This window comes from Sphingomonas sp. Leaf62, from assembly GCF_001421915.1.
GTDB lineage: Bacteria > Pseudomonadota > Alphaproteobacteria > Sphingomonadales > Sphingomonadaceae > Sphingomonas.
The window spans coordinates 395,500-451,876 of record NZ_LMLN01000030.1 but is presented as its reverse complement, the minus strand read 5'-3'; the positions used below and the strand labels follow the sequence as shown (position 1 = coordinate 451,876).

Here is a 56,377-nt window from a genome sequence, read left to right as displayed (position 1 = left end):
CGCCGCCGCCGCCATATCCTCGTCCACGCCGATCCGTCCGGCCGGGATGCGCTTCGCCACCCCGTCGCCATGGTCGCGCGCCGCCTTGTTCATCTCGCTGGCGAACGCCCCCGGCGCGATCGAGGTGACGTGGATCGCGTCCGCCACCAGCCGCGCCGCCATCCGCCGCGTCAGGTGGATCAGCGCCGCCTTCGACGCCTGATAGCTGTACGTCTCCCACGGATTGACCCGCTGCCCGTCGATCGAGGTGATGTTGATGACCTTGGCCGGTTGCGCGCGCGATGCCGCCGCCTTCAGCATCGGGTGCAGCGCCTGCGTCAGGAAAAAGGGCGATTTGACGTTCAGGTCCATGACCTTGTCCCAACCGGCTTCGGGGAACGTCTCGAACGCCTCGCCCCATGCGGCGCCGGCATTGTTGACCAGAATGTCGAGCCGTTCGGTCTGCGCCGCCAGCCGATCGGCCAGCGCCCGGCAACCGTCGATCGTCGATACGTCCTGCGGCAGCGCGATCGCGCCGATTTCCGTGGCCGTCGCCATACACGCATCGGCCTTGCGGGCGGAGATGAACACCGTGGCCCCCTGCGCTACGAACCCTTCAGCGATCATCCGCCCAATGCCGCGCGATCCGCCGGTGATGAGCGCAACGCGCCCGTCGAGGCGGAACAGGCTAGTGGTGTCCATAAACGCTCCTGCGGCAAACCGGATCTTCGAATCGTCCGGTTCGTCAGGATGGCAGCCGATACCGGACTTTGCAATCGGGGCGCAACGCCGCAAACCGGTATCCCCGCGCAGGCGGGGATCCAGAGCCACCATCGCAAACCTTCGGTCTGCCTGACCCTGGATCCCCGCCTGCGCGGGGATACCTTAATGCGAAGAGCGCTACCTCAAATCCGGCCGAGCCGGTGGTACAGATGGGCGAACTTGCTCGATTGCGGCTGGTCGGCGATCGTCTGGATATGCGTCGCCAGCGCTTCCTTCAAAAGCCGGAAATCCTCGGTCGAGAAAACGGCGCGGCTGCGGGTCGGTTCGGGCATCGTGTATCTCCTCTAAGTGTAAATCAGGCGGCCTTGTCGAACTGGGCCGTTTCGGTGGATTCGTTGAGCGCGGTGGTCGAGCTGCTGCCCCCGGCCAGCGTCGTGGCGACCAGATCGAAATAGCCGGTACCCACCTCGCGCTGGTGGCGGGTCGCGGTATAGCCATTGGCTTCGGCGGCGAATTCGGCCTGTTGCAACTCGCTATAGGCCGCCATCCCCCGGTCGCGATATCCGCGCGCCAGTTCGAACATGCCGTAATTCAGCTGGTGGAACCCGGCCAGCGTCACGAACTGGAACCTGTAGCCCATCGCCCCGATTTCGCGCTGGAAACGGGCGATATCGTCCTTGTCGAGATTCTTCTCCCAATTGAACGACGGCGAACAATTATAGGCGAGCAGCTTGTTCGGATATTTCGCCCTGATCGCCTCGGCAAAACGCCGCGCATCGTCGAGGTTCGGCTTGCTCGTCTCCCACCACAACAGGTCGGCATGTTCGGCAAAGGCAAGGCCGCGGTCGATACAATGGTCGACCCCGGTCCCCTCCTTCAACCGGAAGAACCCCTCGGGCGTCCGCTCGCTGGTCAGGAACGGATGGTCGCGCTCGTCGATGTCCGACGTGATGAGCCGCGCACTCTCGGCATCGGTCCGCGCGCAGATGATCGTCGGCACCCCCGCCACATCCGCCGCCAGCCGCGCCGCGTCCAGATTGCGGATATGCGCCTGCGTCGGAATGAGGACCTTGCCGCCCAGATGCCCGCACTTCTTCTCCGACGCCAGCTGGTCCTCGTAATGCACGCCCGCCACGCCGGCGGCGATATAGGCCTTCATGATCTCGAAGCAGTTGAGCGGCCCGCCAAAGCCAGCTTCGGCATCGGCGACGATCGGCGCATACCAGTCGCGGGTCGCACCGCCCTCCATATGCTCGATCTGGTCGGCGCGCCCCAGCGTCGCGTTGATCCGCCTGGCCAGTTCCGGCCCAGCGTTGGACGGATAGAGCGACTGGTCGGGATACATCTGCCCGGCGGTATTGGCATCGGCCGCGACCTGCCAGCCCGACAGATAGATCGCCTTCAACCCCGCACGCACCATCTGCATCGCCTGATTGCCCGACAATGCCCCGAGCGCATGGACATAGTCCTCGCTGTGCAGCAATTCCCACAACCGGTTCGCGCCACGCCGCGCCAGCGTATGTTCGACCGCGACCGACCCGCGCAGCTTCGCCACGTCGGCGGCAGTGTAGGGGCGGGTGATGCCGTCGAAGCGGCCGGGCGGGGCGGGGACCAGATCGGCGATGTCCATTGTCATGTCCTTTACAGCATGGGTTTCGTTGACACCGATATGCCGCTGACAATCGGCTCACGTCAGACCAAACGTTCGAAGATTACAGTTGCAATGTAGCGTCCACCGGTGCTCTGGTTGTGATATTGTCAATTCGTGACAAGGTGGGCCATGGAATCGAAGCTGTTCGCCGGCCACGCCGTCCGCCGCCTGCGTCGCGGGCAGGCGCTCACGCAAGCCGCGATGGCTGAACTGCTCGGCGTCTCGCCCAGTTATCTGAACCTGATCGAACGCAACCAGCGGCCGCTGACCGCGACGCTGCTGGTGGCGCTGGCCGAACGCTTCGGCTTCGATGCGCGCACCCTGGCGGCGAGCGAACCAGCGGGCGGGGCCGATGCGCTCCGGCGGCGGCTGGCCGACCCGATGTTCGCCGACCTCGCGCTCGATCGCGGCGATATCGCCGAATGGCTGGCCAGCGCGCCGGGCGGTGCCGAAGCCTTTGCCCGCGCCTTCGACCGTCTCGGCAGCGGGGCAGGGGAGACGATAACGGCCGATCCCGCCGTCGAAGCCCGCGCCGCGATCGAACGCTGGCGCAACTACTTCCCCGATCTCGACGCCCAGGCGGAGGCGCTCGCCGACGATCTGCGCCAGAGCGGCGGCGACGCAGCGGCGGCGATGGCCGATCGCCTGCGCGTCCGCCACCACCTCTCGGTCCGGCTGTTGCCGGTCGAGGCGATGCCCGACCGCCTCCACCGCACCGATCTCCACGCCCGCCAGCTGCAACTGTCCGAACGCCTCGACCCCGCCTCGCGCAGCTTCGCGCTCGCCCGCGCGCTGGGCCATGCCGAGGCGCGCGCCGAAGTCGACGCGGTCGTGCGCGGCGCGGCCCTGACCGATCGCACCGCCGAACTGTGGCTGCGCCGTCACCTGCACGGCTATTTCGCCGCCGCCGTCATGATGCCCTATGCCCGGTTCCTGCGCGCGTGCGAGGCGACCGGCTATGACATCGCGCTGCTCGGTCGCCGCTTCGGCGCGGGGTTCGAACACGTCGCCCACCGCCTGACCACACTCCACCGCGTCGGCGCACGGGGCCTGTCCTTCTGCCTGCTGCGGATCGACCGCGCCGGCCAGATTTCGAAACGCTTCGCCGGGGCCAGCCAGTCGCCGCTGGTCGAGGGCGCGCCATGCCCGCTGCTCGGCGCCTTCGACGCCTTCGCTCGCAGCGGCGAGGCGATCGTGCAACTGGTCGAACCCGAAGCCGGCGGCCGCTGGCTCACCATCGCCCGCACCGTCACGCCCCCCGGCGCGCTCGCCGGCGAAGTCCGTGCGCGCTTCGTCGTCATGCTCGGGCTGGCGGCGGAGCAAGCCGGCGGCCTCGCCGCCGCCCGCGGCCTCGACCTGACCGCGCGCGGGGTGGCCGTAGGGGCAGGGTGCCGCGCCTGCACCCGCAGCGATTGCCCGCAACGCTCGGCCCCGCCCGCCGGCCGCGCCATGCGGCTCGACGATCGCGATGGCGGCCTGACCCCCTTCGCCTTTGCCGGGGATTAGCGGTAGGATACCCTGCGATTACATCTCCGTTAACCAGGTTCGGGCATAGATCGGCCATGCGAGTCCTCCATATCCTCGATCATGGTCTGCCGCTGCACAGCGGGTACGCCTTTCGCACCCGCGCGATCCTGACCGCGCAGATGGCGCGCGGGTGGAGCGTCGCGGCGGTGACCGGCGCGCGACAGGGGGCACGCGAAGCGGCGCGCGAGACGATCGACGGCATCGATTTCCACCGCACCGTGCCGCCGCGCAGCCTGCCGGCACCTTTCCGCGAACTGGCCGAAATCCGCGCGTTCGCCGCCCGCATCGATCAGGTCGTCGCCGACGTCCGGCCCGATATCCTCCACGCCCATTCGCCGGTCCTCGACGCGCTGGCCGCGCTGAAGGTCGCCCGCAAACGCGCCCTGCCGCTGGTCTATGAGATCCGCGCGTTCTGGGAAGACGCCGCGGTCGGCAACGGTACCGGCACCGAAGGCTCGCCCCGCTACCGCGCGACTCGCGCGCTCGAAACCTGGGCGGTGCGCCGCGCCGATGGCGTCGCGGTCATCTGCGAAGGCCTGCGCCGCGACCTGATCGCGCGCGGCATCGATCCGGGCAAGATCATGGTCTCGCCCAACGGCGTCGACCTGACCCTGTTCGGCGATCCGTCCGCGCCCGACGCCGCGCTCGCCGCCGAACTCGACCTGAGCGGCAAGGACGTGCTCGGCTATCTCGGCAGCTTCTACGACTATGAAGGGCTCGATACGCTGATCGCGGCGATGCCCGCGCTGGTCGCCGCGCGCCCGAACGTCCGCCTGCTGCTGGTCGGCGGCGGCCCGATGGAAGCGACGCTGCGGGCACAGGCCGCGGCGTCCAGTGCGGCGCACGCGATCCGCTTTATCGGTCGCGTGTCGCATCACGAAGTCGAACGCTACTATGGACTCGTCGATCTACTCGTATATCCCCGTAAGGCGATGCGCCTGACCGATCTCGTCACCCCGCTCAAACCGCTCGAAGCGATGGCCCAGCGCCGGCTGGTCGTCGCATCGGACGTGGGCGGCCATCGCGAACTGATCCGCGACGGCGATACCGGCACGCTCTTCCCCCCCGACGATCCCGCCGCGCTGGCGACGCGGGTCGCCGCGCTGCTCGCCGACCGATCGGGCTGGGATGCGATGCGTGATCGCGCGCGCGCCTTTGTCGAGGCGGAGCGTAACTGGGCATCGAACGTCGCCCGCTATCAGCCGCTCTATCAGCGCCTGATCGGCCGCGACGCACGATCCACCGCCGCGCCCGCCCGGCCGTTGGTCGACGCATGAAGCGCGCCCACGCCCCGATCGTCGCGATCTTCACCGCGCTGAGCGTCGCGCTCATCATCGCGCTGCTGCCGGTCTGGCGGCTCGAGGCGGCGGTGGAGGCGAGTGGCCTGCCCGCGCTGCTGCCCGCCGCCGCCCCGCCGCTGGGCATGACCGCGCGGGTCGTGCTGATGCTCGCCGCCGCGACGCTGATCGCCGGGCCGCTGTGGATCGGTCTGTGGCTGCTATTGCCCGCGAAGCGCAAGCGTCGCCCGGTCGATGCCGAACCCAGCGTCCGCCGGGCCGATGCCCATCCCGACGCGCCGCCGCGCCCGCCGGTGCGCGCGGCGCGCGATCTTGGCAAGCCATTCCTCGATCCGCTCGACCCGGTGGAAACCGAGATGGACCTGCCGCGGGACCTCAACATCCCGATGGCGGTGTTCGACCCCGCCGCCGTGCCGCAAGTCCCCGCCGCGCCGGCCCAGGCGGTTCGCCCGCTGTTCCGTCCCACGCCCGCGCCTGCCGACGAAGCGACGATTGACCCCGCCGCCTTCTTCGAACCCCCGGTCGCGGCCGCCGCTGAACAGGAGGCGCCCGTGCCGCCGACCCCGATCGAGCCAGCCATCCCGGCCGAACCGACCGTCGAACTGCCCGACGACGTCGCGCCGCCCGCACCACCGGTTGCGACGGTCGAACCCGAGCCGGCAGCCGATCCCGAACCTGAGCGCGAACCGGAGCCGGAGGTTGCTCCCGAACCGGAAATCGCTCCCGAATCCGAAGCCGTCACCCACCAACCCGACATCGCGCCTGCCGAAAAGCGTCCGATCGAACCGGCCCCGCTGCCCAGCCTCGACGCGTTGCTCGACCGCCTCGACGAAGGCCTGCAACGCCGCCGCTCTGCCGAGATCGAACGACAGGAGACTGCCAAGGCTCAATCGACCGGCCTCGCCTCGGCACTCGGTGCGCTGCGTCGCATGGCCGGAGGCGAATAACCCCATATTCCTCTCCCCGGACAGGGGAGAGGGATACCGAAGCTTGCCAGCGTGCTGGCTAGCGCAGGTTGGGAGAGGGGCGAGCGAGCCTGTAGGGCTCGCGCGGTCGCGCAAGCGAGCGCATCTCTTTCCCTACCGGCAGAGGAAAACAAACTCACCGCTCCTCGACGGTCAGTACCTCCAGCACCACATCCTTGCTCGTCCGCGCCACCACCGCGACATCGGCGACCAGATGCCCGCGCAGCGGCAGGTCCGCTTCGGGCAGCGCCGCCAGCCACGCGTCGAACGCGACCCCCGATCCGCTGACTGTCAGGCGATGCCGCGCCCCGACAAAGGTCGCGCTCGCCCAGCGCGTCCAGCCGGCTTCACCAACCGACACCACGGCCCCCGCCGCCTCCGCCGCGATCCGCAGTCGCCGTTCGAGCAGGGTCGCCGCATCGGGACCGCCGCTCAATGCCGTTGCTCCTGCGCGTCGATATAGGCCTCGATCCGGGCGAGCAGTGGCGGGCGCGGCTGCCGCCCGTTGCGCAAATCGCCCACCAGTCGCGGATCGCCCGCCGCCCGCCGGCCGAACAGCGTTTCCGGCGTGCCGGTCTCCTGCAAATGCCGACTGATCCGCTGCAAAATCGTATGCATCCATACCTCCCGTCTACCCCTTCGACTCAGTGTCTGTTCCTGATCTGTTCTTTGAAATCCAACTTGTCTAGGATAAATCCTACGGCTAGGGTTCGGGGATGGAATCGAGCGATATTCGGTCCGCCATCGCGCGGCTGGCGGGGGAGCGCGGCGTCAGTCTCGCGGAATTGTCGCGCGTGCTGGGACGTAACCCCGCGTATATGCAGCAATTTATCGAACGTGGTTCGCCACGCCGGCTGGCGGAGGGTGATCGGGCGACGCTGGCCCGTTATCTCGGCGTGGCCGAACCGCTGCTTGGCGGCCCGCCCGAACATCCATTGATCGCGATTCCCCGCATCGACGCCGCCGCCTCGGCCGGGCCGGGGGGACTGGTCGAGGACGATCGGGGCGACGGCGCGATGCGCCTCGATACCGCGTTGCTGCGCCAGTTGCGGGTGCGGGCCGGCAACGCCTCGATGATTACCGTCGCCGGCGATTCGATGCAGCCGACGCTATCGGATGGCGACGCGATCCTCGTCGATCGTGGCGACCGGCGCGGCGTGTCGGGGGCGATCCATGTCGTGCGGCACGACGGCGTCCTGCTGGTCAAACGCCTCGCCCGCACCCGCGACGGATGGGAACTGGTCAGCGACAACCCCGCTTATCCCCCGATCGCGCTCACCGGTCCGCCCGACATCATCGGTCGCGTCGTCTGGCTGTCGCGCTCGCTGTAGCATTTCCTACAGGATCCGCATTTGCAAAGGTCGCGGCGTCGTCGAAAGGTTCAGAACCGAACAGGCGCCATCCGTCAACTTATCCGCCGCCGGTGGTGCCTAACCCGTTGTTATCCAGCCAGTCCACCCGCCGTACAACCATGGCATAGTGTAACCTTCGTCAACTTTCAGACCCGGTCGCGCCGCCAGATCCACAGCGCGATTCCGACCCCCAGCGCCAGTCCGACCAGCAATCCGGCGGTCGCCTCGCCGAACACCGCGCCGATGATGGCACCGCCCAGCGTGCCGAGCGCGATCGGCATCCCGCCAGCCTTGGGATTGTGCGAAGGTCTGTTCATCGCCGATCTCTGCCACAGTCGCGCCACCCGCGCCACCGCGTCCCGCCCGTACCGTTTCGGCACGGGGGACGTCCCGCGCCGGGACCGGCCGTGGCATGGTAACCATCGTCCCCCGCTGCCACCGCGCTTGGTACGGTTCCGGCACGAACCGTGTTACAGACGGGGCCATGCTCGATTCGATCGCCTTGCCGCCCTATATTTCCGACGCATCCGATCTGGCGACGGCGCATGAACTGATTACCGATTTCGGCACCCGCGCCGCCGATGAAGCCGTTTCCCGTGCCGCCGATGCCCGCGACAACGACAATGTGATCCAGTTCTGCCGCTGGCGACAGGTCGCGCGGCTCGTCACGTTGCTCGCGCGGCCCGGCGTTTGGGGCACGATTCACTAAGCTTGGCCCTTGGCGGGGGGCGGGCTGCTCCGCTAGGACCGTTTCATGTCGAGCTGCCGGCTTGCCGTGCTTTTGAGCGCCGGATGGCTCGCTTTTGCGGGCCCGGCGGCGTTCGCGCAGGAAACGTCGCTCGATCCGACCTCGCCGATGGCCGACCTGCCCGATATCGGCGTCGCCTGGCCCGACCTGTCGACCGCACCCGCCGATCCCGATGCGACCGCCGGGCCGCAGCGGGCCGGCGGCGAATTTCGCTATAATTACCGCATTACGGGCATCGACGGGATCAATACCGACCTGTTCCGACAGCGGTTCAACGAATTGTCGACGCTGCGCGCGAATGAAGGCGACCCCGCCAACGCCGCGCAGATCGACCGCCGCGCCCGCGAAGACGCGCGGCTCCTCGACGAACTGCTCCGCAACGAAGGCTATTTCGACGCCCGCATCGCGACCAGCGTCCGCCCCGAAGGCGACCGGCTCATCGTCTATCTGGAGGTCGAACCCGGCCAGCTCTACCGCTTCGCACAGGTCCGCACCCCCGGCATCGCCGCGGCGGGCGACAAGGCCCCCGAGTTGCGCGACGCCTTCGCGGTCAAGCCCGAAACCCCGGTACAGGGCGATACGATCGTCGCCGCGCAGGACAAGCTGACCGAGACGATCGGGCGCGAGGGCTTCCCCTTCGCCAGGGTCGACGAACCGGACATCACCGTCGATCACGCCACCCGCACCGCGACGCTCGACATTACCGTCGCGCCGGGTGGCGAGCGCCGCTTCGGCCGGATCGTCACGACGCCCAACCGCATCTTCGACGGCGATCATGCGCAGGACATCGCCCGGTTCAAACCCGGCCAGACCTATGATTCGACCCTGGTCGACGATCTGCGCCGTGCCATCGTCCAGACCAGCCTCGTCTCGCAGGTCCGCCTGACCCCGGTCGAGGGGACCACGCCCGGCACCGTCGACCTCGACCTCGCCATGGAGCCCGCCCCGCCGCGTACCATCGCCGGCGAACTCGGCTACGGCACCGGCGAAGGCGCGCGGGTCGAGGCGAGCTGGACCCACCGCAACCTGTTCCCGCCCGAAGGGGCGCTGACGCTGCGCGGCGTGCTCGGCACCCTCGAACAGGTCGCGGCGGTGACCTTCCGCCGCAACAATTTCCATGGCCGCGACCGGGTGCTGACCGCGCAGGTCGCCGCGACCCACCTCGTCCGCAACGCGTTCGAGGCGAACACCGTCTCGCTGTCGGCCGGGCTGGAGCGGCAGACCAACATCTTCTTCCAGAAAACATGGACATGGTCGCTGGGCGGCGAACTGGTCGCGACCGACGAACGCGACGTGATCGTCGCCACCGGCGAACCCCGCCGCCGCACCTATTTCATCGGCGCACTGCCCAGCAGCCTGAATTACGACGGCTCGGACGATCTGCTCAATCCGACGAAGGGCTTCCGGCTGGGCGGCCGCATCAGCCCCGAATTGTCGCTACAGGGGCAGGTGTTCGGCTATACCCGTGCCCAGATTGACGCGAGCGTCTATCGCCCGGTCACCGGTCGCGTCGTCCTTGCCGGGCGCACCCGCATCGGCTCGATCCTCGGCGCGCCGCGCGATGCGGTCGCTCCCTCGCGGCGTTTTTATGCCGGTGGCGGCGCATCGGTGCGTGGCTACGGCTTTCAGGATATCGGCCCACGCGATCCGAACAACGATCCGATCGGTGGCCGCAGCCTTAGCGAATTTTCGCTGGAGGCCCGCGTCCGCGCCTTCGGCAATTTCGGGGTCGTGCCGTTCCTCGACGCCGGCAATATCTATACCTCGACGCTGCCGCGCTTCACCGGCATGCGCTACGGCGCGGGCATCGGCGTGCGCTATTACAGCAATTTCGGCCCGATCCGCATCGACGTCGGCACGCCGATCAACCCGCAGCGCGGTGACCCGCGCGTTGCGGTCTATGTCTCGCTAGGGCAGGCCTTTTGACGCAGGTGTCGGACGAACCCGTACCTGCGCCCCAGCGCCGGATCGGCTGGGGCCGGCGGCTGGCGCAATGGCTGCTGCTGATCGTCATCGCCATCGCCGGGTTGCTGGTCGTCATCGATACCGGCCCCGGTCACCGGCTGATCGCGAACCGGATCGCGACGCTCAAACCCGCCAACGGCATGCGGTATCGCATCGGGCGGATCGACGGGTCGATCTACAACCGTGCGCGGCTGATCGACGTCCGCATCTATGACCCCAAGGGGCTGGTGCTGCGCGCACCCAGCGCCGAACTCGACTGGCGGCCATGGGAATTCTGGTCGAACCGGCTGTCGATCACCAGCGTGCATATCCCGCGCGCGATCCTCGCCAAGCTGCCGCAACCCGCCCCGACCGGCCGGCGCGGCCCGATCTTGCCCGGCTTCGACATCCGCATCGGCCGGTTGAGCGTCGAGCGGCTCGAACTGGCCAAGGCGGTGACCGGCACCGCGCGGGTCGGTCGCCTCGCCGGACAGGCCGATATCCGGTCGGGCCGGGCGCTGGTCGACCTCGCGCTCGATATCGCCAATAGCGACCGCCTTCGCCTGCACCTCGATAGCGAACCCGATCGCGACCGGTTCGACGTCGATCTGCGCGCGCGCAGTGCCGCCGATGGGTTGCTCGCGACCGCCAGCGGCATCCGCCGTCCGCTTGCGATCGAGGTCGCGGGCGACGGCCGCTGGTCGGCATGGGATGGTCGCGCCGTTGCCGATGCCGGCCGCGCGCGCATTCTCGACCTGACGCTGGGCGTCCGCGCCGGCCGCTATACGCTGGGCGGGACGCTCGCCCCGGCCGCCTTGTTGCAGGGCAAGCTGCAACGGCTGACCAGCCCGCAGGTCCGCGTCAGCGGCAGCGCGACCTTCGCCGATCGCCGCATCGACGGCATGCTCGCCCTGCGCAGCCCGGCGCTGGCGCTGGAAGCCGACGGCATCGTCGATCTCGGCACCAGCGCGTTTCGCGACCTGCGGCTGCGCGCCCGCCTGCTGCGCCCCGCCGCGCTGTTCCCCAACATGACCGGCCGCGACATCGAACTGCGCGCGATCCTCGACGGTGAATTTTCGACCGCGCGTTTCGACTACCGCCTGCGCGCGCAGCGGCTCGCCTTCGACCAGACCGGGTTCGAAGGCGTCGTCGCGGCCGGGCAGGGGCGTTTCTCGACAGCGCCGGTCATCGTTCCGATCCGGCTGGCGGCGGCGCGCGTTACCGGGGTCGGCGATGTCGCCGGCGGCATCCTGCGCAACCTGTCGGTCACCGGCAAGCTGGCGGTCGGCACGCGCACCCTGGTCGGCAACGACCTGATCGTCCGGTCGGACAAGCTCAACGGCCGGATCATGCTGACGCTCGAACTGGCGACCGGACGGTATGAGGTCGGGATCAGCGGCGCGCTGCAACGCTATCTCATCCCCGGCCTCGGGCTGGTCGACGTCCAGACCCGCCTGACCGCCGTCCCCATTCCCGGCGGCGGCACCCGCATCGTCGGGCGGGGGCTGGCGCAGGTCCGCCGGCTCGACAACGGCTTCTTCCGGTCGCTGACCCAGGGGCTGCCGCGCATCGAAACCGGGCTGGAGCGTGGCCGCGACGGCATCCTGTATCTGCGCGGGGCACGGCTGACATCCCCCGGCCTGACGCTCACCGGCAACGGCTATCGTCGCCGCGACGGCACCTTCCATTTCGAAGGCAGCGGGCGACAGGCGACCTATGGACCGGTGCAGCTGGTCCTCGACGGCAACATCTCGAAACCCACGCTCGACCTGCGGTTCGCGTCGCCCAACGCGACGCTCGGCCTTGCCGATGTGGTCGCCCATCTCGACCCGACGCCCGACGGCTTCGCTTGGCGTGCCGCCGGTGGTTCGCGGCTCGGCCCGTTCACCGCCAATGGCCGCATCCTGCTGCCCAGCGGCGGCACCGCGCGTATCGCCATCGACGAACTGGAGGTCAGCGGCACCCGCGCCAATGGCGGCATCGACATCGTGCCGGACGGTTTCCTTGGGGCACTGACCGTCGATGGCGGCGGCATCTCCGGCACCATCGCCTTCCGTCCGCAGGGCGGCGACCAGCGCATCGACATCGCCCTCGACGCCGCCCGTGCCCGGCTGGGCGCGGTGGGTACGGTCCGACGCGCCCGGCTGGAGGCGGGGATCGTCTTGGCGGACACCGGCACCACGCTCGACGCGACCGTCACCGCGCAAGGCTTCCGTCGCGGCCAGTTGTCGATCGCGCGGCTGGCCGGCAGCGCGAAGCTGGTCGACGGTGCCGGCGAGGTCCGCGCTGCGATCGCCGGATCGCGCGGCCGCGCCTTCGCGATCCAGAGCGTGACGCAGGTCGCCGCCGACAGCTACACGATCAACGCCCAAGGGACGCTCGACCGCCGCCCGCTCAAGCTCGAAACCCCGGCGGTGCTGCGGCGCGAAGGGGAGGGCTGGCGCCTCGCCCCGACCCGGTTCAGCTTTGCCGGCGGTACCGCCACCGTTGGGGGGGCGTTCGACGCGGGTGCCAGCGAACTGACCCTCGACGTCGCCCGCATGCCGCTGGCGGTGCTCGACATCGGCTATCCCGGCCTTGGGCTTGGCGGCACCGCATCGGGCAAGATCGCCTATGCGCTGACCGGCGACACGCCCAGCGGCCGGGTCGATATGACCATTCGCGGCCTCAGCCGGTCCGGCCTCGTGCTGTCGTCGACCCCGATCGATGTCGGCATCGCCGCCGTGCTCGACGCCAATCGTGCCGGGATGCGCGCGGTAATGGCCAGCGGTGGCAAGACGATCGGTCGCGCGCAGGCGCGGCTCGCGCCGCTCGGGCAGGGGGACCTCGCCACCCGTATCGCCAACGCGCCCCTGATCGCACAGCTTCGCTATGGCGGCCCTGCCGATACGCTGTGGCGGCTGACCGGAATCGAATTGTTCGACCTGTCCGGCCCGGTGGCGGTCGGTGCCGACGTGACCGGACGCCTCGCCGACCCCCGCATCCGCGGCGTCCTGCGCTCCAGCGGCGCACGGATCGAAAGCGCGATCACCGGCACCGTCCTGACCGGCGTCGAGGCGCAGGGCCGGTTCGACGGGTCGCGGTTGGTCATCGATCGGTTCGCCGCCAGCGACGGACGACAGGGGCGGGTAACCGGCACCGGCGCATTCGAATTTGCGGCGGTACGGGGCTTCGGCATCGACCTGTCGCTGAACGCCGATCGTGCGCGGCTCATCAACACCGATTCGATCGGCGCGACCGTCACCGGTCCGATCGCGGTGCGCAGCGACGGCGCGGGCGGCACGATTTCGGGGCAGGTCCGGATGGACGGTAGCCGCTACCGCCTCGGCCGCGCCACCGCGACCGCGCCGCTGCCGCGCCTCAAGATTCGCGAGATCAACCGTCCCGATGGCGACGACGAAGCCGCCACGACCGTCGTACCGTGGAAGCTCGACCTGAAGGCGCGTGCGCCGGGCGGGCTGATCGTCACCGGCCTCGGCCTGACCAGCGAATGGTCGGCCGACCTCGCCATCACCGGAGAGCCGACCAATCCGATCATCAACGGCCGCGCCGATCTGGTCCGCGGCGACTACGAGTTCGCCGGTCGCGAATTCCGCGTCGATCGCGGTGCGTTGCGCTTCAACGGCGAAAGCCCCGCCGACCCCGCGCTCGATATCGTCGCTGCCGCCGACACGCAGGGCCTGAACGCGACGATCCGCGTCGCCGGCACCGCGACGCGCCCCGAGATCAGCTTCCAGAGCGTACCGGCCTTGCCCGAGGACGAACTGCTGTCACGGCTGTTGTTCGGCACCTCCATCACCAACCTGTCCGCCCCCGAGGCGCTGCAACTCGCCGCCGCCGTCGCCGCGCTCCAGAATGGCGAGGGCGGGCTGAACCCGATCAACGCCGTCCGCCGCGCCGCCGGCCTCGACCGCCTGCGCATCCTCCCCGCCGATCCGCAGACGGGTCAGGGCACCTCGGTCGCTGCCGGCAAATATCTGACGCGGCGTTTCTATGCGGAAATCGTCACCGACGGGCAGGGCTATTCCGCGACCCGGATCGAATTCCAGGTGACCCGCTGGCTGTCGCTCCTCGCCTCGATCTCGACGATTGGCCGCCAGAGCACCAACGTCCGCGTCTCGCGGGATTATTGACGCCCCCTTAAAAAAGCCGTTCGGTTCGAGCAGCTTCGACTTTGTCGAGAAGCGTCCGTCGAGAACCCTCGTCCCGAATCGCAACGGCACTTTCCTACACGCCGGGAACCGGTCAGGATGTCGCCGCTCTTTGACCTGTTCAGCCCACCCGCCACGCCTTCCCGATGCCGTTCGAAACAACCGGCTGGGACGCAACGCGCACAACACTGCGCAAGTGTGACCTTTGTGACCTTTGGCGGATTTACGCCATCGAGCGCACCGGTACCGATGCATTGTACAGGCTCTTGCCCGCCTCATCGCGCAGGTCGAACGACAGCAGGTCTCCGGCCACCTGCACCATGCCGAAGCCGGCGGCGGCGCGGCAGAAGCGGGTGCCCTCGACCGCCTGTACCGGGCGCGCCTCCATGCCGCCGCCGCACTGGATCATGTCGATCCCGTCGCGGCGGATATGCTGCAGGTCATGGTCGTGGCCGGCGATATACGCCTGCACGCCGTGCCGGTTCAGGATCGGCAGCACCTGTGCGATGATCTCGGGCTGGTCGCCATGGCCGCTGCCGCCCGACCGGATCGGATGATGGCCGGTGACCAGCTTCCACTTCGCCCGCGACTGCGACAACGCATGGTCCAGCCACGCCAGTTGCTGTTTCGTGTCCTGCGACAGGGTGTTGCGGCCGATCGGCTTGTCGGCATCGGCGCGATAGCGTTCGACGAAGGGCGACGTGTCGATCGCGAACAGGTCGGCGTCCGCCCGCGTCAGCGCGGCATCGGCCACCTGATAATAGCGCGCCGGCATCCGCCACCGCGGGCTGCGCGCCGCATAGTCGATCTGCGCCTGCGGATTGCCGCGATAGTCGTGATTGCCGAGCAGCGCATACCACGGCACCTGCAACGCCGGATGGGTATAGACGCCCTCGAACACCGACTGCCACAGCGGGTCGTCGACCGACGCCACCCCGTCGCTGTAGAAATTGTCGCCGATCGCCAGCACGAAGTCGCTCCGCGCCGCCGCCGCCGCCCGTCCCATCGCTGCCGCGACATGATGCTGTTCGGGCGTATCGCGACCCCAGTCGCCGAGGACGGCGAAAGTACAGCCACCCCGCTGCTCCCTGCGCGCCGCCGCCGGCGGCACGGTCAGCCCCGCCGCGCCAATGGCGAACCCGCCCAGCAACGTCCGGCGATCGAGAAGGATGGTCATGGGCGCGGTGTTCCTGATGGCAAGCGGGTGGTGCGGATTGAGCATGGCGATGTGACGATCGTGTGTCGGGGGCGGCGTCGCGACGGTGGGTCGTCGCACCCGCTTTTGCGATCAGGACGTAACCTACGATGCCGGCTCGGGTCCACCTTGGTAGGTGCGACGAGCCGTTAGCGGGAAATGCCAGCCTCAGTTCGGATGACGCTTGTGGTGACCAGTACCCCACCCACCCGTCACCCCGGGTCAAGTTGAGAAGTCGCGAAAGTTGCAACCTTTGCCAAAATACGCCGTACCCCCGCGCAGGCGGGGGTCCAGAGCCAAGCAAAACAACGGCTTGCACTTGGGGCTCTTGGCCCCCCGCCTGCGCGGGGGTACGGCCGGGGGCAGGGATCGTTACTACCGCAGGGGTCTCGATCAAGTTCGGTGTGACGGCGATAGCGTTGGCTTTCCCCGACGTGACGTAGCCCAACCGCAGCGATAATCGCCCGATCCACCCCCAAAAGGAAAAGGCGCTGGGATCACTCCCGACGCCTTTCCAATCCCGCGCGACGTGGCAAAGCCACGTCGTCGGTCCTCGACGAGCGAGGCCGGCCGACAGCGCGGATGTGCCCGCTGGCACACCGGCGCGGTCGTCGCCGCGCCTTACGCGCTGTAGTACATATCGTACTCGACCGGGCTCGGGGTCATTTCCCACCGTGCCACTTCGCCATACTTGATCTCGACATAGGCTTCGATCTGATCCTTAGAGAACACGTCGCCCTTCAGCAGGAAGTCGTGGTCGGCGGTCAGCGCCTCGAGTGCCTCACGCAGCGATGCGCAGACGGTCGGGACCTGCGCGAGTTCTGCCGGCGGCAGGTCGTACAGGTTCTTGTCCATCGCTTCGCCCGGATGGAGCTTGTTCTGGATGCCGTCGAGACCGGCCATCATCAGTGCCGCATAGGCGAGATACGGGTTCGCCATCGCGTCGGGGAAACGGATTTCGACGCGCTTCGCCTTCGGGCCGGTGCCGTACGGAATGCGGCACGATGCCGAACGGTTGCGCGCCGAATAGGCGAGCAGCACCGGCGCTTCATAGCCCGGGACCAAACGCTTGTAGCTGTTGGTCGACGGGTTGGTGAACGCGTTCAGCGCCTTGGCGTGCTTGATGACCCCGCCGATGAAATACAGGCACATGTCCGACAGCCCGGCATAGCCGTCGCCGGCGAACAGCGGAGTCTTGCCGTTCCAGATCGAGAAGTGCGTGTGCATCCCCGACCCGTTATCTTCCTTGATCGGCTTCGGCATGAACGTCGCGGTCTTGCCATAGGCGTGCGCGACCTGATGCACGACATACTTATAGATCTGCATGCGATCGGCGGTCGTGGTCAGCGTGCCGAAGGTCAGGCCCAGCTCGTGCTGCGCGGCGGCGACTTCGTGGTGGTGCTTGTCGCAGGGCAGGCCCATTTCGATCATCGTCGAAACCATCTCGCCACGGATGTCGACGGCGCTGTCGACCGGTGCGACCGGGAAATACCCGCCCTTGGCGCGCGGGCGGTGGCCCATGTTGCCGGCTTCATATTCGCGGCCCGAATTGCCCGGCAGTTCGATGTCGTCGATCTTGTAATAGCTGGTCGAATAGCTGTTTTCGAACCGGACGTCGTCGAACATGAAGAATTCGGCTTCCGGCCCCACATAGACGGTGTCGCCGATGCCGGTGGTCTTCAGATACGCTTCGGCACGCTTCGCGGTCGAGCGCGGATCGCGGGCATAGAGTTCGCCGGTCACCGGATCGACCACGTCGCAGAACACGACGAGCATCGGCGTCGCCGAAAACGGGTCGGTGTAGACCGCGTCCAGATCGGGGCGCAGGGTCATGTCCGACTCGTTGATCGCCTTCCAGCCCTCGATCGAGCTGCCGTCGAACATCAGGCCGTCGGTGAACTCGTCTTCACCCAGCAGCGACGCGACCATGGTCAGGTGCTGCCATTTGCCCTTGGGATCGGTGAAGCGCAGGTCGACCCACTCGATCTCTTCTTCCTTGATCCGCTTCAGGATGGTGCTGGCGGTAGTAGCCATCGGAAACTGCCCTTTCTGGATGAAACTCCACGTTCCGGCGCAATCAATCGCCCCGGCACGTCCCATGATTCGAAATAATGCTGCGTTGCGTCAGATCGCGTCGTCGTTGCGCTCACCGGTGCGGATGCGCAAGGCGGTCTCGACCGGAATGACGAAAATCTTTCCGTCGCCGATCCGGCCGGTCTGTGCGGCCGCCGCGATCGCCTCGACCACCCGCTCGGCAAGGCCGTCCTCGACCACGACTTCCAGCTTCACCTTCGGCAGGAAGTCGACGACATATTCCGCGCCGCGATACAGTTCGGTGTGGCCCTTCTGCCGGCCGAACCCCTTGGCTTCGGTCACGGTGATGCCGCTTACGCCTACTTCGTGCAGCGCCTCTTTCACCTCATCCAGCTTGAACGGCTTGATGATGGCCTCGATCTTCTTCATGCGCCCTGCCGATCCCCTCGGACGTGACGACCCGGACGGGCCGTTATCATCTCGTTAAACAATTACCGTGCCAACCGGCGATTCGCCTTGGAACCGATCATCGGGGATTTGGCCGGGGCTGTCGATATTGCCCGGCGAAGGAGCAGGGTGCCGCTTTTTCTGGCAGCCCACCTGCTCGCTTGGCCGGGAGGAGATCACAGATAGGGCGGCTTGGTGAACCCTTTGGGGCTAAGCGTGAAGATCTCGCAGCCCTCCTCGGTAATCCCGATCGAATGCTCGAACTGCGCCGACAGCGATCGGTCGCGGGTCACCGCCGTCCAGCCATCGTCGAGCATCTTCACGTCGGGGCGGCCGATATTGATCATCGGCTCGATCGTGAAGAACATGCCCGGCCGCAATTCGGGACCGGTGCCGGGGCGACCGGCATGGATCACTTCCGGCGCATCATGGAACAATCGCCCAAGGCCATGCCCGCAGAAATCGCGCACGACGCCATAGCGGTGCGATTCGGCATGGCGCTGGATCGCGTTCGCGACATCGCCCATTCGGTTGCCGGGTTTGGCATGTTCGATGCCGATCATCAGGCATTCATAGGTCACATCGACCAGCTTGCGCGCCTTAATGGGCACATTGCCGACCAAATAGGTCCGGCTGCTGTCCCCGTGCCAGCCATCCAACAGGGGGGTTACGTCGATATTGGCGATGTCGCCGTCCTTCAGCGTCCGGTCCGACGGGATGCCGTGGCACACGACATGATTGATCGAGATGCAGGTCGAATGCGCATAGCCGCGATAGCCGAGCGTCGCCGGCACCGCGCCGCCCTCCCGCATCAGGCGAAAGATGATCGCGTCCAGCTCGGCGGTGGTGACGCCCGGCACGACATGCGGCGTGACCTCGTCGAGGATATGCGCGGCCAGCCGGCCGGCGCGGCGCATCCCTTCGAACCCGGCGGCATCGTGCAGCTTGATCGCGCCGGTCCGGGCCAGCGGCATGTCGGTGGTGACGGTCTGATATTCGGTCATACGCTGCATATAAGCGAGGAAGTGGTGCTAGGCGAGGGCAGGGACGCGCGCTATGTCCGCGGTCATGACCGACCGCATCTGGACCGCCGCATTGATCGTCATCGGTGACGAAATCCTCTCCGGCCGGACGCAGGACAAGAATATCGCCCAGCTTGCCGTCTGGCTGAACGTTCAGGGTATCCGGCTGGGCGAGGTCCGCGTCGTCGCCGATCGCGAGGAAGCGATCGTCGAGGCGGTCAACATTCTGCGCGCGCGCAACGACTATGTCTTCACCACCGGCGGCATCGGCCCGACCCATGACGACATCACCGTCGATTCGATCGCGGCGGCGCTGGGCGTGCCGGTGGTCGTCCATCCCAAGGCGCGGGCGATCCTCGAATCCTATTACGAGACGCGCGGTGGACTGACCGATGCCCGGCTGCGCATGGCGCGGGTGCCGGAGGGCGGCGAGCTGATCGAAAACCGGATGTCGGGCGCGCCGGGCATCCGCATCGGCAACATCTTCATCATGGCGGGCGTGCCCCACATCGCCGCAGCGATGCTCGACAGCTTGACGGGTACGCTGGAGGGTGGCCTGCCGGTAGTGTCGGCGACGCTCGGCTGCTGGGTGGGCGAGAGCGAGGTCGCCGACATCCTGGGCGACGTCGAACGCACCCATGACGGCGTCGCGATCGGCAGCTACCCGTTTTTCCGCGAAGGTCGCACCGGTGCCAATTTCGTCGTGCGCGCCACCGACACGGCGGTCGTCGACGCCTGTATCGCCGACCTTGCCGACCGCCTGCGCAGGACCGGCCGTGAGCCGGTGACCGGCGGGATCTGACGCAAGTCCAGTTGCAACGCAGCGGTCCGGTTGATATGTCCGACTAATAACCTGACAGGAGAGAGCGACGTTGGCTAACGCCCCGACCCGCATCGCGTTGGCCGGTATCGGCAAGATCGCGCGCGACCAGCATATCCCGCATATTGCCGCCAGCCCCGATTTCGAACTGGTGGCGGCCGTCACCGGCCATACCGCCCCCGAAGGTGTACCGGGGTTCAAGACGATCGATGAGATGATGGCCGCGATGCCCGATGTGCAGGCGATTTCGATCTGCACGCCGCCGCGCGGTCGCCTGTCATTGATCCAGCAGGCGCTCGACCACGGCCTCGACGTCATGATCGAAAAGCCGCCCGCCGCGACGCTGTCCGAGGCGCAGGGCTTTGCCCGCGCCGCCGAAACCGCCGGCAAGGTGCTGTTCGCGACGTGGCATTCGCGCGAAGCCGCCGCCGTCGAGCCCGCCCGCGCGTGGTTGGCGCAGCGCAACATCCGCCGCGTCGAGGTGAACTGGAAGGAAGACGTCCGCGTCTGGCATCCGGGGCAGGCCTGGATCTGGGAACCGGGCATCGGCGTGTTCGATCCGGGGATCAACGCGCTATCGGTTATCACTCGCATCTTGCCGCGTCCGCTTCTGCTCGATGGGGCCGAGTTACGCTTCCCGTCGAACCGCGACGCGCCGATCGCCGCCGATCTCGACTTCATCGATACCGCCGGGGTGCCGGTGCGCGTCGAATTCGACTTCGATCAGACGGGGCCGCAAACCTGGGACATCGACGTCGAAACGGATGACGGCCATCTGACGCTGGCGATGGGCGCGTCGCGCATGGCGGTCGACGGGGTTGCGGTCGATGTCGGCGACGAAGCCGAATATGCGCGGCTCTACCGCCGCTTTGCCGAATGCCTGCGCGACCGGGTGAGCGATGCCGACCTGTCACCCTTCGTCCATGTCAACGACGCGTTCCTGCTGGGGCGCCGCACGACCGTCGGTGCATTCAGCGAATAGCCGTTATCTTCTCCCCTCCCTTGTCCGGGAGGGGAGTCATTCACCCCATCGCGGCCACAATCGCGTCCCGCGCCCGCGCCGCCACCGCCTTGCGTCCCAGACCCGCCGGATCAAAGGCCGGCAGGAAATGGATGGTCAGCCCGATCTGCCCCGGCCGCGCAAGCACACGCGCCGCATTCGCGGTTCCTGCTTCGTCACCGACCCACGCCACCTCGCGCGCATCGCCGTAATCCAGATAGACCGGCTGTACGCGCAGCCCTGGTGGCGGGGGATCGATCGCGCCGAGCAGTGCCGCCTTGAACGGCAGCAATTCGCCCGGTCGTGCGGTCGTACCCTCCGGAAACACCGTCACCGGATGATCGGCGAGCAGCGCCTGCCGCAGCGTATCGATCTGCCGCGCCACCCCCAACCGGTCGCCGCGATCGATGAACAGCGTGTGGTTGAGCGTGCACAGCCACCCGACCAGCGGCGCATCGCGCAACTCGCCCTTGGCGACGAATGCGCTCCCACTGGCCCCGGCGATGGCGAGAATGTCGATCCAGCTCTGATGGTTGGCAAGGTACAGCACGTCGCGCGCGACCGGCGTGCCGACCACCGTCGTCCGCACCCCGATCGCACGGGCCAACGCTCCCAGAAACCGCGGCGGCCATGGCGAGCGCAGCCGGACCAGTCGCCACGCACCGTGCAGGAGCAGGTAGCGCAGCAGCGTCGCGAGCATGGCCGCCGCACGCACCATCAATCGCAGGCGCGCACCAAACGGCATGGGATCAGCCCTTGCGTTCGAGGCTGACGCCGTAGAGTTCCATACGGTGATCGACGAGGCGGAAGCCGAGCCGTTCGGCGATCTGCTTCTGCAGCAATTCCAGTTCGGGATCGACGAATTCGATCACCCGGCCGCTTTCGACGTCGATCAGATGATCGTGATGCGCTTCGGGGGCGGGTTCATACCGGGCGCGCCCGTCGCCGAAATCATGCCGATCGAGGATACCGGCCTCTTCGAACAGGCGGACCGTGCGATAGACCGTGGCGATCGAGATACCCGGATCGATCGCGGACGCGCGCTCATACACTTTTTCGACATCGGGATGGTCATCGGCTTCGGACAAGACGCGCGCGATCACGCGGCGCTGTTCGGTGATGCGCAGCCCTTTTTGTTGGCACAGTGCTTCGAGGTCGATCTTGCGGGGCATGCGGTCCTGTACGTCCAGAGGATATGGCCCGACACTAACGCGCCCTGCCGCCAAGCGAAAGCCGCTAAGTGGCGCGGGTGCCGCCACCGGTGCAAACCGACGCCGGCACCCGCACCGTCAACGGACGCGACGCTGCGTACCCAGACCAATCTTCTTGGCCAGCGTCCGACGCTGTTCGGCATAATTGGGCGCGACCATGGGATAGTCTGCGGGCAGGTTCCACTTGGCGCGATACTGCTCGGGGGTCAGATTATAATGCGTCATCAAATGACGTTTGAGCATCTTGAGCTTCCGCCCATCCTCGAGACAGACGATATAATCAGGCTTCACCGACGACCGCACCGGCACAGCCGGTTCGGCGGGCGGGGCGGCGGGTTCGGCCGGCGTGCCCAGATCGTTCAATGCGTCATGTACGCTGCGGATCAGGACGGCGATATCGCCGACCTCGACATGATTATTCCCGACATGGGCGGCAACGATGTTCGCCGTCAGGGCAATGAGCGTGTCGTCGCGCTCCGCAAGAATGGTCATGCTCTTCCTTCGTTACACGGCCGCACCGGCGGCCCATCGTCGCTATCGGACCAGAATGGGGAAGGCGCAACAATATTCCCGGCTTTTTTAGAATACCGCCGACGTCATTCGACCTGTGTCAGGCTGGCTGCTGCAACGGGCGGAGGAAACGATCGGACATAGGTATGAGCGTCGAACCGCTGACCGCTGCGTCCGGCATAATAGTTGCGGCGTTCCCCGCATTTGACGAAACCGGCGCTGGCGTAGAGCCGGGTCGCGTCGTTGCCCGCCCGCATTTCAAGGCACAGGCGCGCGGCACCCCGCGCCTGCGCATCGGTCATTGCGCGTTGCAGCAGCGCCAGCCCGACCCCACGCCCTCGATCTGCCGGATGCACCGCCAGCAACAGCAGTTCGGCATCATCAGCGACCGCGCGGGTCAGTGCAAAGCCGATCACCCGCCCGTCGTCACTTGCCAACGTCAGCCAGACGCCCGGCAGCGACAACATGCCGAGGCACTGCGACGGGGTCCACGCCTCGCCGAAGCGCGGATCGAATGCTGCCCGCATCACCCGGTCGACGGCTTCGATGTCGGCGGCGCTTCCGGTTGCCAGCGCGATATCGCTGCGAACGTCGCTCATGCGCGCACGCTTGGCACCGCATCGGGCGCACGGCCATAGAGCGGGGCAGGACGCAGGTTGCGCTGTTCGGCACTCAGCAAGACCGCATCGGCAGCGTCGGGCAGTCGGTCGCAGTCGGGCAGGGCGGCGTCGACCGTGCGGAGCCGGGCAAGGCCCTGACCAACGACGCGCCGTCCCTGCAACGCCGCGACCGCATCGGCGGGCTTGCGCGACACGGCGGGACCGTCGGCGACGAGCGCACCGTCGAACCCCTGTTGGAACACCTCGCCATGGCCGCCGTCCAGCACCACAACGATCGCCTCACCCGGCTGTTCGGACAGCGCGGCTGCGGCGATCGATGCCAGCGACGAATAGCCGTGCACCGGCACGCCCCAACCGATGCCAAGCCCGCGCGCCGCCGCCAGCCCGACCCGGACGCCGGTAAAGCTGCCAGGCCCGCAATCGACGAGGATCGTGTCGGCCCGCCCCTGATTGGGCAGGGCGGCGATCATCGGCACCAACCGCTCGGCATGACCGCGCCCGACGACGACATGGTCGCGGGCGATCACCACGCCGTCGTCGATCAGCGCGACCGAACAGGCGGCAGTGGCGGTTTCGATGACGAGCGTTCGCACGTGATCGTCAGACGACCCGGTTGAACTTGGCGAAATCCGGACGCGGCGACCGCGGATACAGCGTCTCGCGGTCGCCATAGCCCAGCGTGGTGATGAAGTTGGCGTGGACTGCCGGCGTCTCGGCGAAGAACGCCTTGTCGACCGCTCCGGCATCGAAGCCCGACATCGGCCCGGTATCGAACCCCAGCGCGCGCGCGGCAAGGATCAGATACGCGCCCTGCAACGACGAATTGCGGAATGCCGATGCCTGCCGCAACTCCGCATTACCGTCGAACCACGACTTCGCATCGGCGTGGGGGAACAGTTCGGGCAGATACTCGTGGAATTCGGTGTCCATGCCGATGATTGCGGTTACCGGCGCGGCGCGGATCTTGTCCGGGTTCGTACCGGTGGCACAGGCCGCCAGCTTTTCCTTGGACTCTGTCGAGGTGCACCACACGATCCGCGCCGGCAGCTGGTTGGCGCTGGTCGGGCCCCATTTCATCAGGTCCCAGATCGCGGCCAGATCGGCTTCCGTCACCGGCTGGTCGGTATAATGGTTGAACGTACGCGCGCTGCGAAACAGCGTATCGAGTGCCTGATCGTCGAGTTTGGGCATCAGACTGCACGAACCTCCGTGACTTCGGGAACATAATATTTGAGTAGCTGCTCGATCCCGTTCTTCAGTGTCGCGCTGGAGGACGGACAGCCCGAACAGGCCCCCTGCAACTGCAGATAGACTTTGCCCTGGTCGAACCCGCGATAGACGATGTCGCCGCCGTCATTGGCGACCGCCGGGCGGACGCGGGTCTCGATCAATTCCTTGATCTGTTCGACGATATCGGCATCGGCCGGATCGTCGGTGAAGCTAGGTTCGTCGGACGCGACCGAGAAGCCTGCGCTGCCCGTCGGGTTGAACAACGGCATCCGCCCGCCGAAATGATCCAGCATCAACGCCAGCACATCGGGTTTCAGGTCGGCCCATTCGCTGCCCGGTGCCTTGGTCACCGACACGAACTCGCGGCCGAAAAACACACCGACGACATCGCCCAGCGCGAACAATTGCGTCGCGAGCGGCGACGCCTCGGCCTCTTCGGGACTGGCAAAATCGCGGGTACCCGCGTCCATCACGACCTGCCCGGGCAGGAATTTCAGCGTCGCCGGATTGGGCGTCGGTTCCGTTTCGATCAACATGCCGCCCATTTGGCGACCGGCGGACGGGGGATCAAGGGCGTACGGCGAAACGCTGCGTTCACCGTTGCCACCGCGCGTTGCCTCGATTGTTACGCTCCTGTACGACCCGGGCAACGACAGAAGGGGAAAGTGCCGGTGATCGAGACGCATCTGGCGAAATTGCGCGCCCGCGACACGATTTCGGCGGAGGAAGAGCGGGTCATTTATGACTCGCTTGGCGAGGTGCGGTCGCTGGCGGCGCATCACACCTGCATTCATGCCGGCGAACGCCTCCATTCCAGCACGCTGCTGCTCCAAGGACTGATGTGCCGTTACAAGGATTTGCCGGGCGGCGAGCGGCAGATCACCGAACTGCACGTCGCTGGCGACTTCCTCGACCTGCACAGTTTTTCCCTCAAGCAGCTCGATCATAACGTCATGACGCTGACGCCGTGTCGCGTCGTACTGGTCCCGCATGCCAAGCTGAAGGACATCACCGAGACCCAGCCGCATCTGGCGCGGGTCTACTGGTTCCTGACTGCCCTCGACGCCGCGATCCATCGCGAATGGGAATTGTCGCTCGGCAGGCGAAACGCGATCCAGCGCATCGCCCATTTGATCTGCGAACTGCGCGTCCGGCTGGCACTGATCGGCCAGGCCGACGACACCGGTTTCGCTCTGCCGCTGACGCAGGCCGACCTGTCCGACTGTACCGGTCTGACCCCGGTCCACGTGAACCGGACGCTGCGCGAAATGCGCGAACGGGGTTTGGTCGATCTGCGCAGCAAACGCGTGACGATCAACGACATGCCTGGATTGAGGGCAACGGCCGAGTTCGACGATTCGTATCTGTATCTCCGGCGCGAGGATCGCTGACGGCAAGCTGACCCGAAGCTGAACCGGGCGACCGAAACAGCTTTATCTTTCGCGCCGTGTGTCGATACTGGTCGGGGCGTTGCAACGACGCTACACCCCGACTTATGGTATCTCCGTTCCGTCTGGCCACGGGCGCGTTCACGACCCTGGCCCTGATCGCCGCGCCGCTTGCAGCGCAGACCCCTCCCGCATCGCAGACCCCTCCCGCATCGTCGGCGCCGATCCGTCAGCTTCCGCCGCTCGAACCGGTGGCGCAGGGACCCGACACCCCGTGGCTGTTCCGGGGCAGCGACATTCCGCCCGACCGGACGTGGACGTACGGCGTCCTGTCCAACGGACTGAAATATGCCGTGCGCAAGAACGGCGTACCACCGGGGCAGATCGCGATCCGGGTTGCGATCGGCGCAGGGTCGCTGATGGAAACCGACAGCGAACGTGGCTTTGCCCATCTGATCGAACATCTGTCGTTCCGCGGTTCGGTCCACGTCCCCGATGGCGAATCGAAACGGGTGTGGCAGCGTCTGGGCGTCACCTTCGGGTCGGACAGCAACGCATCGACCAGCTTCACCCAGACCGTCTACAAGCTCGACCTGCCGTCCGCGACGCCGACCGGCCTCGACGAAAGCATGAAGATCCTGTCGGGCATGATGACCGAACCGACGCTCAGCCAGGCGGCGCTCGACGCCGAGCGCCCGGTCGTCCTGTCCGAACAGCGCGAGCAGCCGGGGCCGCAGGTGCGGCTGGGCGATGCGACCCGCGCGCTGTTCTTTGCCGGACAGCCGCTCGCCGACCGTTCGCCGATCGGCAACGTCGACACGCTGCAATCCGCCACCGCCGCCAGCGTGAAGGCGTTCCACGACCGCTGGTACCGGCCCGACCGGGCGATCGTCGTCATCGCTGGCGACGCCGATCCCGCGATCCTCGAAGCAATGGTCAAGAAGCATTTTTCCGCCTGGACCGGCACCGGCCCGGCCCCGGCCGAACCAAAGTTCGGGTCGCCCAGGGCCGACGAGCCGGTCGCGGCGACGGTCAGCGAACCGACCATCCCGACGCTGTTGCAGATGGCGGTGTTACGGCCGTGGACCGTCGGCGACGACACGATCCTGTTCAACCAGGAGCGGATGGTGGACCAGATCGGGTTGCGGATACTCAACCGGCGGCTGGAGAGTCGGGCGCGTAGCGGCGGGAGTTTCATCTCCGCCGGTGCCAATCTCGACGACGTATCGCGATCGGCGAACATCACGCAGGTGTCGATCCTGCCGCTGGGCGACGACTGGGCAGCGGCGCTGCGCGACGTGCGGCAGGCGATCGCCGACGCGATCCGCACCGCGCCGACCCAGGCTGATATCGACCGCGAAGTCGCCGAAATCCGCGCCGGCATGGAGAACGAAGTCCGCACCGCGCCGGTGACGGCGGGCGCACTGCTCGCCGACAACCTGATCGCCGCGACCGACATTCGCGAAACGGTCGCCGGTCCGGAAACGTCGCTGCGCATCTTCGAAGGCGCGGTGACCAAGAAGTTCTTCACCCCCGCCCGCGTGCAGGCAGCGACGAAGAAGGTGTTCGAAGGCACCGCGACCCGCGCGCTGGTCAACACCCGGTCCCCCGATCCGACCACGCAGGCGAAGCTGACCGCCGCGCTGACCGAGAAGGTCGCCGGCACCGCCGCGCGGCGTGGCGGACAGGCGGCGATCGGGTTCGACCGGCTTGGCCCCCTCGGCAAGCCCGGCACGATCACCACGCGCAGCATGGCGCTGCCCGATCCCCCGGTCGAGCGCGTCGATTTCGCCAATGGTTCGTCGCTGCTGCTGTTCCCCAATGAATCGGAGACGGGCAAGGTCTATGTCCGCGTCCGGTTCGGCCGGGGGCTGAACGCGTTGCCGACCGATCGCCGCACCCCGGCGTTCGCCGCCGATCTCGCGCTGGTCGCGTCGGGCATCCAGACGCCGAAGGGCGTGCTGGGGCAGGAGGAACTCGACCGGCTGACCGGCGGGCGGCAGATGGGATTGTCGTTCGGCATCGACGACGACGCCTTCATCCTTGCCGGCACCACCACCGCCGCCGACCTGTCCGATCAGTTGAAGCTGATCGCGGCCAAGCTGCAATCGCCGGCATGGGACCCGAAGCCGGTGGCACGGGCGCGGGCGGTGATGCTGGCCAGCTACGACGCGCTCGGCGCATCGCCCGACGGCGTCATGGGCCGTGATCTCGAAGGACTGCTCCACGCCGGCGACGCGCGCTGGGTCAGCCCCGACCGCAAGGATATCGAGGCGCTGACCCCGGCCAGCTTCAAGGCGCTCTGGCAGCCGCTGCTCGCCACCGGCCCGGTCGAGGTGCAGGTGTTCGGCGACGTGCCGCAACAGGCGGCGATCGACGCGGTCGCCGCGACGATCGGCGCAATGGCGAAGCGCCCCGCAGATGCCACCCCGCCGCCGCCGGTTCGCTTCCCCGCGCACGTCGCGCAACCGGTGACGCGCACCCATGGCGGCCAGCCCAATCAGGCGGCGGCGGCGATCGCATGGCCGACCGGCGGCGGCAGCGCGGGCCTGACCGAAAGTCGCAAGCTGGAGGTGCTGGCGGCGGTGTTCCGCGACCGGCTGCTCGACCGGCTGCGCAGTCAGGCGGGGGTCAGCTATTCGCCGAACGTCGACAACAACTGGCCGGTCGGCCTGCCCGGCGGCGGGCGGATCATGGCGATCGGGCTGGTGCCGCCCGATCGCACCGGCTTCTTCTTCGACCTCGCCCGCGAACTCGCCGCCGATCTGGTCAGGACGCCGGTCCCCGCCGACGAACTCGACCGCGCCAAGCTGCCGGTGATCCAGTTGATCGCCCGCATGTCGAGCGGCAACATGTTCTGGATGAACCAGACGCAGGGCGGCACGGTCGACCCGGCGCGGCTGGCGGCGATCCCCGGCATCATCAACGACATTCGCGGCACTACGCCTGAAGAATTGCAGGCGCTCGCGGCGAAATATCTGGTGCCGTCGAAGGACTGGTCGATGCAGGTCCTGCCGGAGAGAAAATAAAGCTCCTCCCCGGCACGGGGAGGGGGACCGCCGCGAAGCGGTGGTGGAGGGGGGTGTCCACCGACGCTCCCCCTTCGAAAGAAGAACCGGTTCGCGCGAAGGCCCAAAGGCGCAAAGAAGGTGTTTCACGCGGAGGCGCAGAGACGATCGTCCCGCGATCGGGATACTTGACGCAACGCGATGGCCGGGCATCGAAGCCGCTGGCGCGGGTGACGGAGCGGCCGACGCAACCCCTCCGCGCCTTCGCGCCTTCGCGTGAACCAACTCTTCTTAAACAGCCACCCCCCGCCGAACCGGCGCGCCGGCCATCACCGCCAACCCCCAGATCGCAAACCCGCCCAGCGCCAGCGCCGCGCCGACCAACCCGGTCGAGGTCCAGCCATAGCCCGCCGCGATCGCCAGCCCGCCGGCCCATGGCCCGATCGCATTGGCGGTATTGAACGCCGAATGGTTGAGCGACGCGGCAAGGCTCTGGCCATGTTCGGCAATATCCATCAACCGCGTCTGAAGCACGGTGCCCAGCGCGCCACCGATACCGATCAGGAACACGATCGTGAGCATCGACCATAGCTGCCCCGCCGCCAGCGGATAGAGCGCCAGCGTCGCCGCGCTCCACAACAGCAGCGCCCCGGCGGTCGGCATCAGCGCCCGGTCGGCGAACCGCGGCACGACCAGATTGCCGATGGTCATGCCGATGCCGAACACCGCCAGCACCACCGGCACCATCGCCGGTCCCGCGCCCGTCACCTCGATCAGCGTCGAGGCGAGATAGGTATAGACCGCGAACATGCCGCCAAAGCCGATCGCGCCGATGCCGAGCGTCAGCCACAACTGGCCCGAGCGCAGCACGCCCAGTTCGGCAAGCGGGCTGGCCGAACGGTCCGGCCGATCGTGCGGTGCGACCCATGCCACCATCGCCATCGTCGCGGCGGCCAGCACCGCCACGACCCCGAAGCCCCAGCGCCATCCGATCGCCTGTCCCAGCGCATTGGCCAGCGGCACCCCGACGATCGTCGCGGTCGTCAGCCCGAGCATGACCCGCCCGATCGCCTGCGTCCGCTTCTCGGCGGGCACCAGCGAGGCCGCGACCAGCGCCGCGATCCCGAAATAGGCGCCATGTGGCAACCCGCTGAAAAACCGTGCGACCAGCATCGCTTCGTAGGTCGGAGCCAGCGCACTCGCCGCATTGGCGATCCCGAAGCACGCCATCAATGCGATCAGCACCGTCCGTCGCGCCATCCGCGCGGTCAGCACCGCCAGCAGCGGCGCGCCGACCACGACCCCCAGCGCATAGGCGCTGATGACATGCCCCGCCGTCGGTTCGTCGATGCCCAGCCCCGGCGCAAAGAACGGCACGAGGCTCATCGTCGCGAATTCGGTCGTCCCGATCGCGAAGCCGCCGAGCGCGAGCGCCAGATGAACGAGGGCAGGGTTACGGGTCGGGGTCACGGTCACGCTCCTTGCTGCGATGCAGCATTTCGAGCGGGCCATATGGGAAGATCGGCTGCGCGTTCAACCGTCCGCGGGATTCAATCGGGCAGCGACGTCAACGAGGCCTGGGTCGCCCCACCACCCTGCATGATCTTCATCCGGCGAGCGACTTCCATTGCAACCTTCTGTTCGGCCTCGACCCGTTCCTTCGGCGGTAGCGCCTCGATCGCCTCCTCGGTCAGGTCCATGGTTTTCAGCACGTCCCGCCGAACCCGTTGCGCCGGGGTCAGCGACAACTCCTTTTTGAACGCCGCCACCGCCTCGTCCAGCCGCACGCGGTCCGCGTCGTCGGTCGCGATCTTTCGCTCGTGTCGGGTGGTACCGCCAGTGGCGGGTTCGTCGTGCACTGCCAGCACCGAGCGGAACGCAGCGGCAAACCCCGTGCCGCCGGACGGCAGGGCGGTCGATCGCGACGGATCGGCAGCCGTCGAACGGTTCGTGATCGCATCCAGCATCTTCCGGCCCCTTCGCATCATCGGCAGCATGAAGGCTGGCAGAAGATGGTTAAGACTTTCCTACAGCTTCGGTCCCATGGCATCGTCGGCAACCGCTCTTTCCCGACGTCGATCCGGCCTGCGACTTCCGACCGGGGGCCACCGGACGGTAGCGACCCCGGACGGGGAAGATCGCGCATGGGAAGGCGGGTCGGGGTGCGCTCCCCGACCCGCCTTCCCGCCGGGCCGCGAAGACCGCCGGACATTGGAACAACCGCGTACGAGTGTGACCTTTGTGACCTTTGGCCGCCCGGCGTCATACGAACCGCGCCATGCGCTTGGTCAGCAACGCCATCAGCGCCGGGTCCATGCAGGCATAATTGTCCGCAATATCAAGGCATATGACCCGCTTGCCGCCGAGATGCCGGCGGAACCGCCGCTGGACCCGCGTTCGATGCACGCGCTCCATGACAAAGATCGTGTCGGCCCATTCGATCAGTTCGCCGGTCAGCGGATTGTCGGCATCGGTACTGGTGCCGGCCGACGCGGTCTCCGTGCCGGGCAACTCGCTGAACATCGCTTCGGCGGTCGGGCTGCGCAGCCGGTTGCGGCTGCACACGAACAGCCAGTTCCTCACCCCCGGTACAGCGCGTCCAGCCGCTCGCCATACACGTCCTTCAACACATGCCGCCGAATCTTCAGACTGGGCGTCAACTGCTGGTTCTCGATCGTGAAGGGTTCGTCGGCGATGATGAATCGGCGGATGCGTTCGGTGACCGACAGGTCCTTGTTCACCCGCTCGACCGCCGCGCCCAGCGCCGCGCGATAGCCGCTGTCGTCGCGTAACCTGGCGAAGTCGCAGCGCGCGCCGCCCTTCGCACAGAATTGCTGGGTCCATTCGGCATCGGGCACGATCACCGCAACCATGTACGGCCGACGGTCGCCCGCGATCATCGCCTGCGCGATCTCGTTTTGCAGGGTCAGCATCCCCTCGACCTTTTGCGGGGCGACATTGTCGCCCTTGTCGTTGACGATGATGTCCTTCTTGCGATCGGTGATGCGGATGCGACCCTTGCCGTCGATCTCGCCGATGTCGCCGGTATGCAGCCAGCCGTCCTTCAGCACGCGCGCCGTCTCGGCCTCGTTGCGCCAATAGCCGTGCATGACCAGCTCGCCGCGCACCAGGATTTCGCCGTCCTCGGCGATGCGGACTTCGGTTTCGGCCAGCGGCGGTCCGACCGTGTCCATCTCGATCCCCGCCGCCGGGCGGTTGCACGAAATGACCGGCGCGGCTTCAGTCTGGCCATAGCCCTGGAGCAGGCACACCCCCATCGCTTCGAAGAAGTGGCCGACATCGGGATTGAGCGGCGCGCCGCCCGATACCATCGCCTTCAACCGTCCCCCGAACCGCTGCGCGATCTTCGGCTTGAGCAACTGATTGACCAGCAGCCTTGCCGGATAGTCGGTCAGGCGCGGGCCGTTCGGCCGGCTGCCGATCTCGATCGCCCGGTCGAGCAGCCATGATGACAGCCGCCCCTGTTTCTGCACGCCCTTGGTAATGCGCGTCCGCAACACCTCGAACAGGCGCGGCACGACGACCATGATCGTCGGGCGCACTTCCTCGATATTGCTGGCCAGCTTGTCGAGACCTTCGCTGTAATAGATCTGCCCGCCCAGCCCGATCGGAAAAAACTGCCCACCGGAATGTTCGTACGCATGGCTGAGCGGCAGGAACGACAGGAATATTTCGTCGCTCCAGCCGAAATCCTCGGCGATGACGGTGACGCACCCGTTGACGTTGTGCAGGATCGCGCCGTGGTGTTGCATCACCCCGCGTGGGCTACCCCCGGTGCCCGAAGTGTAGATGATGCAGGCCAGATCGTCGCGGGTGAAGTCCGCATCTGCCGCGACCTGCGCCGGATCTGCAGGGTGGCGGGCGATCAGATCGTGCCAGTCGTGGAATTCCAGACTGCCCTGCTGCGCGGTTCGCATGGGTTCGATCGTGATGATCTTTTCCGACGAATTGGTGGCGCGCAGCGCGGCGGGCAGGACGATGCGCGCCAGCTTTTCGGTCGATACGATGATCGCACAGGCACCCGAATTCTCGATGATATGGCCGTGGTCGCGGACGGTGTTGGTGACATAGGTCGGCACCGTCACGCACCCCGCCGCCATGATGGCGAGGTCGGAAATGCACCATTCGGGGCGGTTCTCGCTGACCAGCATCACCCGGTCGCCGCGCTTCAGCCCGATCGCCTTCAGCGCGGTCGCCAATGCCGCGACCTGCCGCGCGGCTTCGGCCCAACTCATCGACGCCCACTGGCCGCCGGCCTTGGTCCACAGGAACGGCGCGTCGCCACGCTCGCGCGCCCTCGTGAAGAACATCGCGACCAGATTGGGGAATCGTTCGAGCTGCCGGGCCATTCGTCGTCCTTCTCCTGCGGCCAAGGTGTAGGCAGGCGGCACCGGCTCGGCAATGTCCGAACGCGGGTGACGCAGCGGATCGTCTTGGGTAGACACCGTGGCCATGAGGAAACTGACGATCGCCGCCGCCCTGCTCGCCACCGTGTCGCTGGGGGGCTGCAACCTGTTGTCGCGCGGCAAGCCCGTCGTGGCGACCCCGGCGACATCCGCCGCTCCAGTGGCGGGCGCGCAGCAGAAGTTCGTCGTGACGGCCAATCCGCTGGCCAGCGAGGCGGGCATGGCGGTGCTGCGGCGCGGGGGCAGCGCGGTGGATGCAGCGATCGCGGTGCAGGCGATGCTGTCGCTGGTCGAACCGCAAAGCTCCGGTATCGGCGGCGGCGCGTTCATGACCTATTTCAATGCCAAGACCGGCAAGGTCGAGATCTATGACGGCCGGGAGGTTGCGCCTGCCGGGGCGTCGCCGACGATGCTGCTGGGGCAGGACGGCAAGCCGCTGCCCTTCGGCGAAGCGGTGCTCGGTGGCCGCGCGACCGGCGTGCCCGGGGCGGTGCGGATGCTGGGACAGGCGCATGCCGATCATGGGGCGATGGCGTGGGGACAGCTGTTCGACGATGCCGAGCGGACCGCGCGCAAGGGCTTCGTCATCTCGCCGCGCCTCGGCCGGTTCCTGACCGGTGGCTTCCCGCAATTGCAGGCGGAGGATGTCCGGCGTTATTTCAAGGGGAAGGACGGGGCGCTCGCCGCCACCGGCGACCGGCTCACCAACGATGCCTATGCCGATTTCCTGAAGCGGCTGGCGAAGCAGGGGCCGGACGCGCTCTATACCGGTGAGACCGCCAAACGCATCGTCGCGCGCACGACCAGCGGCACGCTGCCGGGCACGATGACGCTCGCCGACCTTGCCGCCTATCGCGCGGTCAAGCGCGATCCGCTGTGCGCGAACTGGCGCGTCTATATCGTCTGCACCCCGCCGCCGCCGTCCAGCGGTATCGGACTGATCGAGCTGCTCGGCATTCTTGGCCGCACCGATATCGACCAGCGCGGGCCGAACGATCCGCAAAGCTGGTTCCTGTTCGCCGAGGCGAGCCGGCTGATGTACGCCGATCGCGACCTGTATGTTGGCGATCCGAAGTTCGTGAACGTACCGGTCGCCGGGCTGCTGGCCCCGGCCTATCTGTCGGCGCGCGCGAAGCTGATCGGGGCGACCGCCGGACCGGCTCCGGTGGCGGGCGTGCCGGCAGGCGTCGTCACCGTGGCGGCGGACACCACCCGCGAACCGGCGGGGACGTCGCACTTCATCGTCGGCGATGCGGCGGGCAATGTCGTGTCGATGACGACGACGGTCGAAAGCATCTTCGGCAGCGGGCGGATGGTCGACGGCTTCTTCCTCAACAACCAGATGACCGACTTCGCCTTCTCCCCCATTGACGCGCAGGGCCGCGCCGCCGCGAATGCGGTCGCGCCCGGCAAGCGGCCACGGTCGTCGATGACGCCGCTGGTGATGATCGACCGGCAGGGCAAATTCGCGGGCGCGCTGGGGTCGGCGGGCGGCAATGCGATCCTCGCCTATGTCGGCAAGTCGCTGATCGGCGCGGTCGAATGGAAACTGCCGATGCAGGACGCGCTGTCGCTGCCCAACCTCGTCGCGCGCGGCGACAGCTTCCAGGGCGAGGTCACGAAATTCTCACCGCAGATCCTGAGCGCGCTGGCGGCGAAGGGCATCCGGTTGCAGCCGGGGCAGGGCGAGGATTCGGGACTGCACGGCGTGATCGTGCGGGACGGGAAGATCGATGGCGGTTTCGATCCGCGGCGCGAGGGCAAGGTGATCGTCGAGTAGAAGGTCGGTTCACGCGAAGGCGCGAAGGCGCAAAGAAGAAGCAGGACGGGTTCGCGCGGAGGCGCGGAGACGCGGAGGCGCGGAGACGCGGAGGGGGTGCGCACCGGGCGAGGCGGTCGCGATCGGCAGACCGTATCTCGCGTTGCCGCGATGGATGAGGCCGCTGACGCGGATGAGGTTGCCAGCGGCACGACCTTCTTCGCGCCTTCGCGTGAAACCCTAATTCTTCCGCCGTACCCGCGCGAAATGCTCCGCCCGTTCGAGCAGCAACGTCAGATCCTCCCGCGCGATATCGAACGCATCCGGCGTCTCGGCCAACGCCGCGTCGATATCCTCGACCCGGATCCCGTCCGGCTCGACCGCAGCGGCGATCGCGACCGGGGACGCCGGTTCGTGCGGATAGGTCAGCGCGGTCATCCGGTGATAGAACATACCGATCGACACCAGCGCGATCGAATTGATTCCGACCGGCGCGAAGGCAAAGGCATAGCCGGCGTCATGGATGCCCGCACTGCCGATCACCGCCGTCAGCGCCGCCGCCCCGCCCGGCGGATGCAGGCAACGGCATAGCGACATGACGAAGATCGCGCAGCCGACCGCGACCCCGGCGGCGACGGTCACGGCCGGGATCGCCTGAAATGCTGCCACGCCGACCAGCGTCGACAGGATGTTGCCGCCGACCACTGGCCATGGCTGTGCCAGCGGACTGGCCGGCACCGCGAATACCAGCACCGCCGATGCCCCGAGCGGCGCGACGATGATCGGCAGGTCGCCTTCGATCCACGGCACCTGCGCGCAGACGACCATGGTCAGCGCGATGCCGATCGCCGCGCCGATGCAGGCGATGATCCGCCGCCCGAACCCGGCATTGGCGAGCAGCGGCCGGAACAGCCGCATCACAATCCGGCGACGATCCGCCGGGCGAGGCCGGGGCCTTCGTAGACGAGCGCGCTGTACAGCTGGACGAGGCTGGCCCCGGCATCGAGCCGCCGCCGCGCCTCGTCCGCCGATCCGACGCCACCCGCCGAAATCAGCGGGATCGCGCCGCCCGCGATCTCGCGCGCCTCGACCAGCTTGGCGAGCGCCAGCCCTGCGAGCGGTGCGCCCGACAGCCCGCCGGTCTCGTTCGCGTTCGCCGATCGCAGCGTATCGGGGCGCGAGATGGTGGTGTTCGACACGATCAGCCCATCGACCCCGCCGTCGATCGCCGCGCGGACCGCGACCTCCATTCCGTCGCGCGACAGATCGGGCGCGACTTTCAGGAACAGCGGTACGCGCTTGCCTCCGACATGGCGGGCGGCGTCGCTGGCGGCGATCAACTGGCCCAGTTCGGGCTGCGATTGCAGGTCGCGCAGGCCCGGCGTGTTCGGGCTGGAAATGTTGATGGTGACATAATCGGCCAGCGGCGCCGCCTTCGCGACTGCCGTGCCGTAATCGGCGATGCGGTCGGTCGAATCCTTGTTCGCGCCGACATTGATGCCGATGATGCCGGGACGGGGGGTGAGCGCCGCGACCCGCGCCAGCGCCGCGTCGATCCCGCCATTGTTGAAGCCGAGGCGGTTCACCACGCCCCGGTCCTCGGGCAGGCGGAAGATGCGCGGTTTCGGATTGCCCGGCTGCGGCTTGGGCGTCAGCGTGCCGACCTCGACGAAGCCGAAGCCGAGGCCGAGAAAACCGGCGACTGCCCGCGCATCCTTGTCGACGCCTGCCGCCAGCCCGATCGGGTTGGGGAAGCGGATACCGGCGACCGTCACCGCATGGGCGACGTCGGTGCCGGGTGCCATCGGCGTCCCGGCTTTCCCCCACGCTTCCAGCATGGCGATCGTCAGTGAATGCGCGCGTTCGGCGTCGAGGGCGAAGAGGAGCGGGTGATACCATGCCATGGACGGCGCTGTATCGTTGGCGGGCGGCGGAAGGAAGATTCGGTTTCACGCGAAGGCGCAAAGGCGCGGAGAAGAAGAGTGGTTCACGCGGAGGCTCAGAGACGCGGAGGGTGTTGCGGTCGCTGCTTGTCTCGCGTCAGCGAGGCTGTCTTCCTTTGAGCACAGCCAGTAGCATGAAGGCCGCTGGCGCAGCTGACCTATCCGCAGGCACAACAGCCTCCGCGCCCTCGCGCCTTCGCGTGAAACCGAATCCTTATCCGACCGCTACAATCGATCACACCAATCGAAACATACCCGGTTGACCTATCGCCCCGCCACGACCACATGCCAATCCGACCGGAATGATCCGATTAAGGAAATCATGCGCCTTTCCAGCCTTGCCGACTATGCCGTCGTCCTGCTCGCCGCTACCGCGCGGCGGGGTGGGGATGCGCGCGCGACGGCGACGATGCTGGCGGAGGAGACCGGCCTGCCGCTGCCGACCGTGCAGAAACTGGTCAGCCGGCTGTCGGCCGCCGGGCTGATCGAGACGGGACGCGGCACCGGTGGCGGCTTCCGCCTCGCGCGGACGCCGGCCACGATCGATCTGGCGCAGATCATCGAGGCGATCGAGGGGCCGATCGCGCTGACCACCTGCGTCGATGCCGCGCGCCATGATTGCGCGGTGGAGACGAACTGCATGATCCGACCCCATGCCGGCACGGTCAACGCCGTGGTCCGGGGCGCTCTGGCGGGCGTGACGCTCGCCCAACTCGCGAACACCGGGGCGATGCCCCAAGAGGTAGTGTGATGGCCACGAAAAATGCCGAGGCGCTCGCCGCCGCAAACAAGAAGTACGAGTGGGGTTTCTCCTCGGACATCGAACAGGACTTCGCGCCCAAGGGGCTGAGCGAAGATACGGTCCGCTATATCAGCGCCAAGAAGAGCGAGCCCGAATGGATGCTCGACTGGCGGCTGAAGGCGTATCGCCTGTGGCTGACGATGGAGGCGCCCGACTGGTCGAAGCTGAACATCGATCCGATCGATTATCAGGACGCGTATTATTACGCCGAGCCGAAGGCGAAGCCGAAGCTCGGCTCGCTGGACGAGGTCGATCCAGAAATCCTGCGCGTCTATGAAAAGCTCGGCATACCGATCGAGGAGCAGAAGGTGCTCGCGGGCGTCGAGGGATCGCGCAAGGTCGCGGTCGATGCGGTGTTCGACAGCGTGTCGGTGGCGACCACCTTCCGCAAGGAACTCGAAGCCGCCGGCGTCATCTTCCGTTCGATCAGCGAAGCGATCCGCGAATATCCCGACCTGGTCCGCAAGTGGCTGGGCAAGGTCGTGCCGCAGCGCGACAATTTCTTTGCGACGCTCAACAGCGCGGTCTTTTCGGACGGGACGTTTGTGTACATTCCGGAGGGCGTGCGCTGCCCGATGGAGTTGTCGACCTATTTCCGGATCAACGCCGAAAATACCGGGCAGTTCGAACGCACGCTGATCGTCGCCGACAAGGGCAGCTATGTCAGCTACCTCGAAGGCTGCACCGCGCCGATGCGCGACGAGAACCAGCTGCACGCGGCGGTGGTCGAGCTGGTCGCGCTCGACGATGCCGAGATCAAATACTCGACCGTCCAGAACTGGTATCCCGGCGACGAGAACGGCAAGGGCGGCATCTACAATTTCGTGACGAAGCGCGCGCTGTGTCAGGGCAAGAACAGCAAGGTGTCGTGGACGCAGGTCGAAACCGGATCGGCGATCACGTGGAAATATCCGTCGTGCGTGCTGGCGGGTGAGAACAGCGTCGGCGAATTCTATTCGGTCGCCGTCACCAACAATCGCCAGCAGGCCGATACCGGTACCAAGATGATCCATCTGGGCAAGGGGTCGCGCTCGACGATCGTGTCGAAGGGGATCAGCGCCGGACGCAGCGACAATACCTATCGCGGGCTGGTGCGCGTTGCCCCCTCGGCGGAAGGGGTGCGTAACTTTACCCAGTGCGACAGCCTGTTGCTGGGCGACCAGTGTGGCGCGCACACCGTGCCGTATATCGAGGTGAAGAACCCCTCGGCACAGATCGAGCATGAGGCGACGACCAGCAAGATTTCCGAAGACCAGATGTTCTACGCGCGGCAGCGGGGGTTGGATTCGGAGGCGGCGGTCGCGCTGATCGTCAACGGCTTCGCCCGCGAAGTGCTGCAACAGCTGCCGATGGAATTCGCGGTCGAGGCGCAGAAGCTGCTCGGCATTTCACTGGAAGGGTCGGTGGGGTGATCCTGCTCGCACTGGCGCTACAGGCGGTCGCGCCGACCGCGCCCTATGCCGAATGCCTGTCGGAGCGGATCAATACCGATCCGCGCATGGCCAAGCCGCCGACCGAGGCTGTCGGGCGCGTCGCGATCTTCGACGATGCGGCCAAGGCCTGCGCCCCGGTGCGGGCGAAGGTGGCGAAGGCACACGGTCCGATGCTCGACAAGATCGATGCGTCGATGAAATCGGTGCTGACCAACCCGGATGCCGCCGAGGCCGAGTTCGGCACCGAACCGGTCGCGGGCACGATGCCCTAAGCTTTTGAGATACGCGGGTCAGGCCCGCACGAACAGGACGGAACATGCTGAAGATCGAAAACCTCCACGCCGAAATCGACGGCAAGGAAATCCTGAAGGGCCTGTCGCTGAGCGTGAACGCGGGCGAGATCCATGCAATCATGGGACCGAACGGCGCCGGCAAGTCGACGCTTGGCTATGTGCTGGGCGGGCGTCCGGGGTACGACGTGACCGAAGGCAGCGTTACCTTCGGCGGTGAAGACCTGCTCGACATGGATCCCGATGCCCGCGCCGCCGCCGGCCTGTTTCTCGGCTTCCAGTATCCGGTCGAGATCCCCGGCGTGTCGAACGTCCAGTTCCTGCGCGAAAGCCTGAACAGCCAGCGCCGCGCCCGCGACGAAAAGCCGCTGTCGGGTGCCGAATTCCTGAAGCTCGCCCGTGCGCAGGCCGATGGCCTTGGCATGGACATGGACATGATGAAGCGGCCGGTGAATGTCGGCTTTTCGGGCGGCGAGAAGAAGCGCAACGAGATGGTGCAGATGGGCATCCTCGACCCGAAGCTGGCGATCCTCGACGAGACCGACAGCGGCCTCGACATCGATGCGCTGCGCATCGTCGGCGATGGCATCAACCGCATCATGCGCCGTCCCGACAAGGGCGTGATCCTCATCACCCATTATCAGCGCCTGCTCGACTATGTGCAGCCCGACTTCGTTCACGTCCTTGCCGACGGGCGCATCGTGCGGTCGGGCGGCAAGGAACTGGCGCACGAGCTGGAACGCGAAGGCTATGGAGCGGTGGCGGCGTAATGGCCACGCTCCCCACGAACTCGCAAGAGGCGTTCCGCTGGACCGACCTTACCGCGCTGACCGCCGCTGCGGCATCGGTGCGCGGCGTGGCGGCGAGTGCCGATGGCTATTGGCTCGATCTTGCCGGCCCGCGGATCGTGTTCTTCGACGGCGCTTATGCGCCCGAACATAGTATGCCGGGGCATGTCGCGGTGTCGCCGTTGACTCTCGATACCGCGCACCCGCTGGGCGTGCAGGCATCGGGTGCGGCGGGCTGGTCGATCGACCTGTCGGCGGCCGAGATCGCGGAGCCGGTGCAGATCGTCCACATCGCGACCGGCGCGGAGAACCATCTTCCCGCGCGGCTGACGCTGGATGAGGATGCGGTCGCATCGGTCGTCGAAACCTATGTCGGCACCGGCTGGACCAATCGTCTGACCCAGATCGACCTCGAACGCGGCGCTCGACTGATGCGCAGCGTCCGCCTGCTCCAGTCGGATGGCTTCGTGTCGATCCGCGACGAAGCGGTGGTGGGGGAGGCGGCGAGCCTCGTCACCCAGTTCCTCGGCGCCGGTGGCATGGGCAGCCGCATCGACGCGCAACTGACGCTCGATGGGGACGCCGCGTTCGTCGATTATGGCGGCGCGCTGCTGACCCGCGAACAGCAGCGGCAGGAATGCGCCGTGGCCGTCCGCCACGCCGCGCTCAACGGTTCGAGCCGTCAGACATGGCGCGCGGTCGCCGCCGATCGCAGTCAGGCGAGCCTTGCCGCTCGCGTCGAGGTCGCCCGCGGTGCGCAGAAGACCGATGGCGAACAGTCGCTGCGCGGCTTGTTGCTCCAACGGACGGCGACGGTGAACCTGAAGCCCGAACTCGAAATCTTTGCCGACGATGTGAAGTGCGCGCACGGCGCGACCGTCGGCGAACTCGATGCGAAGGCGCTGTTCTACCTGCGCAGCCGGGGCGTCAGCGAGGCCCGGGCCAAGGCATTGCTGACCAGGGCGTTCGTTGCGGACTCGCTCGACCGGATCGGTGAGGATGTCGTGCGGGAAGCCTTCGCGGCCGATGCCGATGCATGGCTGGAGGCAGCGCTTTGAGCGAAACCACCCCCCTCGACCGCGTCAGCGACTTTCCGGCGATCCCTGCCGGCTGGTCCTATCTCGATACCGCCGCGACCTCACAGAAACCGCAGTCGGTGATCGATGCGATCACGCGTGGCTACGATACGACCTATGCCACGGTGCATCGCGGCGTGTATCAACGTTCGGCCGACATGACGCTTGCCTATGAGGCCGCGCGTCGCCGCGTCGCGTCGTTCATCGGTGCTGCCGCGTCAGAGGAATGCGTGTTCGTGCGTGGCGCGACCGAGGGGATCAATCTGGTCGCGCAGGGCTGGGCCGAACGCCATCTGAAGACCGGCGACCGCATTTTGCTGTCAATGCTCGAACATCATTCGAATATTGTGCCGTGGCAGTTGGTCGCCGAGCGGATCGGCGTCGCGATCGACGTCGTGCCGCTGACGCAGGACGGGCGGATCGATCTTGACGCGATGGCGGCGATGATCCGGCCCGAACACAGACTGGTTTCGCTGGCGCATGTGTCGAACGTACTGGGATCGATGCTCGACGGCCGCCGCGCCGCCGACATCGCCCATTCGGTCGGTGCGAAGCTGTTGCTCGACGGGTGTCAGGCGGTGCCCCGCGTTGCGGTCGACGTCGCCGCGCTCGATTGCGACTTCTATGTCTTCTCCGGGCACAAGCTGTACGGGCCGACCGGCATCGGCGTGCTGTGGGGTCGCGCGGAACTGCTGGAATCGATGCACCCGGTGCAGGGCGGCGGCGCGATGATCGACCGTGTGACCTTCGAACGCACCACCTATGCCCCGCCGCCCGCCCGGTTCGAGGCGGGGACGCCGCATATCGTCGGCGCGTTGGGGCTGCACGCCGCGATCGATTATGTGGAAAGCATCGGGCTGGAAGCGATCCACGCGCATGAAACCGCGCTGGTCGCCGCGACCCGCGAAGCGCTGGGCCGGATCAACTCCGTCCGACTACTCGGGCCGGACGATGCAGCCGGGATCGTCAGTTTCGTGGTTGAGGGGGTGCATCCGCACGATGTCGGCACCATCTTGGATGAGGAACGCGTCGCGATCCGCGCCGGCCATCACTGTGCGCAACCGCTGATGGACGTGCTGGGCGTCCCCGCCACTGCGCGGGCCAGCTTCGCCGTGTATAACGGACGGGCCGATGTCGACGCGCTGATACGCGGATTGGAACGAGTGAGCAGGATTTTCGGATGAACGACGAACGCAGCTTCGACGTCGAGGAAGTGACGGCGGTCACGCCGCCACCCCGCGCCCGCGTAACCGATGCGGAGGAGGCCCCGCCGCGTCGCCGCGACTATCTCGACGGATTTCTGGCGCAAAAGCCAGAACCGCAGCCGACGGGTGAGCCGGGTGGCGACCTGTACGAAGCGGTGATCGCTTCGCTCAAGGAAATTTTCGACCCGGAAATTCCGGTCAACATCTACGATCTTGGCCTGATCTACGGCGTCGACGTCGCGGACAACGGCCATGTTGCGGTGACGATGACGCTGACCACGCCGCATTGCCCGGTGGCGGAATCGATGCCGGCCGAGGTCGAATTGCGCGTTTCGGCGGTGCCGGGCGTCGCGACCGCCGATGTCAATCTCGTCTGGGATCCACCATGGGATCCGCAGAAGATGTCCGACGACGCCAAGCTCGAACTGGGAATGCTGTAATGGCTACGCGCCTCCGCCCCGCCGCGATCAACCTGACCGCCAATGCCGAACGGCGTGTCGCCGACCTGATGGCGAAGGCGCCTTCGCAAGCGATCGGGGTGAAGCTGTCGACGCCCCGGCGCGGCTGTTCGGGTCTTGCCTATTCGGTCGATTACGTGACCGCCGCCAATCCGATGGACGAACGCATCGAAACGGCGGGCGGGACCTTCTTCGTCGATGGCGGATCGATCCTCTATTTGATCGGTTCGACGATGGACTGGGTCGAGGACGATTTTACTGCGGGCTTCGTCTTCGCCAATCCGAATGCCAAGGGCGCGTGCGGGTGCGGGGAAAGCTTCACGGTCTGATCGTCCCATCGGGGGACGGGTGTGAAGCGTTTTCTATCGGTGTTGGCCGTGTGGCCGGGTGCGGCGGCAGCACAGGACGTGCCGGAGATCGTCGTTACCGGGCGAGGTCTGGCCGATGCGCCGGGCGACCGTGTCTATGACATCGTCACTATCGACCGCGACCGTATCCTGTCCTCGGCCAGCGGACGGGTCGAGGACGTGCTGCGCGACGTAGCCGGTCTCCAGCAATTTCGCCGGTCGGACTCGCGCACCGCCAACCCGACCAGCCAGGGCATCACCCTGCGCGGCCTTGGCGGCAATGCGTCCAGCCGCGCGCTCCTGCTGCTCGACGGTGTACCACAGGCCGATCCGTTCGGCGGCTGGGTCGCCTTTCCCGCCTATGCCACCGACCGGCTCGGACGGGTCCGCGTGACCCGCGGCGGTGGTAGTGGCGTCGCCGGACCGGGCGCGCTGGCCGGCACGATCGAACTCGACAGCGCTACGCCGGACGACCTGTCGCCGTTCGCCGGATCGCTCAGCTATGGCAGCCGGGAATCGATCGACGCGCGCGGTTCTGCCGGACTGACGCGGAGCGGCGGCTTCGCGACCCTGTCGGGAGCCTATGCCCGTGGCGACGGCTTCGTGCCCATCGTGGCCGACAGTCGTGGCCCCGCCGACCGTGCGGCCCCGTTCGAACAGGCCAGCGCCGCCGCCCGCGCGGTGGTGCAGGTCGGCGGGGCGACCGAGTTGCAGGCGAACGTGTCCGGCTTCACCGACCGTCGCGACCGCGGTCTCGATTTCACCGACAATCGCAGCGAAGGGGCCGATGCCAGCGTCCGGCTGGTCGGGCGTGGACCGACCGGCTGGTCGCTGCTCGGCTATCTCCAGACCCGCGCCTTTGCCAGTCGGTTCGCCAGCGTCGGGACCGGCCGCGTGACGACCGCGCTGACGCTCGACCAATATAATGTTCCCGCAACCGGTATCGGCGGCCGGGCTGAGATTGCGCCCGATTTCGGCAGCCTGTCGCTCCGATTGGGGGGCGACGTGCGCGTCGTCAGCGGCGAAACGCAGGAATTATACACCTACGTCGCGGGCAACCCTATCCGGCGGCGGGTCGCGGGTGGACGCAATACTACCGGCGGTCTGTTCGCCGACGCCAGCCTTGCTACCGGTGATGTCGTGCTGAATGCAGGTGGCAGGATCGATCGCTGGACGATCGCGACGGGACGATTACAGGAGTCATTGCTGACCGGCACGGCGCTTACCGATCAACGCTTCGCCACGCGCAGTGGCTGGCAGCCAACCGGACGGGCAGGGGTCGCATGGACACTCGACCCGGCGCTGACGGTCCGGGCGGCAGGCTATCGCGGTTGGCGGTTGCCGACGCTCAACGAGCTCTACCGTCCGTTCCGGGTTGGCGCCGACGCCACTGCTGCCAATGCCGCGCTGTCGCCGGAGACGTTGTGGGGCGGGGAGGTTGGTCTCGAACTTCGGCCTGCTGCCCGTACCCGCATCGCCGCGACCGGCTTTGCCAACGACCTGCGCGATGCCATAGCCAACGTGACCGTCGCCAATGGACCCGGCACCTTTGCGGGTGTCGGCTTCGTTTCAGCCGCCGGCGTCTTTCGCCGCCGCGCCAATCTCGATCATGTCCGGGTGCGTGGTGCCGAAATCGACGCATCGACCGGCTGGGGTGCTTGGAATGCGCGCCTGTCCTACGCCTATACCGATGCCCGGATCGTCGACAGTGGCGTACTCAATGGCTTCCGCCCAGCTCAGACGCCTGCCCATAGCGGCTCGGCAACGGTCGGTTGGCAGCGCACCGGTTGGCGGGCGGCGGCGACGCTTCGTTACATATCGAGCCAGTATGAGGACGATGCGAACCAGCGTCGTCTTGCCGATGCGACCACGCTCGACGCGGTTGTGGCGGTACCGCTGTTGCGCGGACTGTCGGTAGAGGGGCGGGCGGAAAATGTCGCCAACGCCCGGATCGAAGCAGCCGTCGGGGGCGATGGCGTGGTGGAACGCGCATCGCCACGGACGTTATGGCTGGGAATACGGTTAGGCGGCTGATCGAACCGCGGTCGTCAGGCCCCGGTTTGCGACGCCATGCTTCCGCGCGGCGCGACGATCGAAGGCGCGGGACCCGTCGCAGGGCGCAATGCTTCGCGCTCAGATGCCGGTACCGGCGCAGTCGGATCGGGACGGAAGGCTTCGGGCGCGCGGTCTCCCGTGGCAGCGCGCGGCTTGTCCAGTGCCAGATCGGGTGCGGCATGACCCTCGCCCGGTGCCTTGCGCCGCGCTAGCAGCACACCGAACAAACCGACCGCGATCCCCACGACCCCCAATGCCACGGTGCGCAGTGTCGAGACACCCGCCTTGCGGGATTTGGGCTTCTGTTTCTTATGCTTGGCCATCAATCTTACCTCTTGCCTGTCAACCGGTCCAACGACCGGGCCACGCGCAGGTTCAATCGTGGGCCAGCGTTTCCGACCGACGTACCGTCGCAGCTTCGCGGATCAGGCGCTGCTCGGTGGTGCGTTCGGCGCGCTCGGCCATTTCGGTCCACGCATGCTCGGCACGACGGCAACGGTCGCGGACATTGTCCAGCGTCGCGGCATCGGCATTGGCGCGTTCGACGGCGGCACGGGCGCGGTATGCTTCGGAGGTATCAGCCAAGGGGGCGGGACCTTTTTACTTGCTGGAGGAAGGTGCGGGCGGACGATCCGCCCGCACCCACGAACCGATCAGTCGGCGGCGGTCAGGTTCACCGCGCTCACGCGACCGCGGCGATCCTCTTCCAGCTCGAATCCGACGCGCTGGTTCTGGTTCAGCGTCACCATCCCGGCGCGCTCGACGGCCGAGATGTGGACGAAAGCATCTTCGCCGCCATTATCCGGGGCGATGAAGCCATAGCCCTTGTCCATGTTGAAGAATTTTACGGTGCCAAGCGTGGCCATGCAGGTTCCTTTCGATTTGCAGGCGACGGAACGCCCATCACCCGCGCCGTAGACAGCAGGGAAAGAAGGAACATGCCGCAAAGCAGGACACCATCGATTTGCGACTGTAGCAAAGGCTAAATGGGGATTGACCCGCCCCCTTGCAAGGGAGCGGGTCAATCGAACATTCAAACGGTCGTCGGAGGTCAGCGGCAGCGCACGTTGTTGCGATCGATGGCCTGACCACCTGCCGCCCCGGCTGCCCCGCCGAGCAACGCACCCAGCAACCCCGAACCGCCCGGACGCAGTGCCGATCCGAGCACACCACCCGCGATGCCGCCGATGATCAGGCCGGTCGTGCCATCGGTGCGGCGGCAATAATAGCGGCCGTCCTGCCCGACATACACCCGGTCGTTGCGCGACAGCCGGCGTTCGCGATAGCGCTGGTCGTCGCGGTAATAACGCGCAGCATCATAGCCGTTGTACGATGGATCGGGCCGGTCATAGTCATAGCGGCCATAGCCGGCATCGGCATAGCGCGGACCACCGCCGCCCATGCCGTAATCGGAACATCCGGAAACAAGGGTGGCAGCGGCGACGAGGCCGAGGGTAAGCGCACGCATGTCGACAGATCCTTCGCTTGATATCGATCAAGTCCGAATGCCGCGCGGGAAGGGTTGTTCCGTCGATCTCGTCCGTGTCGCCGGCTTTACCAGCGCCCGCCCGCCGCTTCGATCGCGGCCAACAACGTGCGCTTGCTGTCGGTTCGGTCGTTGCCGGGATTGCGCGGCAGTTCGGGATTGCCGAGCGCGGCGCGGCGGCGCGTCAAGGCCGTAGCGAACCCGGCAGGGTCCATGCACGGACCCGACCAATCCTCGCCATTCTGACTACAACTCCCGGATGCCCTAATCGCCTGCGCTTTCTTCGCTTATCAGCCGATCAAGATCGTCGCGGTCGACGTCGGGATGAGGGCGAAACAACAGCCGGGCCTGTTCGATACGGTGGCGAGCGCCTCGAACGGCGCGCGCCACCGGGTCACTCTGCCGCCTGCGCCCTTACCGGGTCCAGCAACGGCTTGAGATACTTCCCCGTAAAGCTCCCGTCGACCGCCGCGACCTTCTCGGGCGTGCCTTCGGCAACCACGCGACCGCCCTTCACGCCACCCTCCGGTCCCATGTCCAATATCCAGTCGGCGGTCTTGATGACGTCGAGATTATGTTCGATCACCACCACCGTATTGCCTTGCTCCACCAACTGGTGGAGCACTTCCAGCAATTTGCGCACGTCCTCGAAATGCAGGCCGGTGGTCGGTTCGTCGAGGATGTACAGCGTGTTGCCGGTCGCGCGGCGCGCCAGTTCCTTTGCCAGCTTGACCCGCTGCGCCTCGCCGCCCGACAGCGTCGTCGCCTGCTGCCCGACCTTGACGTACCCAAGGCCGACTTCGGCCAGCATCGCCATCTTGTCGCGGATCGGTGGCACCGCCTTGAAGAATTCGACCGCATCCTCGACCGTCATGTCGAGGACGTCGGCGATGCTCATCCCCTTGAATTTCACCTCCAACGTCTCGCGATTGTAGCGCGCGCCGTGACACACGTCGCAGGTCACATAGACGTCGGGCAGGAAGTGCATCTCGATCTTCAGCACGCCGTCGCCCTGGCACGCCTCGCACCGCCCGCCCTTGACGTTGAAGCTGAACCGGCCGGGCTTGTAGCCGCGCGCCTGCGCTTCGGGGAGGCCTGCGAACCAGTCGCGGATCTGGGTGAACGCGCCGGTATAGGTCGCCGGATTGGACCGCGGGGTGCGACCGATCGGCGACTGGTCGATGTCGATCACCTTGTCGAGATGTTGCAGCCCGGTGATCTTGTCATGCTTGCCCTGCACGATCCGCGCACCGTTCAGCGTGCGGGCGGCGGCGGCATAGAGGGTGTCGATCGTGAAGCTCGACTTGCCCGATCCCGACACGCCGGTGATGCAGGTAAAGGTGCCCAGCGGCAGCGACGCGGTGACGCCGGTCAGGTTGTTGGCGGTGGCATTGTGCACCGTCAGCTTCTTGCCATTGCCCTTGCGCCGCTTGTCGGGCAGCGGCACCGACCGGGTGCCGTTCAGATAGTCGGCGGTGATCGATCCCTTCGACTTCAGCAGCTGTTTCAGCGTCCCCTTGGCGACGACCTCGCCACCATGGACGCCCGCGCCCGGCCCCATGTCGATGACATAATCGGCGGTGCGGATCGCATCCTCGTCATGCTCGACGACCAGCACGGTGTTGCCGAGGTCGCGTAGCCGGCGCAGCGTCGCCAGCAGCATGTCATTGTCGCGCTGGTGCAGCCCGATCGACGGTTCGTCGAGCACATACAGAACCCCCGACAGCCCGCTGCCGATCTGCGACGCGAGGCGGATACGCTGGCTCTCGCCGCCCGACAGCGTGCCGCTGGTCCGGTCGAGGTTCAGATAATCGAGCCCGACATTGTTGAGGAAGCCGAGCCGCTCGACGATTTCCTTCAGGATCGACTGGGCAATCGCCTTTTGCTGCGCGTTGAAATGCTCGGGCAGCGATTCGAAGAACCGCAGCGCATCGACCACCGACAGGTGCGTGGCATAGGCGATGTCCTGCATCGCCACTTTCACCGCCAGCGCCTCGGGCTTCAACCGCGCGCCGTGGCAGGTCTCGCACGGCTGCGACGCCTGATATTTGGCCAGTTCCTCGCGCATCCACGCGCTTTCGGTCGACAGCATCCGGCGGTTGAGGTTGCCGAGCACGCCTTCGAACGGCTTCTTGACGTCATACGCCTTCTTGCCGTCGATGAAGGTCAGCGTCACCGGCTTGCCGGCGGTGCCGTGCAGGATCACCCGCTGCGCTTCCTCGGGCAGATCCTTCCACCCGGTGTCGAGCGAGAAGTCGTACGCCTTGGCCAGCGATCCCAGCACCTGCATGTAATAGGGGGAGGGCGGGTTGGACTTCGCCCACGGCACCACCGCACCCTTCTTGATCGACAATTCGTGGTTCGGGACGATCAGGTCCTCGTCGAACTCCAGCCGTTCGCCAAGACCGTCGCAGGCCGGGCAGGCCCCTTGCGGTGCGTTGAAGCTGAACAGGCGCGGCTCGATCTCGCTGATCGTGAAGCCGCTGACCGGGCAGGCGAATTTTTCGGAAAAGACGATGCGGTTGTCGGGGATGCCGGCACCCTTCAGCTTGCCGGTCTGCGGTGCGGCCTCGGTCGCGCGGTCGCCCTGTTCGCTGGCGATCGGTGGGTTGCCCGGCTGCGCCTCCGCCACCGTCGTTTCCAGCAGATCGACATAGGCGAGGCCGTCGGCCAGCTTCAGCGCGGTCTCGAAGCTCTCGGCCAGCCGCGTCGCCGCATCGGGGTTCACGACTAGCCGGTCGACCACGACCTCGATGTCGTGCTTGAACTTCTTGTCGAGCGCGGGCGCATCCTCGATCAAATGGACTTCGCCATTGACCCGCACCCGCTGGAATCCGGCCTTCTGCCATTCGGCCAGTTCCTTGCGATACTCGCCCTTGCGCCCGCGCACGACCGGCGCGAGCAGCAGCAGCCGCGTCCCTTCGCGCAGCGCCAGCACCCGGTCGACCATCTGGCTGACCGTTTGCGCACTGATCGGCAGGCCGGTGGCGGGGGAGTAGGGCACGCCGACCCGCGCCCACAGCAACCGCATGTAATCGTAGATTTCGGTGACCGTCGCGACCGTCGATCGCGGATTGCGGCTGGTCGTCTTCTGCTCGATCGAAATCGCCGGCGACAGCCCCTCGATATGTTCGACGTTCGGCTTCTGCATCAGTTCGAGGAACTGGCGCGCATAGGCCGACAGCGATTCGACATAACGCCGCTGCCCTTCGGCATAGATGGTGTCGAAGGCGAGGCTGGACTTGCCCGAACCCGACAGGCCGGTGATGACCGTCAGCGTATCGCGCGGGATGTCGATATCGACACCCTTGAGGTTATGCTCCCGCGCACCGCGGACGGAGATATGGGTCAGGCTCATGCGGTCCGTTCTATCTTCGTTCTTGTGGATTTACCAGCGGATGACATGGGGGTGCCGCCTGCCGGTTTCGAGGGGGCCTTGCCACGCCAGTCGAGCGAGCGGCGGTTCAGCTCGGTCAGGTCGACCAAGCCGGCAATCACCGCTTCGCCCAGCGCGACCGCGCGCGCCAGCGCCGCCGGATCGGCATGGACATAGGCCGGACCCGCGCTGACATGATCATACCATACGCCGCCGAACGCATTGTCGAGCAGGATCCGCTGGAAACAATGATCGACCCGCACCGGCCAGCCGCGTGTCCCCGCCAACCCCGGCAGTTCGCGCCGTGTCAGGTCGAGCCACCGCGCCTGCATCGCATCGGGGATCATGCTGGCAGGTCGACCGAGATCCGCCGCCAGCGCGCCTCGACGAAGCTGTAGATGCCGAAGGCGACGAAGCCGAGACCGGTCGCGGTCAGCAGCCACCGCCCCCCGGTCTGGCTTTGCAGCGTCGCCAGCGCATGGGCCATGCCGCCCGCCTCGTCGGCATCGGCGGCCCACGCCGCGCTGACGAAGAACAGGGCGATCAGCGCGAACACCAGCCCCCGCGCGCCATAGCCGATGCGGCCGATGGTGCAGACATGCTGGGGCACCGGCGTCCCCCCTGACAATTCGCGCGCGAAGCTGCCGTCCCACGCCTTCTTCGCCTGTTGCAGCGCCGCGCCGAGCAGCCCGGCGGCGACTAACGCGACCAGCACCCGTCCCAGCGGCTGGCCAAGCAGCCATGCCGTCCAGTCGCGAGTGCTTTCCTCGCCACCGACCCGGCCGCCCGCTTCGCGCGCATGAACCGCCAGTTTCGCGGCGGTCCACGCAAGGATGACGTGGGCGATGCCGCTGATCGCGTGGCCTGCGCGCTTGAACGCACCCTTGGCGGTCGTGCCCTGCGCTTGCGGATCGGTGATCGCCTCGGCCAGCCGCCACAGCGCATAGCCGGCAAGTCCCGCCGCCATCGCCGCCAATATCCATTCGCCGAACGGTTCGTCGGCCAGGCTGGCGATCGCACCCTGATTGTCGCCGACCTTGCCCCCGCGCAGCGCCGCATCGATCGCGAACCATCCGACAAGGCAATAGACGATTCCCCGCGCCGCAAAGCCCAGTCGGGCAAGGAGCGTGGCGCCGTGTCGGGTGGTCATCACGCAAGCCTTTCAGATCGTTTCGCCGCGCCAACCATTTACGAAGGGGTGCGGTTCCGGTCCGCACCGACGCTTGCGCTGTCACGGCACCGCTGTCAGCTTTGCGGCAGGGAATGGGGGAGTAGGTAATGCGACTGTTGCTGTCGGCTGCGCTGTTGATCGGGCCAGGGAGCGCGACGCCGCCGCCATTGGCACCGGCCAGCCGCTGGACCGTCGAATATGCCGAGAAGATGTGCGTCGTCAGTCGCGGTTATGGCGACCCCGCGCATCCGGTGATCGTCGCGTTCAAGCCCACACCGTTCAGCGATCAACTGCAATCCGTGATCCTCGGCAGCCGCGCGCAACTGGGTAAGGAAGGATCGCTCGATCTGGCATTGGAGGCACCCGGGCGCACCTTCGACAAGAAGCAGCCGGGAACCCGGGTCTATTTTCCGGACGGCGACAGGGCGGTGCTGACCTATTATATCAGCCGCGCCGCATTCGAAGGTCTGGTCGATGCCCCGACCTTTACCGTGCGTCCGAAAAGCGGGCCGGTCATCTCCGTGGCGCTGGCCCTGAACAAGCCGCTGCTGGCCGCGCTGGAGAAGTGCGAGGTCAATTTGATGGTGCAGCTGGGCTATGATCCCAAGAATCTGGCAGCCGTCGTTACCCGGGCCACGAGCAATAGTCCGGCCGAATGGATCACGCAGGACGATTATCCCGAATCGGCGCTGATGCAACATGAGCAGGGCATGGTGGTCATCGCATGGACGATTTCGACCGTTGGCCGCGTGACCGACTGCAAAATCCTGCAGTCGTCGGGATCGAACGATCTCGACAAGGCTGCCTGCGGTGCCATTCTCCGGCGGGGCCGTTACAGCCGCCCCGCACTCGATGCCGCGGGCAATCCGGTGGAGTCCTATTCGACCCGGCGCGTCATGTGGCTGTTGCCGCGAGGCGGATAGTCATTACCGCCGCCCGAACGGCAGCAACGCCTCATACACCGCCAATGGCGGCTTGCCCTCCACCGCCACCCCCTGCCGCAGCAAAAAGGCTTGGCGGACGATCTCCGCCTGCTGCTCGATCCCGTATGCTGCGAACGGCTTTCCCGGCACGATGGCATAGCGATAGCTGCACAGCGGATGCCGCATCAGCGGCAGCCAGTATCGCCCGCGATGCTGGGTCTGATGGATATGCATCATCTCATGCAGGAACAGCGCCGCCAGATCGCGGCCCGCGCTCGCGAAATCGTCACGATACAGCGTGCCGCCCGGATGAAAATGGATGCAGCCGGTCGGTGCCATCGCAACCTGTTTCGGCTGAAAGAACGCCCATTTGGCATTCGCCACCCGCGCCCGATCATAGGCGATCTCCTCGCCGAACATCGTACGGGCAAGCTCGATTTCGGAAGCGGTCAGGGGCCGGCGCATCACCTGCAGATGGTGGCGGGGGACACGCCCGTAAAGGACGCGGCCCCCGCCTCCCGATCAGAAGCGATAGCCGATCGCGAATTGCAGGATCGGATAGACCTTCACCTTGTCGATGTCGTTCTGCAACGAACGCCGCTCGATCTCTAGGTCTTGACGGAAAGTTGCATTGTCGCGTGCCGTGCCGGTGGCGGTGAAGGTGTCGAGCTTCATCGCGCCCTGAAACAGCGCCCCCGCCTCGAACCCGAACATGAAGCCGCGACGGTTTTGGCCCGACCAGCCGAGCGTCAGCACGGGCGAGATCTTGTTCGGTTCGGCGCGACCGCTCAACGTGCCGACCTGCGCGGCGGTATAGTCGTTGTTACCCAGCGTCGCTCCGTCATTGGGCGTCGCCGACACTTCGACCGCGTTGCGATTGATGCGCGCGCCGCCCGACAGCCGGAAATTGCCACCGAAGGGATAGACGTCGACCATGGCGCCGAACGACTTCAGTTTGATGCTGCCGTCATAATCGGCGTCCTCGGATTCGAACGATCCGTTGACGTTCAGGAAGCCGGCGCTGCCGCGGATGCCGAGATGGTCCGAAAAGCGGAAGCCGACTTCCGGCCCGACGCCGAGCGACCCGGCGCTCAGCGCAACCGACACCGTCGACGATGGATCGGTTTCGGCCGGACCGGTCTGCGCCGCGGCCGGCAGGGCGAGCGCGAACGAGCCGCAGATCGCGGCGGCAAAAAGGGTCTTCATGCTATTCCCCCCGGAACAGGTTGGTGCCGACAGCGGCTGGCCGGCATCGCCGCGTCTCTATCGACCGCCCGGTCGGCAGCTATCCTTCAAACGGGGTAGGGTGGGTGGTCCATTCGGTGGAGGATGGGCGATCCGACGGGCAAAAGTCTGTTTGAAAACTCGCGAAAGAGCGAGTTTCGAGGCGGCACCNCCCGCTCCCCCGTCCCACCACCCACAGGATACGCTCGATGGGTGGTGGGGAGGGGGAGCGGGCCGGTGCCGCAAAACGCGCAATCGCGCGTTTTCAAACAGGCTCTCAGGGTGCCGGATCGCCCGCGGCGACCAGTCGGGCATCGACCGTCACCTTCGTCCCGTCGTCGAATCCGAAGGTCAGCGGGACCGTGCCGCCCGCCCGCAGATCGTTCGACAGGCCGAACAACATGATATGTTTGCCGCCGGGGTCGAAGCCGACGGTCCCCTTGATCGCGACCTTGGGAAGCGGTTGCATCGCCATCATGCCGCCATGGCTCGCCATGCTCTCATGCAGTTCGGCGCGCGCGACCGCCGGGCTGGCGACACTGGTAAGTACGTCGTTTCCGGACGATCCGCCCCGAACGATCGCATAGCCCGCCGCCGGCCGTCCCGGCACGGCGGGCAGCCTTACCCAGGCGTCCCGAACGCTCGGCGCTTGCTGGCATCCGGCCAGCAGGATCGTCGCCATCAACGCCATCCACCGTGTCTTCACGCCCACGCTCCCGATCCGATACGGTTCCCTATGCCGCGCATAATCTTGCGGCAAGCCGAACCCTGCCTATATCCGCCTCCGGAACGACCCGCTTGGCACCTCCCCGTGCCGGTCGGGCCAGACATTATTTCAACCCGGGGGCCAATGAGGGACCATGGCTAAAGTTATCGGTATCGATCTGGGCACGACGAACAGCTGCGTCGCGGTGATGGAGGGCGGTAGCCCCAAGGTCATCGAGAACGCCGAAGGCGCGCGGACCACGCCGTCGATCGTCGCTTTCGCCAAGGATGGCGAGCGTCTGATCGGCCAGCCGGCCAAGCGTCAGGCAGTGACGAACGGCGACAACACGATCTTCGCAGTGAAGCGCCTGATCGGCCGCCGCTTCGACGATCCGGTCACCAAGAAGGACACCGAACTGGTTCCCTACACCATCGCGCGCGGGCCGAACGGCGATGCGTGGGTGAAGGCGGGCGGCGAGGAATATTCGCCGTCGCAGATCAGCGCGTTCATCCTGCAGAAGATGAAGGAAACGGCGGAGTCGTATCTCGGCGAAACCGTGACGCAGGCGGTCATCACCGTCCCTGCCTACTTCAACGATGCCCAGCGTCAGGCGACCAAGGACGCCGGCAAGATCGCCGGTCTCGAAGTCCTGCGCATCATCAACGAACCGACGGCGGCGGCGCTCGCCTACGGCCTCGACAAGGACAATAACAAGACCATCGCGGTCTATGACCTTGGCGGCGGCACCTTCGACATCTCGGTCCTCGAGATCGGCGACGGTGTGTTCGAGGTGAAGGCGACCAACGGCGACACCTTCCTCGGCGGCGAAGATTTCGACGCGAAGATCGTGCAGTTCCTCGCCGACGAGTTCAAGAAGATCGAAGGCATCGATCTGACCAAGGACAAGCTGGCGCTTCAGCGGCTGAAGGAAGCCGCCGAAAAGGCGAAGATCGAGCTGTCTTCGGCGCAGACGACCGAAGTCAACCTGCCGTTCATCACGGCGGATGCGACGGGTCCGAAGCACCTCGTCAAGTCGATCACCCGCGCCGACCTCGAACGGCTGGTCGAGGATCTGGTGAAGCGCACGCTCGAGCCGTGCAAGAAGGCGCTGGCCGATGCCGGCGTGCAGGCGAGCGCGATCGATGAGGTCGTGCTGGTCGGTGGTATGACGCGCATGCCGCGCGTCCGCGAAGTCGTGAAGCAGTTCTTCGGCAAGGAACCGCACACTGGCGTGAACCCCGACGAGGTCGTGGCGATCGGTGCCGCGATTCAGGCGGGCGTGCTGCAGGGCGACGTGAAGGACGTGCTGCTGCTCGACGTGACCCCGCTGTCGCTGGGCATCGAGACGCTGGGCGGCATCATGACCCGCATGATCGACCGCAACACCACCATCCCGACCAAGAAGTCGCAGGTCTATTCGACCGCCGACGACAATCAGGGGGCGGTGACGATCCGCGTGTTCCAGGGCGAGCGCGAAATGGCGCAGGACAACAAGATGCTGGGCCAGTTCGATCTGGTCGGCATTCCGCCCGCGCCGCGCGGCGTGCCGCAGATCGAGGTCACGTTCGACATCGACGCCAACGGCATCGTCAACGTGTCGGCCAAGGACAAGGGCACCGGCAAGGAACAGCAGATCCGCATCCAGGCATCGGGTGGTCTGTCGGACAACGACATCGACCAGATGGTGCGGGACGCCGAACAGTTCGCGGAAGAGGACAAGAAGCGTCGCGCTTCGGCCGAAGCCCGCAACAACGCGGAATCGCTGATCCACACCACCGAGCGTCAGCTGGCCGATAACGGCGACAAGGTCGACGCGTCGCTGAAGTCGGAGATCGAAGCCGCGGTCGCCGAGACCAAGGCAGCGGTCGAAAGCGGTGACAGCGACCGCATGACCGAAAAGAGCCAGGCGCTGGCGCAGGTTGCGATGAAGCTGGGTCAGGCGATCTACGAAAAGCAGCAGCAGGCCGAAGCCTCGCCCGCTGCCGACACCGCGCAGGAGAAGAAGGCCGACGACGACGTCGTCGACGCCGAATTCTCGGAAGTCGACGACAGCCGCAAGGCGTAAAACGGAACGCCCCTCCCTCT

56 protein-coding genes (1 of these 56 cut by a window edge) are annotated in these 56,377 nt (G+C 66.8%); 23 read left to right on the top strand and 33 right to left on the bottom strand.

Annotated features, from left to right (window positions below; translation table 11 throughout):
- The 3 genes from ASE91_RS17440 to aceA form a co-directional block, all read right to left on the bottom strand.
- Positions 1 to 681, bottom strand: the 5' portion of a protein-coding gene (locus ASE91_RS17440) for an SDR family oxidoreductase (protein WP_056628885.1). It extends 102 nt beyond the left edge of the window; only the first 681 of its 783 coding nucleotides appear in the window; the start codon lies at positions 679 to 681; its stop codon lies beyond the left edge, outside the window.
- Positions 682 to 884: 203 nt separating this feature from the next.
- Positions 885 to 1,034 (bottom strand): hypothetical protein, encoded by a 150-nt coding sequence (locus ASE91_RS20305; RefSeq protein WP_200909444.1) that lies wholly within the window; start codon positions 1,032 to 1,034, stop codon positions 885 to 887.
- A gap of 23 nt (positions 1,035 to 1,057) precedes the next feature.
- Positions 1,058 to 2,332, bottom strand: a complete 1,275-nt coding sequence (aceA, locus tag ASE91_RS17435) for an isocitrate lyase (protein WP_235530547.1) — start codon at positions 2,330 to 2,332, stop codon at positions 1,058 to 1,060.
- Positions 2,333 to 2,482: 150 nt separating this feature from the next.
- Here aceA and ASE91_RS17430 point away from each other — a divergent pair, with 150 nt between their 5' ends.
- Genes ASE91_RS17430 through ASE91_RS17420 form a run of 3 tightly spaced genes read left to right on the top strand, consistent with a single transcriptional unit; the run spans position 2,483 to position 6,125 of the window.
- The gene (locus ASE91_RS17430; RefSeq protein WP_056628462.1) at positions 2,483 to 3,859 is read left to right on the top strand and encodes a helix-turn-helix domain-containing protein; all 1,377 of its coding nucleotides are present in this window, start codon (positions 2,483 to 2,485) and stop codon (positions 3,857 to 3,859) included.
- Between the two features lie 56 nt (positions 3,860 to 3,915).
- Complete coding sequence (locus tag ASE91_RS17425) at positions 3,916 to 5,157, top strand: TIGR04063 family PEP-CTERM/XrtA system glycosyltransferase (RefSeq protein ID WP_056628459.1); 1,242 nt, start codon at positions 3,916 to 3,918, stop codon at positions 5,155 to 5,157.
- Positions 5,154 to 6,125, top strand: coding sequence for a hypothetical protein (locus ASE91_RS17420; RefSeq protein ID WP_056628456.1), 972 nt, complete (start codon positions 5,154 to 5,156; stop codon positions 6,123 to 6,125). Before ASE91_RS17425 ends, ASE91_RS17420 begins: the two co-directional genes overlap by 4 nt.
- 154 nt (positions 6,126 to 6,279) lie before the next feature.
- Here ASE91_RS17420 and ASE91_RS17415 read toward each other — a convergent pair whose 3' ends face one another.
- Together ASE91_RS17415 and ASE91_RS17410 are read right to left on the bottom strand one after the other, a co-directional pair.
- The gene (locus tag ASE91_RS17415; RefSeq protein WP_056628453.1) at positions 6,280 to 6,579 is read right to left on the bottom strand and encodes a hypothetical protein; all 300 of its coding nucleotides are present in this window, start codon (positions 6,577 to 6,579) and stop codon (positions 6,280 to 6,282) included.
- Positions 6,576 to 6,761: a hypothetical protein gene (locus tag ASE91_RS17410; protein WP_056004501.1), complete on the bottom strand. Its 186-nt coding sequence runs from the start codon at positions 6,759 to 6,761 to the stop codon at positions 6,576 to 6,578. The genes ASE91_RS17415 and ASE91_RS17410 overlap by 4 nt, the downstream gene beginning before the upstream one ends.
- Positions 6,762 to 6,859: 98 nt before the next feature.
- On the opposite strand from ASE91_RS17410, the gene ASE91_RS17405 reads away from it, so the two are divergent.
- A complete protein-coding gene (locus ASE91_RS17405; protein ID WP_056628450.1) occupies positions 6,860 to 7,474 on the top strand; it encodes a S24 family peptidase in 615 nt (204 codons plus the stop codon).
- 167 nt (positions 7,475 to 7,641) lie between these two features.
- Here ASE91_RS17405 and ASE91_RS20300 read toward each other — a convergent pair whose 3' ends face one another.
- Positions 7,642 to 7,812, bottom strand: a complete 171-nt coding sequence (locus ASE91_RS20300; RefSeq protein ID WP_200911278.1) for a hypothetical protein — start codon at positions 7,810 to 7,812, stop codon at positions 7,642 to 7,644.
- Positions 7,813 to 7,979: 167 nt separating this feature from the next.
- Here ASE91_RS20300 and ASE91_RS17400 point away from each other — a divergent pair, with 167 nt between their 5' ends.
- From ASE91_RS17400 to ASE91_RS17390, 3 genes are read left to right on the top strand one after another with little or no spacing between them, the layout of a single operon-like run.
- Positions 7,980 to 8,204: a hypothetical protein gene (locus ASE91_RS17400; protein ID WP_056628447.1), complete on the top strand. Its 225-nt coding sequence runs from the start codon at positions 7,980 to 7,982 to the stop codon at positions 8,202 to 8,204.
- Positions 8,205 to 8,249: 45 nt separating this feature from the next.
- Complete coding sequence (locus ASE91_RS17395; protein WP_056628443.1) at positions 8,250 to 10,169, top strand: autotransporter assembly complex protein TamA; 1,920 nt, start codon at positions 8,250 to 8,252, stop codon at positions 10,167 to 10,169.
- Between the two features lie 5 nt (positions 10,170 to 10,174).
- Positions 10,175 to 14,320: a translocation/assembly module TamB domain-containing protein gene (locus tag ASE91_RS17390; RefSeq protein ID WP_235530546.1), complete on the top strand. Its 4,146-nt coding sequence runs from the start codon at positions 10,175 to 10,177 to the stop codon at positions 14,318 to 14,320.
- A gap of 241 nt (positions 14,321 to 14,561) precedes the next feature.
- Here ASE91_RS17390 and ASE91_RS17385 read toward each other — a convergent pair whose 3' ends face one another.
- The 4 genes from ASE91_RS17385 to map all read right to left on the bottom strand — a co-directional run bounded on the left by ASE91_RS17385 (position 14,562) and on the right by map (position 19,018).
- Positions 14,562 to 15,515, bottom strand: coding sequence for a metallophosphoesterase (locus ASE91_RS17385; protein ID WP_162233680.1), 954 nt, complete (start codon positions 15,513 to 15,515; stop codon positions 14,562 to 14,564).
- A 639-nt stretch (positions 15,516 to 16,154) separates the two neighbouring features.
- A complete protein-coding gene (gene glnA, locus ASE91_RS17380; protein WP_056004512.1) occupies positions 16,155 to 17,567 on the bottom strand; it encodes a type I glutamate--ammonia ligase in 1,413 nt (470 codons plus the stop codon).
- A 90-nt stretch (positions 17,568 to 17,657) separates the two neighbouring features.
- Positions 17,658 to 17,996: a P-II family nitrogen regulator gene (locus ASE91_RS17375; protein ID WP_055759592.1), complete on the bottom strand. Its 339-nt coding sequence runs from the start codon at positions 17,994 to 17,996 to the stop codon at positions 17,658 to 17,660.
- Positions 17,997 to 18,190: 194 nt separating this feature from the next.
- Positions 18,191 to 19,018, bottom strand: coding sequence for a type I methionyl aminopeptidase (map, locus tag ASE91_RS17370; RefSeq protein WP_056628440.1), 828 nt, complete (start codon positions 19,016 to 19,018; stop codon positions 18,191 to 18,193).
- Between the two features lie 64 nt (positions 19,019 to 19,082).
- Here map and ASE91_RS17365 point away from each other — a divergent pair, with 64 nt between their 5' ends.
- Both ASE91_RS17365 and ASE91_RS17360 read left to right on the top strand, forming a co-directional pair.
- Positions 19,083 to 19,838 (top strand): competence/damage-inducible protein A, encoded by a 756-nt coding sequence (locus tag ASE91_RS17365; RefSeq protein WP_056628879.1) that lies wholly within the window; start codon positions 19,083 to 19,085, stop codon positions 19,836 to 19,838.
- Between the two features lie 70 nt (positions 19,839 to 19,908).
- Positions 19,909 to 20,838 (top strand): Gfo/Idh/MocA family protein, encoded by a 930-nt coding sequence (locus ASE91_RS17360; protein WP_082454096.1) that lies wholly within the window; start codon positions 19,909 to 19,911, stop codon positions 20,836 to 20,838.
- Positions 20,839 to 20,878: 40 nt separating this feature from the next.
- On the opposite strand, the gene ASE91_RS17355 is transcribed toward ASE91_RS17360, so the two are convergent.
- From ASE91_RS17355 to ASE91_RS17325, 7 genes are all read right to left on the bottom strand, one after another.
- The gene (locus ASE91_RS17355; protein WP_056004518.1) at positions 20,879 to 21,601 is read right to left on the bottom strand and encodes a lysophospholipid acyltransferase family protein; all 723 of its coding nucleotides are present in this window, start codon (positions 21,599 to 21,601) and stop codon (positions 20,879 to 20,881) included.
- A gap of 4 nt (positions 21,602 to 21,605) precedes the next feature.
- On the bottom strand, positions 21,606 to 22,028 hold the full coding sequence (locus ASE91_RS17350; protein ID WP_056004519.1) for a Fur family transcriptional regulator: 423 nt from the start codon (positions 22,026 to 22,028) through the stop codon (positions 21,606 to 21,608).
- Between the two features lie 117 nt (positions 22,029 to 22,145).
- Complete coding sequence (locus ASE91_RS17345) at positions 22,146 to 22,559, bottom strand: MucR family transcriptional regulator (protein ID WP_056004521.1); 414 nt, start codon at positions 22,557 to 22,559, stop codon at positions 22,146 to 22,148.
- Positions 22,560 to 22,663: 104 nt separating this feature from the next.
- Entirely contained in the window at positions 22,664 to 23,176 is a 513-nt protein-coding gene (locus ASE91_RS17340; RefSeq protein ID WP_056004523.1) for a GNAT family N-acetyltransferase, read from the bottom strand.
- Positions 23,173 to 23,790, bottom strand: coding sequence for a tRNA (adenosine(37)-N6)-threonylcarbamoyltransferase complex dimerization subunit type 1 TsaB (gene tsaB / locus ASE91_RS17335; protein ID WP_056004525.1), 618 nt, complete (start codon positions 23,788 to 23,790; stop codon positions 23,173 to 23,175). Before tsaB ends, ASE91_RS17340 begins: the two co-directional genes overlap by 4 nt.
- 7 nt (positions 23,791 to 23,797) lie before the next feature.
- Positions 23,798 to 24,388 (bottom strand): malonic semialdehyde reductase, encoded by a 591-nt coding sequence (locus ASE91_RS17330; RefSeq protein ID WP_056004527.1) that lies wholly within the window; start codon positions 24,386 to 24,388, stop codon positions 23,798 to 23,800.
- Positions 24,388 to 24,963 carry a NifU family protein gene (locus ASE91_RS17325; protein ID WP_056628871.1) on the bottom strand — a complete coding sequence of 192 codons (576 nt, stop codon included), beginning with the start codon at positions 24,961 to 24,963 and terminating at the stop codon, positions 24,388 to 24,390. Before ASE91_RS17325 ends, ASE91_RS17330 begins: the two co-directional genes overlap by 1 nt.
- Before the next feature lie 135 nt (positions 24,964 to 25,098).
- Between ASE91_RS17325 and ASE91_RS17320 the strand changes: the two genes are divergently transcribed.
- Positions 25,099 to 25,818, top strand: a complete 720-nt coding sequence (locus ASE91_RS17320; RefSeq protein ID WP_056628869.1) for a Crp/Fnr family transcriptional regulator — start codon at positions 25,099 to 25,101, stop codon at positions 25,816 to 25,818.
- 248 nt (positions 25,819 to 26,066) lie between these two features.
- Positions 26,067 to 28,844, top strand: a complete 2,778-nt coding sequence (locus ASE91_RS17315; RefSeq protein WP_056628866.1) for a M16 family metallopeptidase — start codon at positions 26,067 to 26,069, stop codon at positions 28,842 to 28,844.
- 270 nt (positions 28,845 to 29,114) lie between these two features.
- Here the strand turns inward: ASE91_RS17315 and ASE91_RS17310 are convergent, their stop codons facing one another.
- The 4 genes from ASE91_RS17310 to ASE91_RS17295 all read right to left on the bottom strand — a co-directional run bounded on the left by ASE91_RS17310 (position 29,115) and on the right by ASE91_RS17295 (position 33,193).
- Complete coding sequence (locus tag ASE91_RS17310) at positions 29,115 to 30,335, bottom strand: MFS transporter (RefSeq protein WP_056628438.1); 1,221 nt, start codon at positions 30,333 to 30,335, stop codon at positions 29,115 to 29,117.
- A 38-nt stretch (positions 30,336 to 30,373) separates the two neighbouring features.
- A complete protein-coding gene (locus tag ASE91_RS17305) occupies positions 30,374 to 30,790 on the bottom strand; it encodes a hypothetical protein (RefSeq protein ID WP_156357899.1) in 417 nt (138 codons plus the stop codon).
- Positions 30,791 to 31,085: 295 nt separating this feature from the next.
- On the bottom strand, positions 31,086 to 31,406 hold the full coding sequence (locus ASE91_RS17300; RefSeq protein ID WP_056628429.1) for a low molecular weight protein tyrosine phosphatase family protein: 321 nt from the start codon (positions 31,404 to 31,406) through the stop codon (positions 31,086 to 31,088).
- A complete protein-coding gene (locus tag ASE91_RS17295) occupies positions 31,403 to 33,193 on the bottom strand; it encodes an AMP-dependent synthetase/ligase (RefSeq protein WP_056628423.1) in 1,791 nt (596 codons plus the stop codon). Before ASE91_RS17295 ends, ASE91_RS17300 begins: the two co-directional genes overlap by 4 nt.
- 103 nt (positions 33,194 to 33,296) lie before the next feature.
- Between ASE91_RS17295 and ASE91_RS17290 the strand changes: the two genes are divergently transcribed.
- On the top strand, positions 33,297 to 35,030 hold the full coding sequence (locus ASE91_RS17290; RefSeq protein ID WP_056628421.1) for a gamma-glutamyltransferase family protein: 1,734 nt from the start codon (positions 33,297 to 33,299) through the stop codon (positions 35,028 to 35,030).
- A gap of 219 nt (positions 35,031 to 35,249) precedes the next feature.
- Here ASE91_RS17290 and ASE91_RS17285 read toward each other — a convergent pair whose 3' ends face one another.
- Complete coding sequence (locus ASE91_RS17285; RefSeq protein ID WP_056628418.1) at positions 35,250 to 35,927, bottom strand: HPP family protein; 678 nt, start codon at positions 35,925 to 35,927, stop codon at positions 35,250 to 35,252.
- Entirely contained in the window at positions 35,927 to 36,913 is a 987-nt protein-coding gene (locus ASE91_RS17280) for a quinone-dependent dihydroorotate dehydrogenase (protein ID WP_056628415.1), read from the bottom strand. The genes ASE91_RS17285 and ASE91_RS17280 overlap by 1 nt, the downstream gene beginning before the upstream one ends.
- A gap of 361 nt (positions 36,914 to 37,274) precedes the next feature.
- On the opposite strand from ASE91_RS17280, the gene ASE91_RS17275 reads away from it, so the two are divergent.
- The 9 genes from ASE91_RS17275 to ASE91_RS17235 are packed head-to-tail and all read left to right on the top strand — an operon-like array spanning position 37,275 to position 45,385.
- On the top strand, positions 37,275 to 37,703 hold the full coding sequence (locus ASE91_RS17275) for an RrF2 family transcriptional regulator (protein ID WP_056004636.1): 429 nt from the start codon (positions 37,275 to 37,277) through the stop codon (positions 37,701 to 37,703).
- Positions 37,703 to 39,166, top strand: coding sequence for a Fe-S cluster assembly protein SufB (gene sufB / locus ASE91_RS17270; protein WP_056628412.1), 1,464 nt, complete (start codon positions 37,703 to 37,705; stop codon positions 39,164 to 39,166). The genes ASE91_RS17275 and sufB overlap by 1 nt, the downstream gene beginning before the upstream one ends.
- Positions 39,163 to 39,459, top strand: coding sequence for a hypothetical protein (locus ASE91_RS17265; protein WP_056628408.1), 297 nt, complete (start codon positions 39,163 to 39,165; stop codon positions 39,457 to 39,459). Before sufB ends, ASE91_RS17265 begins: the two co-directional genes overlap by 4 nt.
- A 44-nt stretch (positions 39,460 to 39,503) precedes the next feature.
- Positions 39,504 to 40,247 carry a Fe-S cluster assembly ATPase SufC gene (gene sufC, locus ASE91_RS17260; RefSeq protein ID WP_056628406.1) on the top strand — a complete coding sequence of 248 codons (744 nt, stop codon included), beginning with the start codon at positions 39,504 to 39,506 and terminating at the stop codon, positions 40,245 to 40,247.
- On the top strand, positions 40,247 to 41,323 hold the full coding sequence (locus tag ASE91_RS17255) for a SufD family Fe-S cluster assembly protein (RefSeq protein ID WP_056628403.1): 1,077 nt from the start codon (positions 40,247 to 40,249) through the stop codon (positions 41,321 to 41,323). The genes sufC and ASE91_RS17255 overlap by 1 nt, the downstream gene beginning before the upstream one ends.
- Entirely contained in the window at positions 41,320 to 42,525 is a 1,206-nt protein-coding gene (locus tag ASE91_RS17250; RefSeq protein WP_443024556.1) for a cysteine desulfurase, read from the top strand. Before ASE91_RS17255 ends, ASE91_RS17250 begins: the two co-directional genes overlap by 4 nt.
- Positions 42,522 to 42,986 carry an SUF system Fe-S cluster assembly protein gene (locus tag ASE91_RS17245; RefSeq protein WP_056628397.1) on the top strand — a complete coding sequence of 155 codons (465 nt, stop codon included), beginning with the start codon at positions 42,522 to 42,524 and terminating at the stop codon, positions 42,984 to 42,986. Before ASE91_RS17250 ends, ASE91_RS17245 begins: the two co-directional genes overlap by 4 nt.
- Positions 42,986 to 43,333 (top strand): HesB/IscA family protein, encoded by a 348-nt coding sequence (locus ASE91_RS17240; protein ID WP_056628394.1) that lies wholly within the window; start codon positions 42,986 to 42,988, stop codon positions 43,331 to 43,333. The genes ASE91_RS17245 and ASE91_RS17240 overlap by 1 nt, the downstream gene beginning before the upstream one ends.
- A gap of 21 nt (positions 43,334 to 43,354) precedes the next feature.
- Entirely contained in the window at positions 43,355 to 45,385 is a 2,031-nt protein-coding gene (locus tag ASE91_RS17235; RefSeq protein WP_056628391.1) for a TonB-dependent receptor plug domain-containing protein, read from the top strand.
- 14 nt (positions 45,386 to 45,399) lie between these two features.
- Here ASE91_RS17235 and ASE91_RS17230 read toward each other — a convergent pair whose 3' ends face one another.
- The 7 genes from ASE91_RS17230 to ASE91_RS17200 form a co-directional block, all read right to left on the bottom strand.
- Positions 45,400 to 45,729, bottom strand: a complete 330-nt coding sequence (locus ASE91_RS17230; RefSeq protein ID WP_056628388.1) for a hypothetical protein — start codon at positions 45,727 to 45,729, stop codon at positions 45,400 to 45,402.
- Between the two features lie 52 nt (positions 45,730 to 45,781).
- A complete protein-coding gene (locus tag ASE91_RS17225; protein ID WP_056004559.1) occupies positions 45,782 to 45,991 on the bottom strand; it encodes a hypothetical protein in 210 nt (69 codons plus the stop codon).
- A gap of 68 nt (positions 45,992 to 46,059) precedes the next feature.
- Positions 46,060 to 46,272: a cold-shock protein gene (locus tag ASE91_RS17220; protein WP_056004561.1), complete on the bottom strand. Its 213-nt coding sequence runs from the start codon at positions 46,270 to 46,272 to the stop codon at positions 46,060 to 46,062.
- A 185-nt stretch (positions 46,273 to 46,457) separates the two neighbouring features.
- A complete protein-coding gene (locus ASE91_RS17215; RefSeq protein ID WP_056004563.1) occupies positions 46,458 to 46,874 on the bottom strand; it encodes a glycine zipper 2TM domain-containing protein in 417 nt (138 codons plus the stop codon).
- A 412-nt stretch (positions 46,875 to 47,286) separates the two neighbouring features.
- Positions 47,287 to 50,250, bottom strand: a complete 2,964-nt coding sequence (gene uvrA / locus ASE91_RS17210) for an excinuclease ABC subunit UvrA (RefSeq protein WP_056628385.1) — start codon at positions 50,248 to 50,250, stop codon at positions 47,287 to 47,289.
- The gene (locus ASE91_RS17205) at positions 50,247 to 50,615 is read right to left on the bottom strand and encodes a GCN5-related N-acetyltransferase (protein ID WP_200911276.1); all 369 of its coding nucleotides are present in this window, start codon (positions 50,613 to 50,615) and stop codon (positions 50,247 to 50,249) included. Before ASE91_RS17205 ends, uvrA begins: the two co-directional genes overlap by 4 nt.
- Entirely contained in the window at positions 50,612 to 51,418 is an 807-nt protein-coding gene (locus ASE91_RS17200) for a DUF1206 domain-containing protein (protein ID WP_056628383.1), read from the bottom strand. Before ASE91_RS17200 ends, ASE91_RS17205 begins: the two co-directional genes overlap by 4 nt.
- A 128-nt stretch (positions 51,419 to 51,546) precedes the next feature.
- On the opposite strand from ASE91_RS17200, the gene ASE91_RS20775 reads away from it, so the two are divergent.
- Positions 51,547 to 52,362 carry an energy transducer TonB gene (locus ASE91_RS20775; RefSeq protein ID WP_056628380.1) on the top strand — a complete coding sequence of 272 codons (816 nt, stop codon included), beginning with the start codon at positions 51,547 to 51,549 and terminating at the stop codon, positions 52,360 to 52,362.
- Between the two features lie 3 nt (positions 52,363 to 52,365).
- Here ASE91_RS20775 and ASE91_RS17190 read toward each other — a convergent pair whose 3' ends face one another.
- The 3 genes from ASE91_RS17190 to ASE91_RS17180 form a co-directional block, all read right to left on the bottom strand.
- Positions 52,366 to 52,830, bottom strand: a complete 465-nt coding sequence (locus ASE91_RS17190; protein WP_156357898.1) for a vgr related protein — start codon at positions 52,828 to 52,830, stop codon at positions 52,366 to 52,368.
- Positions 52,831 to 52,884: 54 nt separating this feature from the next.
- On the bottom strand, positions 52,885 to 53,568 hold the full coding sequence (locus tag ASE91_RS17185; RefSeq protein ID WP_056628374.1) for a hypothetical protein: 684 nt from the start codon (positions 53,566 to 53,568) through the stop codon (positions 52,885 to 52,887).
- Positions 53,569 to 53,863: 295 nt separating this feature from the next.
- A complete protein-coding gene (locus ASE91_RS17180; protein WP_235530544.1) occupies positions 53,864 to 54,292 on the bottom strand; it encodes a copper chaperone PCu(A)C in 429 nt (142 codons plus the stop codon).
- 154 nt (positions 54,293 to 54,446) lie between these two features.
- Here ASE91_RS17180 and dnaK point away from each other — a divergent pair, with 154 nt between their 5' ends.
- On the top strand, positions 54,447 to 56,357 hold the full coding sequence (gene dnaK / locus ASE91_RS17175) for a molecular chaperone DnaK (RefSeq protein ID WP_056004574.1): 1,911 nt from the start codon (positions 54,447 to 54,449) through the stop codon (positions 56,355 to 56,357).
- The last annotated feature ends 20 nt before the right edge of the window (positions 56,358 to 56,377 follow it).

Bases quoted from the DNA above. Each gene is read 5' to 3' on its own strand.
- ASE91_RS17295 (WP_056628423.1), bottom strand. From the start codon at position 33,193: ATGGCCCGGCAGCTCGAACGATTCCCCAATCTGGTCGCGATGTTCTTC.
- ASE91_RS17240 (WP_056628394.1), top strand. From the start codon at position 42,986: ATGGCTACGCGCCTCCGCCCCGCCGCGATCAACCTGACCGCCAATGCC.
- ASE91_RS17385 (WP_162233680.1), bottom strand. From the start codon at position 15,515: ATGACCATCCTTCTCGATCGCCGGACGTTGCTGGGCGGGTTCGCCATT.
- ASE91_RS17285 (WP_056628418.1), bottom strand. From the start codon at position 35,927: ATGCGGCTGTTCCGGCCGCTGCTCGCCAATGCCGGGTTCGGGCGGCGG.
- glnA (WP_056004512.1), bottom strand. From the start codon at position 17,567: ATGGCTACTACCGCCAGCACCATCCTGAAGCGGATCAAGGAAGAAGAG.
- ASE91_RS17305 (WP_156357899.1), bottom strand. From the start codon at position 30,790: ATGCTGGATGCGATCACGAACCGTTCGACGGCTGCCGATCCGTCGCGA.
- ASE91_RS17330 (WP_056004527.1), bottom strand. From the start codon at position 24,388: ATGCCCAAACTCGACGATCAGGCACTCGATACGCTGTTTCGCAGCGCG.
- ASE91_RS17425 (WP_056628459.1), top strand. From the start codon at position 3,916: ATGCGAGTCCTCCATATCCTCGATCATGGTCTGCCGCTGCACAGCGGG.
- ASE91_RS20775 (WP_056628380.1), top strand. From the start codon at position 51,547: ATGCGACTGTTGCTGTCGGCTGCGCTGTTGATCGGGCCAGGGAGCGCG.
- ASE91_RS17255 (WP_056628403.1), top strand. From the start codon at position 40,247: ATGGCCACGCTCCCCACGAACTCGCAAGAGGCGTTCCGCTGGACCGAC.
- ASE91_RS17365 (WP_056628879.1), top strand. From the start codon at position 19,083: ATGACCGACCGCATCTGGACCGCCGCATTGATCGTCATCGGTGACGAA.
- ASE91_RS17340 (WP_056004523.1), bottom strand. From the start codon at position 23,176: ATGAGCGACGTTCGCAGCGATATCGCGCTGGCAACCGGAAGCGCCGCC.
- ASE91_RS17185 (WP_056628374.1), bottom strand. From the start codon at position 53,568: ATGAAGACCCTTTTTGCCGCCGCGATCTGCGGCTCGTTCGCGCTCGCC.
- uvrA (WP_056628385.1), bottom strand. From the start codon at position 50,250: ATGAGCCTGACCCATATCTCCGTCCGCGGTGCGCGGGAGCATAACCTC.
- aceA (WP_235530547.1), bottom strand. From the start codon at position 2,332: ATGGACATCGCCGATCTGGTCCCCGCCCCGCCCGGCCGCTTCGACGGC.
- ASE91_RS17395 (WP_056628443.1), top strand. From the start codon at position 8,250: ATGTCGAGCTGCCGGCTTGCCGTGCTTTTGAGCGCCGGATGGCTCGCT.
- ASE91_RS17215 (WP_056004563.1), bottom strand. From the start codon at position 46,874: ATGCGTGCGCTTACCCTCGGCCTCGTCGCCGCTGCCACCCTTGTTTCC.
- ASE91_RS20300 (WP_200911278.1), bottom strand. From the start codon at position 7,812: ATGAACAGACCTTCGCACAATCCCAAGGCTGGCGGGATGCCGATCGCG.
- ASE91_RS17410 (WP_056004501.1), bottom strand. From the start codon at position 6,761: ATGCATACGATTTTGCAGCGGATCAGTCGGCATTTGCAGGAGACCGGC.
- sufB (WP_056628412.1), top strand. From the start codon at position 37,703: ATGGCCACGAAAAATGCCGAGGCGCTCGCCGCCGCAAACAAGAAGTAC.
- ASE91_RS17230 (WP_056628388.1), bottom strand. From the start codon at position 45,729: ATGGCCAAGCATAAGAAACAGAAGCCCAAATCCCGCAAGGCGGGTGTC.
- ASE91_RS17420 (WP_056628456.1), top strand. From the start codon at position 5,154: ATGAAGCGCGCCCACGCCCCGATCGTCGCGATCTTCACCGCGCTGAGC.
- ASE91_RS17345 (WP_056004521.1), bottom strand. From the start codon at position 22,559: ATGACCATTCTTGCGGAGCGCGACGACACGCTCATTGCCCTGACGGCG.
- ASE91_RS17350 (WP_056004519.1), bottom strand. From the start codon at position 22,028: ATGCCCCGCAAGATCGACCTCGAAGCACTGTGCCAACAAAAAGGGCTG.
- ASE91_RS17290 (WP_056628421.1), top strand. From the start codon at position 33,297: ATGAGGAAACTGACGATCGCCGCCGCCCTGCTCGCCACCGTGTCGCTG.
- ASE91_RS17325 (WP_056628871.1), bottom strand. From the start codon at position 24,963: ATGTTGATCGAAACGGAACCGACGCCCAATCCGGCGACGCTGAAATTC.
- ASE91_RS17200 (WP_056628383.1), bottom strand. From the start codon at position 51,418: ATGACCACCCGACACGGCGCCACGCTCCTTGCCCGACTGGGCTTTGCG.
- ASE91_RS17275 (WP_056004636.1), top strand. From the start codon at position 37,275: ATGCGCCTTTCCAGCCTTGCCGACTATGCCGTCGTCCTGCTCGCCGCT.
- ASE91_RS17280 (WP_056628415.1), bottom strand. From the start codon at position 36,913: ATGGCATGGTATCACCCGCTCCTCTTCGCCCTCGACGCCGAACGCGCG.
- ASE91_RS17405 (WP_056628450.1), top strand. From the start codon at position 6,860: ATGGAATCGAGCGATATTCGGTCCGCCATCGCGCGGCTGGCGGGGGAG.
- dnaK (WP_056004574.1), top strand. From the start codon at position 54,447: ATGGCTAAAGTTATCGGTATCGATCTGGGCACGACGAACAGCTGCGTC.
- ASE91_RS17355 (WP_056004518.1), bottom strand. From the start codon at position 21,601: ATGCCGTTTGGTGCGCGCCTGCGATTGATGGTGCGTGCGGCGGCCATG.
- ASE91_RS17375 (WP_055759592.1), bottom strand. From the start codon at position 17,996: ATGAAGAAGATCGAGGCCATCATCAAGCCGTTCAAGCTGGATGAGGTG.
- ASE91_RS17400 (WP_056628447.1), top strand. From the start codon at position 7,980: ATGCTCGATTCGATCGCCTTGCCGCCCTATATTTCCGACGCATCCGAT.
- ASE91_RS17430 (WP_056628462.1), top strand. From the start codon at position 2,483: ATGGAATCGAAGCTGTTCGCCGGCCACGCCGTCCGCCGCCTGCGTCGC.
- sufC (WP_056628406.1), top strand. From the start codon at position 39,504: ATGCTGAAGATCGAAAACCTCCACGCCGAAATCGACGGCAAGGAAATC.
- ASE91_RS17220 (WP_056004561.1), bottom strand. From the start codon at position 46,272: ATGGCCACGCTTGGCACCGTAAAATTCTTCAACATGGACAAGGGCTAT.
- ASE91_RS17310 (WP_056628438.1), bottom strand. From the start codon at position 30,335: ATGGCCCGCTCGAAATGCTGCATCGCAGCAAGGAGCGTGACCGTGACC.
- map (WP_056628440.1), bottom strand. From the start codon at position 19,018: ATGACCGAATATCAGACCGTCACCACCGACATGCCGCTGGCCCGGACC.
- ASE91_RS17245 (WP_056628397.1), top strand. From the start codon at position 42,522: ATGAACGACGAACGCAGCTTCGACGTCGAGGAAGTGACGGCGGTCACG.
- ASE91_RS17205 (WP_200911276.1), bottom strand. From the start codon at position 50,615: ATGATCCCCGATGCGATGCAGGCGCGGTGGCTCGACCTGACACGGCGC.
- ASE91_RS20305 (WP_200909444.1), bottom strand. From the start codon at position 1,034: ATGCCCGAACCGACCCGCAGCCGCGCCGTTTTCTCGACCGAGGATTTC.